Source organism: Jannaschia sp. 2305UL9-9 (genome assembly GCF_041403465.1).
In the GTDB taxonomy this organism is placed as follows: Bacteria; Pseudomonadota; Alphaproteobacteria; order Rhodobacterales; family Rhodobacteraceae; genus Jannaschia.
Genome location: NZ_JBGEHM010000002.1, coordinates 819,146 through 873,488, shown reverse-complemented (window position 1 = coordinate 873,488; position 54,343 = coordinate 819,146). Strand labels below are relative to the sequence as shown.

Genomic DNA, 54,343 nt, shown 5'->3' with positions numbered 1-54,343 from the left:
GAACTCCCACGGCATCCCGCGTTCGCGCGAGGCGTCGAAGCGGACAAGGACGGTCCGGTCCAGCACCACATCCGAACCTGCGCTGGCCTGCGCGGTCGTCCCGCCATAGCCCGTGACCCGGCAGAACAGGTCATACAGAGGCACGGCGGCCCAACCCAGCGACCCCATGCCGACGACCGTCGCCGTGGTCATGGCGATGACCCGCCCGTTGTCCGTCAGGTTGTTCCACCAGCGTTTCATTCTGCAACCTCCTCCGTCTGACCGGGCACGAGGCCCGGACGTGCGACATGATCGAAACCTTCGGAAAAGCCTCCGGTCTGAATCTTGGCAAGCGTTACGCCGAAAACGATGACGATGAACGCGAGCAGCACCCCCAGAACGCCGAAGTTGCGGCCCCTGCGTCGGATGTGAACCTCGGAATCGCGATGCATCACCAGCCTCCGAACGGGATCGCGGCCTCGACCACGAAAACCGAGAAATGTGCGAACAGGTACAGCAAGGACCACTTGAACAGGCCCTTTTCGACGGCGTGGTTGTCGGCCTCGCTGTCCGCATCGGTCCGGCGCCACATGTCCCACGCGCCCTTGAGGAACACACCGTTCAGCACAAGCGCCACCGCCAATGTCAGCGGACCGCCAAGGGACGTGAACGCCGCGAGGATCGACACGATGGCCAGCCCCAACGACCAGATCAGGGCCTGGCGCCGCGTCTCGTCCCGGCCGTGGGTCACGGTCAGCATCGGAATGCGTGCCTCGTGGTAGTCGAGCTTCACGAACAGGGCGAGCGCCCAGAAGTGTGGCGGCGTCCACATGAAGATCAGGCCGACAAGCAACCACGCCTCCAGAGGGGTGCCACCAGTCGCGGCAGCCCAGCCGATCATCGGCGGGAAGGCCCCGGCCAGCCCACCGATCACCGTGTTCCACGATGTCGTCCGCTTGAGCCACATGGAGTAGATCACGGCATAGAAGAAGATCGTGAACCCCAGCCAGAACGCGGCGACCCAATTGGCCGTCAGCCCCAGCATCGTGACCGACAGGACCGACAGGAACAGCCCCAGTGCCAGCGCGTCACCCGGCGCCACGCGACCCGACGGGATCGGCCGCTTGCGCGTGCGCTTCATCACCCGGTCGATATCGGCATCGAACCACATGTTCAGCGCACCCGACGCCCCGGCCCCCAGCGCGATCCACAGGATCGATGTGGCCCCGAGGAACGGATGAACACCACCGGGCGCCACCAACAGGCCGACCAGCGCGGTAAAGACCGACAGCGACATCAAGCGCGGCTTCAGAAGCTGCCAGTAGTCGCGCAGCCCCGCCTCGTCGGCGGGGGCGGTCCCGGTTGCGATATTGAGGCTGACGTCGGTCAATTATCGATCACCACGAAACGAGGTTGCCGGCCTTCATCTCTTCGAGCCAGGCGGCGTACACCTCCTCCGAGACGACCTTGACCGTGATCGGCATGTAGGCGTGGGCGATGCCGCACAGCTCCGAGCACTGACCGAAGTAGATGCCTTCCTCTTCGGGACGGAACCACAGCTGGGCAAGGCGACCGGGGATGCCATCCTGCTTCACGCCGAACGACGGGATCGTCCAGGAATGGATAACGTCGAGGCCCGTCACCTGCATCACGATGGTCTGCCCGACCGGCACGACGATCGAGGTATCGGTGGCAAGGCGGAAATGCTCATCGGTGTAACCGGCTTCGGTCAGCTGAGCGCTGACGTCCTCGGTCAGCATGTTCCCGGCGTCTGCACCGATCATGTAGCTCTGGAACGAGATGTCCTCATCCGGGTACTCGTATTCCCACGCCCACTGGAAGCCCGAGACCTTCACCACGACGTCGCCTTCGGGGATACGCTGCTGATCAAACAGGACGGGCAGGCTGAACGCGCCGATCCCGACGAGGATCAGGATAGGAACGACCGTCCAAGTCACTTCGAGGGGAGAGTTGTGCGTGAACTGCGCCGGGTTCGCGTTGGCGCGGCGGTTGTAGCGCAGGATGACCCAGGCCAGCAGACCCGTCACGAACAGGGCGATGACCGTGATGATCACCAGCAGAAAGCCGTCCAGCCAATGGATGTCGGCGGCCAGCGACGTCGTCGCGGGCTGAAACCCCATGCCGCCCGGCTGCGGCGTCCCGATCACGGGCAGGTCGCGCAGGGCCTGCGTCACGTCCTGTGCGGTGGCGGGCAGCGCACCGAAAGCCGCAAGGCCCCCGGCGAAAGCAGCGGAGAATCGAGACATCTTCATGGCGGTCATCCTGTCTGGCGGGGCTGGATGCACGGTCCCGTCTGAGGGACACGTAGAAACCCCGTTGGCGTCTTGGATCGCCTAAGACCACATCAAACCCCGAGTCCGCAAGGCCAACTGCGCGATCTGTGGCACCCTGTCACCCCTGTCGCACGCCATGGCATGCAGAGCACATTGCCGTGCACCACCGGGCCGGGTTGAGAAAATCGGATCGGGTGCCTTGCCGGCCATGCGGGTCGCACCGGAACCGGCCGAATGCGCGCGCTGCGGAAATACTCGGCCCGGCCACTGGGGTCTGCCGGGGTTTCGCCCTATCTGTGAGGCAAACCGACGCCTTCCAAAGGACACGCCATGACCGATGCCCCCTTCCGCCCGTTCGACACCGATCTCGACCGCGAGGCCGCCCTGGGCATCCTGCGCGATACCCTTGCAGGGGCCGATGATGGCGAATTGTTCCTCGAACGGCGCCGGTCCGAAATGGTCCTGTTCGACGACGGCCGGGTCAAGACCGCAAGCTACGACGCCTCCGAAGGCTTCGGCCTGCGCGCCGTCCGCGGTGAAACGGCGGGCTATGCCCATTCGACCGAGGTGTCGGAGGCGGCCTTGAAACGCGCGGCCGAGACGGCCCGGCTTGCGGTGGGTGACGGTGGCGGAACGATGGCGGACGCCCCCGCGCGCACCAACCAGCGTCTGTACACCGACGCCGACCCGATTGCCGGGCATGCGTTTTCGGTCAAGCTCGACACTCTGCGGGAGATCGATGCTTTCGTCCGCGATCTCGACCCCCGGGTCGTTCAGGCGACGGCGTCCATGGCGGCCTCCATCCAGGAGGTCGAGATCCTGCGCGCCGACGGTCTGTCCGTCTCGGACACGCGCCCCATGGTCCGGCTCAACATCTCCGTCATCGTCGAGGAGAACGGTCGTCGCGAATCGGGCAGTGCGGGCGGTGGCGGGCGGATCGGCCTGACCACCCTGATGGAGCCCGCCGCATGGCAGGCCACCGCGCGCGAGGCGCTGCGCATCGCGGTCGTCAACCTGTCCGCCGTGCCCGCCCCCGCCGGCGTGATGGACGTCGCCCTCGGCAACGGCTGGCCCGGCATCCTGCTGCACGAGGCGGTGGGCCACGGGTTGGAGGGGGACTTCAACCGCAAGGAACAATCGGCCTTCGCCGGCCTGATGGGGCAGCGCGTCGCCGCCCCCGGCGTCACCGTGCTGGACGATGGCACCATTCCCGACCGGCGCGGTTCGATCACCGTCGATGACGAAGGCACGCCATCGGCGAAGAACACCCTGATCGAGGACGGCATCCTCGTCGGCTACATGCAGGACCGGCAGAACGCGCGCCTGATGGGGGTCGCGCCGACGGGCAACGGACGGCGCGAAAGCTATGCCCATATTCCGATGCCCCGCATGACCAATACCTACATGCTGGGCGGGGACGTGGCGCCGGGCGACATCGTGTCGGACGTCAAGGACGGCATCTATGCCGTGGGCTTCGGCGGCGGTCAGGTCGACATCACCAACGGCAAGTTCGTGTTCAGCTGCACCGAAGCCTACCGCGTGCGCGGCGGTGTGGTGCAGGAGCCGGTCAAGGGCGCGACCCTGATCGGCGATGGCGCGACCGCCCTGACCAACATCCGTGCCATCGGCAACGACATGGCGCTGGACCCTGGCATGGGCAACTGCGGCAAGCAGGGCCAATGGGTGCCCGTCGGCGTGGGTCAACCGACCCTGCTGATCGGCGGGCTGACGGTGGGTGGATCTGCTGCGTGAGCCTGTTCCTATGAGGGGACCTACCAGCAGACTTCGACCATCAGCCGGTGCCACCCGCACGACGTACCATGGTTACCGGATGTTCAGCCTCGGCGATTGGCTGCTGATGTGGATTGCTTTCTCGCTCGGGCCGGCCTTTGTCGGCGGTCTCATGACATTCATATTTAGCGGGGCAGCGGGGCCTTTGGCGCATCTGCTCAAAGCTGGCGGCCTGTTGCTGTTCGGGGCTTTCGGAACTGCGCTCGTTGCACCTGTCGTCCTTGCCGTCTTCGCACTGTTGATGCGTACCGGATGGGCCGGTTGGGCGGTCGTCGGCGGGCTGGCCACCCTCGTAGTCGGGTCGATCATTGCCGCGTCCGGCAGGGACATACTGTTCTGGGTATTTACGATTTATCTTCACGCTGCGATCCTCTGGTGCACAGCCTTTCAAATCGAACCTGACGCCCTGTCCCGCCGCAGTTAACCATTCCTCAATCTCCGGCGACGACGCTAGCTTGATGGACTATGCGATTCGAGATGACCTGCTTCAGGTGCACGACGGTTGGGAGGAGGCGCCCCTGCCGCTGTTCGACGGGCCGCCGACGCAGGAGGAGATGTTCGCCCGTCTCCGCCTGTCGCGGTCACGCCGAGTCGGGCCCGCGACGTTCCGCCGTCTGATCGCGGAACACGGCGACGGTGTGCGCGCGCTGGCCGCCTTGCCCGGCATCGCCGCCGACGCGGGCGACGACAGGTATCGCCCCGCGGAAGAGGCAGAGATTCGTCGTGAAATCGCCGCCGCGCGGAAGGCCGGTGCAAAGCTCCTGACCCTCGGGGCGCCCGGCTATCCCCGCCGCCTGGCCGAGGTTACCGACGCGCCGCCGGTTCTGTGGGCGCAGGGGAACACCGCGATGCTGAACAAGCGGTGCGTGGCCGTCGTGGGCACGCGCAACGCCTCCTCGCTGGCGCTGCGCATGACCCGCGCCCTTGGCCGCGATCTTGCCGACGCGGGGATCATCGTGGTGTCCGGACTGGCGAAGGGGGTCGATACCGTCGCGCACGCCTCCGCGCTGGAGGGGGGGACGATCGCGGTGCACGCGGGCGGTCTGGACCGCATCTATCCCGCCGAGAATGCGGAGCTTGCCAAACAGATCGCGGAACGCGGATGCGCCCTGTCCGAACGTCCCTTCGGCCTGTCGCCGCAGGCGCGCGACTTCCCGAGGCGCAACAGGATCGTGTCCGGCCTGTCGCTTGCCGTCGTCGTGGTTGAGGCGGCCGCGCGGTCGGGTTCCATGATCACCGCCCGCGACGCCCTCGACCAGGGGCGGGAGGTCATGGCCGTGCCGGGGCACCCGATGGATGGGCGCGCGTCGGGGTGCAACAACCTGCTGCGCGATGGCGCGACATTGGTGCGCAATGTCGACGATATTCTCGATGTCCTGAGCGAAGACCCGCATCCGGAACACGTCGCACAGATGCCGCAGGATACGCCGCCGCCCGTCGCGACCGATGACCTCGAGGCGCGCATCCTGACATTGCTGTCCCCGACCCCGGTGGGTGAGGATCAATTGTTGCGGGACCTGTCCGCCGCAGGCGCGATAGAGGCGCAAACCCTCGCCGCGCATCTCTCCGAGATGGAGCTTGCGGGCGCTGTCGGACGACGCCCCGGTGGCGGTCTCGTCCGTCTCTGACCTCGCGGGCCATGGCGACCAGCGGCGTGAGGGTCAGGCGCATCAGCCTGCCCCAAACCGCCTTTTTACCTGCCATTGACATTGACAGACGGGCCGCCACATGGTCCCCGGCCCATGAGGGTCCGCCACGAAAGACCCTTCACGCCCAGCCCCAGAACCACCCCGAGGTCCCGCAGAATGCCAGTCGTCGTCGTCGAATCCCCGGCCAAGGCCAAGACCATCAATGGCTACCTCGGCAAGGATTACACCGTGCTGGCCAGCTATGGCCACGTGCGTGACCTCGTCGGCAAGGACGGATCCGTCGACCCCGAAGAGGGGTTCGCCATGACCTGGGAGGTGCCCGCCGACAGCAAGAAGCGCATCAAGGAAATCGCCGATGCGCTGGCCAAGGATCCCAACCTGATCCTCGCTACCGACCCCGACCGGGAGGGGGAGGCGATCAGCTGGCACCTGCAGGAAACCCTGCTCAACCGCCGTGGTATCAAGAAGGACATGCCGGTCAGCCGCGTCGCCTTCAACGCGATCACCAAGAAAGCTGTGCAGGAAGCCATCGCCAACCCGCGCGAAATCGACACGCCGCTGGTGCATGCCTATCTGGCGCGCCGCGCGCTGGACTACCTCGTGGGGTTCACCCTGTCGCCGGTCCTGTGGCGCAAGCTGCCGGGGTCGAAATCGGCGGGGCGCGTGCAATCGGTGAGCCTGCGCCTGATCGTCGACCGCGAGATGGAGATCGAAGCCTTCGATCCGCAGGAATACTGGACCGTCCGCGCCCTGCTGGAAACGCCGCGCGGCCAGACCTTCGAGGCGCGGCTGGTGACGCTGGCCGGCGACAAGGTGGAGCGGTTCACCTTCAAGGATGCGACCAGCGCGGAACTGGCCGTGCAGGCCATCGAAAGCCGCGACCTGACCGTCACCGGGGTCGAGGCGAAACCCGCCACGCGCAATCCATCGCCGCCCTTCATGACCTCGACGTTGCAGCAGGAGGCGTCGCGCAAGTTCGGCATGGGCGCCAAGGCCACGATGGGCACGGCGCAGCGTCTGTATGAGGCCGGGCACATCACCTACATGCGGACCGACGGCATCGACATGGCGCCCGAGGCGGTCAGCGGCGCGCGCGATGCGATCAAGGCGCGCTATGGCGAGACATACGTCCCAAGCAGCCCGCGCATCTACAAGAACAAGGCCAAGAACGCACAGGAAGCGCACGAGTGCATCCGCCCCACCGACATGACGCTGGCGGCCGAGGATCTGCGCCTCGATGGCGAACAGAAAAAGCTTTACGACCTGATCTGGAAGCGGACGCTGGCCAGCCAGATGGAGGCCGCGCGCCTCGAACGCACGGTCGTCACCATCGGCAGCGCGGACAATCAGGTGGAATTGCGCGCGAACGGTCAGGTCGTCGTCTTCGACGGCTTCATGAAGGTCTATACCGAAGGACGCGACGATGACGCGGCCAGCGGTGATGACGACAAGCGCCTGCCCGCGATCCACCAAGGCGACGCGGCCAGGAAGGTCGCGAACGGGTTGCGCGCCGATTTCGACAAGCTGGCCGAAACCGACAGCAAGGCGGACACGTTGCTGGACGACGGCTCAGGGCCCGCGAACGCGCGGCTCTCGTCCTCGGGCGCGGTGCTGGGCCAGCAGAGCTTCACGCAGCCGCCGCCCCGCTACACCGAGGCCACGCTGGTCAAGAAGATGGAGGAGTTGGGGATCGGCCGCCCGTCGACCTATGCCTCCATCCTCGGGACGATCGTCGACCGGGGCTACGTGCGCAAGGATGGCAACCGCCTGTTCCCCGAGGATCAGGGGCGGTTGGTGACCGTGTTCCTGTCCAACTACTTCCGCCGCTACGTGGGGTATGACTTCACCGCCGGGCTGGAGGATGAGCTGGATCACGTGTCCGCAGGCGAGGCGGACTACAAGGACGTGCTCGACCGCTTCTGGCGCGACTTCAAGGCCGCCGTGGACGAAACGGCAGAGCTGCGGATCACGGATGTCCTTGAAAAGATCAACGAGGTGCTGGAGCCGCATCTCTTCCCCGAGCGGGAGGACGGCAAGGATCGACGCCTGTGCCCCAAGTGCGAGGAAGGCCGCCTGTCGATGCGCACCGCGCGGTCCGGCGGCGCCTTCATCGGCTGCAACCGCTACCCCGAATGCCGCTACACCCGCCCCTTCGGCCCGCCGGGCATGGAAGGGGAGCAGCAGGGCGATGAGCGGATGCTGGGCGTGGAGCCGGAGAGCGGTCTGGAAGTCTGGCTGAAATCCGGCCGTTTCGGACCTTATGTCCAGCTCGGCGAGGTGACCGAGGAGAACAAGAAGCCCAAAAGATCCTCCCTGCCGAAATCCTGGGCCCCGGATATCGTCGACTTCGATCGCGCGATGCAGCTTTTGACGTTGCCGCGCGAGGTCGGGAAACACCCCGAGGATGGGGAGCCGATCACCACGAACCTCGGGCGCTATGGCCCCTACGTGATGCACAAACGGCCCGACGACGCGAAGCCGGTCTATGCCAACCTCGGCGACGAGGAAGAGGTGTTTACCATCGGCATGAACCGCGCGGTCGAGGTGCTGGCCGACAAGCGGGCCAATCCGCGCGGGCGCGGGCGCGCGGCGACACCACCGCTGAAGGAATTGGGCGAACATCCCGAAAGCGGCGGACCCGTCAACGTGATGGAAGGGCGCTATGGTCCTTACGTCAAATGGGAAAAGATCAACGCGACGATCCCGAAGGAGATCAAGCCCGAGGATCTGACCATGGCGCAGGCCGTCGACCTGATCGCGGAGCGGGCGGCCAAGGCGGGCAAGAAGGCCCCTGCCAAGAAACCGGCGGCGAAAAAGACGGCGGCAAAGAAGCCTGCTGCCAAGACCGCTACCAAAAAGCCAGCGGCGAAAAAGCCTGCTGCGAAGAAGCCCGCCACAAGGAAACCAGCCGCCAAGAAGCCTGCGGCAAAGACCGAAGACTGACCGGAGTGGACCGGGCCCCGCAACCCTGCGGGGCCTGAAACGTGGGGTCTACGGAACCTCGACCAGTTCGACCTGATTTCCGTCCGGGTCGCGCATGAAGGCATAGTGGTATCCCGGCGGCGCATCGCGCACCGGGTCCACGATGATCTCCACCCCCTCCGCGCGCAGCGTCTCGATCGCGGCCGCGATGTCGGGCACGGCGAAGGCGACATGTTTCCAGCCGCGTTGGGCGAAGGACTCAGGCACGCTGTGCGCCTCGTCGGGGCCGGGGGTTGCGCCGGCCTTGCAGAACAATTCCACATGCACCCCGGCCTTGCCGATCAGGCCCATCCGCAACTCGGGCGTGCCCCATTCCTTGAGCAATTCGAAGCCGAAATGCCGCTGCCACCACGCGACGGCGGCATCGAAATCGGATACGGAAAGGCCCGCGTGATGAAGGCTGTCGATCTGCATGAAATGTCTCCTCCCCAAGGGTCGAGAGGCAGAGTAGCGGTTTGATCGCGCAGGCCAAGCTTGATTGTCGGCGGTCGCGTTGCGACATGAGGGGCATGACGCAGATTGCCCCCCTCTCCCCGCGCCCGGAGGTCATGGATTTCCTGACCACGCGCCGGTCCCGCCCCGCCAAGACGCTGACCGGTCCCGCCCCCGACCGCGCCGCCCTGACGCCGATGTTGACCACCGCCCTGCGCGTGCCGGATCACGGCAAGCTGGAGCCTTGGCGCCTTGTCGTGCTGGAGGGTGCCGCCCTGACCCGTCTGGCCGATCTTGCGGCCCGGCTTGGCGCCGAACAGGGCCGCGACCCCGACAAGCTGATCAAGGCCGAGGCGATGTTCCGCGACGCCCCCGTGATGGTGGCCGTCGTGGCCGCGCCGGTCACCTCCGACAAGATCCCCGAGGTGGAACAGACGCTCAGCGCCGGGGCGTTGTGCATGACGCTGGTGCAGGTGGCCATGGCGGCGGGCTGGGGTGCGAACTGGCTGTCGGGCTGGATGGCCTATGACCGCGATTTCCTGACCGAGGGCCTGTCGCTGGCACCGACCGAATGGGTTGCCGGATACGTCGTCATCGGCACCGAGGGGCCGGTCCCCACCGACCGCCCGCGGCCCGACGCGGACGCCAAGATCGCGTGGCAGGACAGATGATCAACGATGCGCTTAAGGCGGTCGGCCAATTGGGCGACCCTCGGTTCCGGGGCGTCCTGTTGCGCGGCATCGGCCTGTCGGTCGCGATCCTGCTGGCCTTTACGGTGCTGATGATCTGGGGCGCGATGGCCCTGATCGGGCCGGAGGTGTCGCTGCCTTGGATCGGCCCCGTCGGATGGCTGGACAATGCCGTCGGCTGGACCCTCGTGCCGGTGTCTCTGGCGATGTCGGTCTTTCTGATGGTGCCTGTTGCCTCGGCCTTTACCGGCCTGTTCCTCGACCGGATCGCCGAAGCAGTGGAAGACCGCCACTATCCCGGCCTGCCCCCCGCACGACAGCAGTCATGGTCAGAGACCATTCGCGAAAGCGCCGGTTTCCTTGGCCTCGTCATCGGCGTGAACATACTGGCGCTGTTCGCGTATCTTCTGCTCGCACCCTTGGCCCTGTTCATCTTCTGGGGGGTGAACGGGTTCCTGCTGGGCCGGGAATACGCGCAGATGTCTGCTGCGCGACATTTGCCAGCCGACGAGGCACGCGCATTCCGGCGCAACAACCGGGGCAGCATCTGGGCCACCGGCATCCTGATGGCCATTCCGCTGTCGATCCCGGTCGTGAACCTGCTGGTGCCGGTGCTGGGCGCCGCCACCTTCACGCATTTGTTTCACCGCCTCAACGGGCGCTAGTTGACGACCTCGCGGCCTGTCCAGCGACGCAGGTCGTCGATGGTCAGGTTGCCCGAGGTGATGAACCAGATCAGCGGCACCCACAGGACGAGGGTGATGCCCGTCGCCCATGCGATGCGTCGCCAGACGCCGATCGGGTTGGCCGGGGTCGAGGCGTGGCTGCCTTGCGTGACGCGGCCCCGATCCCCTTGGGTATCCTGACCGATCTGCAGGCCGATCAGGAACACCATGGCCCAGATCATCATGAAGACGACGATTGCGGAAAAGACGGACATCAGACGCTCTCCGCCAAGGTTTCGGTGACCTGCTCCAACTCCACCAGTGTGCCGGTGAAATCCTTGGGATGCAGGAACAGGACCGGTTTTCCATGGGCCCCGATCTTGGGTTCGCCACTGCCCAGAACCCGCGCCCCCGCGGCCCGGAGCGTGTCGCGCGCAGCCAGGATGTCTTCCACCTCGTAGCAGATATGATGGATCCCGCCCGACGGGTTCTTTTCGAGGAACCCGGCGATGGGGCTGTCGTCCCCCAGGGGATAGAGCAGTTCGATCTTGGTGTTCGGCAAGTCGATGAACACCACCGTGACGCCGTGGTCCGGCTCATCCTGCGGGGGGTTCACCTTGGCACCAAGGGTGTCGCGATACTGCGCCGCCGCGGCTTCGAGGTCGGGGACGGCAATCGCCACGTGGTTCAATCGGCCAATCATCTTCGCTTCCCTTCGTGTCGCTTGCGCGCGGTTATCGCCCTCGCACCGACAGGGCACAAGGCGACAGGCCGCCGCGTTTACCAACCATTAGGGATGAAGGCGCATTCTGGACAAAATGGATAGGAGTGAATCGATGGACGACCTCGACCTGACGGCCCGCCCCGCGCCGACGCCCCAGCGCCCCTTTCTGGGCATGACCCTGCTGCTGATCGAAGACAGCAGATTTGCCTCCGAGGCGGTGCGGTTGATGGCGCTGCGGTCCGGGGCGCGGATCCGGCGGGCCGATTGCCTGGCCTCCGCCCGGCGCCATCTGGGCACGTATCGCCCGGACGTGGCGATCGTCGATCTGGGCCTGCCCGACGGGTCCGGCCTGTCGTTGATCGAGGATCTGGCCGCGGGGTCCCATCCGCCCGCCGTCATTCTGGCCACATCCGGTCAGGCCCGCGAGAGCGTGGAAGGCGACGCCCTGATCTGCGGGGCAAACGGCTTTCTGCCAAAGCCGATCGAAAGCCTTGCCGCCTTTCAGCAGGCCATCATGCGCCACCTGCCAAGAGACCGCTGGCCGCGCAGCCTGCGCGTGGTCGGGGCCGAAACGATCGAGCCGGATCCCCTCGCCCTGTCCGAGGATCTTGCCTACGCGGATCGCATTCTTGCCGACCCGCAGGTGACCCCCGCCTATATCGTGAATTTCCTGCAGGGGCTGGCCCGAACCGGCCATGACAGCAAGCTGTTGGCGGAAACCAGCGGCCTTGCGACACGGCCCGCCCCCGAAATCCGCCCCCGCCTTCAGGCGTTGATCGCGGAACGGCTGGACACGACGCGCCGGGTCATCTGACTGCGCCCGCACGGATGGACCTTTCCGATCAAGCTATCGTGGGGCCATGCGGATGGCCCCGTCCAGGCGGATGACCTCTCCGTTCAGCATGGGGTTGGCCGCGATATGCCCGACGAGGGCGGCGAACTCCTCCGGCGCGCCAAGGCGCGAGGGGTACGGCACCTGCGCCCCCAGACTGTCCTGCACGTCCTGCGGCAGACCTTGCAACATGGGCGTCAGGAACAGGCCGGGCGCCACCGCCACCACCCGGATCGCAAGGGACGCGAGATCGCGCGCCATGGGCAGGGTCAGTCCGGCAACACCCGCCTTGGAGGCGGCATAGGCGGTCTGTCCCACCTGCCCCTCGTATGCCGCGACGGAGGCCGTGTTGACGATCACGCCACGCTCCCCGTCCGGGCCCTGTCCGGTCTGTTTCGCCATGATCGCCGCGGCCGCGCTGGCGCAGTTGAAGGTGCCGATCAGGTTGATCGCGATGGTCCGGGCGAACAGGTCCGGGTCATGGGCCCCGTCGCGCCCGACGGTCTTGGCCCCCGGGGCGATCCCGGCGCAGTTCACCATCATGTCGAGGCGTCCACCCTCGGCGATCCCCGCCAGAACCCGCGCACACGCGGCCGCATCGGTCACGTCCAGTTCATGGAACTGCCCGCCCAGTTCATCGGCCAGCCTTGCGCCGCCCGCCTTGTCCAGATCCAGCACGCTGACATGCCCGCCCGCTGCGGCGACGTGGCGCGCGACCGCCGCGCCAAGCCCGCCGGCGCCCCCGGTGATCGCAACCGTGCTACCCTTCAGGTCCATTCCATGCCCCCCTCCCACATTTGGGAGACAGCCTAGCCGTGCCGCGGGTCAGCGCAAGTCGAGGCTGCTGATCGAGGCGCGGATGACGCTATCCGTATCGTCGCTGTCGGCCGACACGCCCACGCCCATCAGGACGCCGGGCGCCTCGCCGAAGGCGCGCGCATAATCGGCCGCAAGATCGACGGATTCCGAGAATTGGCCCGTGCCCGCCGGGCGCAGAACAACGGTGCGGAGACCCGGAAGATAGGGACTGTTCTGGATCGTGCCGCGCCCTTCGTCATCGCCCCAGACATAGACGAGGACCTTCGTCGCCGGATTGCGCAGCAGGCGGGTCGCGCGGTTGGGATTCGCCGTGGCGGCGGTGGCGGCATCCGTCCACGCGAAATAGAGCGCAAGGTTGCGATCATCCCCCCCCTTGCGGCGCAGGTCGGTGGCGGGAACCCCCTGCTCCACCGTCCACCGCCAAGAGGCCGCCGTCGCTCCGCGCAGGCTGTCGGGCACCGCCTTCCAGAGCAGCGACACCGTGCCGTCGGAGGTGACGCCAAGACTGCCCCCCCGTTGCGCATAGTCGTTGGACGTCAGGCGAAGGAATCCCTGTTCCTGCCAACTGCCGTCGAAGGACAGTTGAGCGGCGGATACGGGAAGGCTGAGGCAGGTGGCAACGAGGGCCGACAGGATCTGTTTCATGTCCCCGTTGTAGCCTGCGCGGGCCGGAACGCCCCTCAAATGCCCGTGATGCCTTGATAAGTTGTGCATAACCGGAAGTCCGGCCTTTACAGCGGTCGCCCCCCTGCTCCACCATATCTGGTAGGAGAATACAGGCACCAATCATACGGATGGTCGAACCACCCACTCCTAGAGGCAAGATCGGAAGGCAGCGACATGCTCCACCAAAGGCACCAATTTTCGGACAGCGGCGACCTGCATCCGATCGACGTGGTCGAGACCGTCGCCGAAAGCCACGAATGGGATTTCGACCGTATTGCGGACGATCAGATCTCGATGGTCGTCGAAGGTCAGTGGCGCAGCTACTCCGTCACGCTGGCCTGGTCCGAGGTGGATGAGACACTGCGGATGATCTGCTGCTTCGAGATGGAGCCGCCGGCGGACGCATTGCCCGGCCTCTACGAAGTTCTCAATCTTGCGAACGACGGCTGCTGGGCCGGATCGTTCGCGTATTGGCCAGACCGCAAGATGATGGCCTACCGTTATGGCCTCGTGCTGGCGGGCGGCGCCTGCGCGCAGGTCGAACAGGTCAATCACATGGTGGCCGAGGCGATCCTGTCGGGCGAGCGCTACTACCCGGCGTTTCAACTGGTCTGCTGGGGCGGCCGCGCGCCGTCGGATGCGATTCAGGTCGCCATCGCCGAGGCCTACGGCCACGCCTGAGGCCCGGGACCCGGTTGCCTGTCGCCTGCTGCGCGATTAGCCTTGCGCCGAAAGTGGGGGACCATGGATTTTTCGGATATCAATGAACGCGGCGTGGTCCTTCTGGGCTGCGGCAAGATGGGGTCGGCGATGCTGGCCGGGTGGCTGGAAAGCGGCCTGTCGCCAAAGGCCGCCACCGTGCTGGACCCGGCGCCGTCGGACTGGCTGCAATCCACGGGTGTGGGCCTGAATACGTCCCTGCCGCCCGCGCCTGCCGTCACCCTGATTGCCGTCAAACCGCAAATGATGGGCGCGGCCCTGCCGGCCCTGCGCGGCCTGTCCGATACGCTGTTCGTGACGGTTGCCGCCGGCACGCCGATCGCGGCCTACGAGGCCCAGCTCGGCGATATCCGCCTCGTGCGGGCGATGCCCAACACGCCCGCCGCGGTCGGTCGCGGAATCACCGCCATCATCGGCAATCCCGCCACGACACCCGCCGACCTGGACCTGGCCGAAGGGTTCCTGTCTGCCGTGGGCGAGGTGGTGCGCCTCGAACACGAAGGCCAGATGGATGCGGTCACCGGCCTGTCCGGTTCCGGTCCGGCCTATGTCTTTCACATGATCGAGGCGATGGCCGCTGCCGGTGTGGCGCAGGGCCTGTCCCCCGATCTGGCCCTGCAACTCGCGCGGGCGACCGTGGCCGGGTCCGGTGCGCTGGCCATGACGGGGGAAGACCCCGGCCAGCTTCGGGTCAACGTCACCAGCCCAAATGGCACCACGCAGGCCGGGCTTGAGGTTCTGATGCCGGAACTTCCCGACCTCATGGCGCGGGTCGTCGCGGCGGCGACCGACCGCTCCAGGGCCCTGCGGTCATGAGCAACATCGATCTGGACGATTTCCTGAAGGTCGACGTGCGCGTGGGCACCGTGACCCGCGCCGAACCCTTCCCCGAGGCGCGCAAGCCCGCGATCAAGATGTGGATCGATTTCGGAGAGGACATCGGGGAGCGCAGGACATCGGCACAGGTCACGGCGCACTACGACACGGATAGCCTGATCGGGCGGCAGGTCGTGGCCGTCGTCAATTTCCCGCCGCGCCAGATCGGCCCATTCATGTCGGAGGTTCTGGTCCTCGGCCTGCCCGACACCGACGGAGAGGTCGTCCTGCTGACGCCCGACCAGACAGTCCCGGAGGGGGGGCGGATGCATTGACCCAGAGCCTTTTGATTTCACGCGCTTTGCCCGACAGCGTGATGGACGCGGCACGCGCGCATTTCGATGTGACGGTGCGCGACACCACGGCCCCGATGGATCTTGCGGAATGCCGCGCCGCGCTGGCCGGCCATGATGTCCTTCTGCCGACGTTGGGCGATGCCCTTTCGGCCGAGGCATTTACCGGGTCGATCCGGGCGAAGGGCCTGGCGAATTTCGGCGTCGGCTACAACCATATCGACGTCGATGCCGCCCGGAAGGCGGGCCTGTCAGTGGCGAACACACCGGGCGCCGTGACCGATGCGACGGCCGACATCGCCCTGACGCTGATCCTGATGACGGCCCGGCGGGCCGGAGAGGGAGAGCGCCTCGTGCGCGCGGGCGACTGGCATGGATGGCATCCGGTTCAGATGCTGGGCATGCATGTGACGGGCAAGACGCTGGGCGTGATCGGCATGGGCCGCATCGGTCAGGCGATCGCGCATCGCTGTCATCACGGGTTCGGCATGAACGTCGTATTCCACAACCGGTCGACCAAGGAGGTGCCGGGCGCCACGCAGCTCGACTCGGTCGCCGAGGTCTGCGCCGCCGCCGACATCGTCGTGACCGCCGTGCCCGCCTCGCCCGAGACGTTCCACATCATCGACGAAGAGGCGCTGGCAGCCATGCGACCGCATGCGATCCTCGTCAATATCGCGCGCGGCGACGTGGTTGATGAACCCGCCCTGATCGCGGCCTTGCAGGGCGGCCGCATCGCGGGCGCGGGCCTCGATGTCTACGAGCAGGAACCGCATGTCCCCGACGCGCTGACCGCGTTGGAAAATGTCGTCCTGCTGCCGCATCTCGGAACAGCCGCCTTGGAGGTGCGCGAGGCGATGGGCCGCATGGCCCTCGACAACGCCATCGCGATCGCCGAAGGCCGCACGCCACCGAACGCGGTGTGAGCCTTGTCCACACCACGGTGACCACCCCTCTCGGCCTGCTGCATCTTGCGGGCCGGGACGGGGCGGTCACTGCCTTGAACTGGCCACGGGGCACGCCGCCCGGACCGCTCGACCATGCCGCCCTGCCCGAAGCCCGCGAACAGCTGATCGCCTATTTCGAAGGACGCCTGACCCGTTTCGACCTGCGCCTGGCACCCGAAGGCACATTCTTTCAACAGGAGGTCTGGTCCGCGCTGCAAGACATCCCCTACGGTCAGACCCGCAGCTATCGCGACATCGCGCAGACCATCGGCAAGCCGGGCGGCACGCAGGCCGTCGGTCAGGCCAATGGCCGCAACCCGATCCCCATCATCATCCCCTGCCACCGCGTCATCGCGGCGGATGGGGGCATCGGCGGGTTCAGCGGCGGGCTGGACATCAAACGACGCCTGCTGACCCTCGAAGGGGCGGCCCGCCCTGCTGAACAGATACCCCTGATATGACTTTCCCGCCCATGCGGGGCGACCGGGCTTTCACATCCCGAACGCCTCGGGCTAGACGTGGCGCCATGAGCATATTCCACCTCGCCTACAACATCCGTGACCTCGATGAGGCGCGTGCCTTCTATGGAACGCTGCTGGGCTGTGCCGAAGGGCGCAGCACCGACACCTGGGTCGATTTCAACTTCTTCGGCCATCAGATCAGCCTGCATCTGGGCGAGCCGTTCAGCCATCGGCCCACGGGCCGCGTCGGCGACCACATGGTCCCGATGCCGCATCTGGGCGTTCTGCTGCCGATGGACGAATGGACCGCACTGGCCGACAAGCTGCGCGCCGCGGGGCAGGACTTCGTTCTGGAACCGACACTGCGGTTCGAGGGTCAGGCCGGAGAGCAGGCGACGATGTTCTTCCTCGACCCGTTTGGAAACCCCATCGAGATCAAGGGTATGCGCGATCTGACACAGGCGTTCGCCACATGACCCGGATCCTCTTCGCCGCAAAGCCCGCGCGTTGGCCCGACTACCGGGAGGTTCTGCCCGCCGCGCTGACCGATGCCGGTGTCGCGTTCGAGATCGTCCAGCTGGACACCCCCCATGACCCGGCGACGATCGACTGGGTCGTCTATGCGCCAAACTCCGGCCTGCAGGATTTCGGACCGTATACCGGACTGAAGGGCGTGCTGAACCTCTGGGCCGGCGTCGAGGACGTCGAGGGGAATCGTTCGCTGACGGCCCCGTTGACGCGGATGGTCGACGACGGGCTGACGCGCGGCATGGTCGAATGGGTGACGGGCCATGTCTTGCGCCACCACCTCGGGATGGACGCCCATATTGCCGGCGCCCCGTGGGATGACACGGCCCCACCGCTGGCGCCGGAACGGCCCATCGCGATGCTGGGGCTCGGAGAACTCGGCACGGCCTGCGCCACCGCGCTGGTCACGCTGGGCTTTCCGGTCAACGGCTGGTCGCGCAGTGCCAAGGACATTCCCGGCGTCCGGTCCCGCACGGGTGAGGAGGGGCTGCGCGAAACCCTGTCGCGGTCGGACATCGTCGTCCTGCTGACGCCGCACACCCGGTCGACCGAAGGCCTGATGAACGCGGAACGCCTTGGCTGGATGCGCAAGGGCGCGGTCCTGCTGAACCCCGGTCGCGGGGCGCTGATCGACGACGAGGCGCTGCTCGCGGCACTGGACGGGCATCTTGGCCATGCCACGCTGGATACCTTCCGGCAGGAACCGCTGCCGCAGGACCATCAGTTCTGGCAGCATCCGAAGATCACGGTGACGCCGCATATCGCCTCGACCACGCGTCCGGCGACGGCTGCGCGCGTCATCGCCGAGAACATCCGCCGCGGGGAAGCGGGCGAGCCGCTTCTGCACCTCGTGGATCGCCGCGAGGCATTGGCCGGGGACCACGTGCCGTCCGGCGGATGACGGCACGCAGTCCCTGAATATCGAAATGCGCTGCGCGGGAGCGCAGGCCAAGCCCCCCAGACCGGAGCCGTCGATGACACATCGCTTGACCCCCTTGGCCGAAAGCCTGCCTGCCTCCGTGCCCTTCGTCGGCCCCGAGGCGCAGGAGCGGTCGCGCGGCGCGCCCTTCGCCGCCCGCCTCGGCGCGAACGAAAGCGTGTTCGGCCCCTCACCCCGCGCCATCGAGGCGATGGAAGCGGCGGCGCGCGACGCATGGATGTATGGCGACCCCGAAGGCCATGACCTGAAACAGGCCCTGGCCGCGCATCACGGCATCCCCATGACCTCTATCGTGCTGGGCGAAGGGATCGATGGCCTGCTGGGCTATCTGGTCCGGCTGCTGGTCGGGCCGGGCGATGCGGTCGTCACCTCCGCCGGGGCCTATCCCACGTTCAACTATCACGTGTCCGGGTTCGGGGGCACGATCCACACCGTGCCTTTCGCCGGCAACCACGAAGATCCAGAGGCCCTGATCGCCCGCGCGGCAGAGGTGGACGCCAAGCTGATCTATCTGGCGAACCCGGACAACCCGATGGGCAGCCACCATGACGCGTCGACCGTTCAGGGGATGCTTGACGCCCTGCCGGACGGATGCCTGCTCTGCCTCGATGAGGCCTATGCCGACCTTGCCCCGCCCGAGGCGATACCGCCCATCGACCCGGCGGATCCGCGGCTGATCCGGATGCGGACCTTCTCCAAGGCGCATGGTCTGGCGGGGCTGCGCGTCGGCTATGCCATCGGGCATCCCGATCTGATCAGGGCCTTCGACAAGGTGCGCAACCATTTCGGCGTTGGCCGGCTGTCACAGGCCGCGGCCCTGGCGGCCTTGGGCGATCAGGACTGGCTGGCCAATGTCCAGGCGCAGGTCGCGCAATCACGCGATGCGATCGCCCAGATCGCAATCGCCCACGGCCTGACCCCACTGCCCTCGGCCACGAATTTCGTCACGGTCGATTGCGGACGGGATGGGGCCCATGCGCGCCGCGTCCTTGCCGGTCTGATCGCGCGGGGGGTCTTCGTGCGCATGCCGGGTGTCGCCCCCCTCGATCGCTGCATCCGCATCAGTTGCGGCACGCGGGCCGACCTGACCGCGCTGAGCGAGGCTTTGCCAGCCGCCTTGAAGGACGCGGAAACTTGACTTTGCGTCCTCGGATTCCGCGCTAGTCTTTCCGTCACGGCAAGAGCAGGAGCTGACAGATGCGCCAGAACGGGATCGGAGAAGTCGAGAATTACACGGATGCATTCCTTTGCATCGCCTATCTGCTGCTGGTCATGACACTGGTCATGATCTGGGGCGTCTGGGGCTATGTCGTCTCGCTCTCGGTCTGCGCGGGGCTGCACTGGGCCATCAAGCGCCTCGGCCTGCGCCGCGCCCGCATGGAAGCGGCATGGGACGCCCGTGTGGCCGAAGCCCTCGATAGGGCCTACCGCCGCTGACCCTGGCCCGCGTGGGGCGTCACGCCAGCCCGGCGATGACCTTTGCCGCCGCTGACAATCCGCCTTCGCCATGCGGGATGTCCAGCGCGACCAACGCCGCCTCGATCCCGCCGAGCGTGCCCATCATCGTATGCCCGCTGAGATGCCCCATGTGGCCCACGCGGAAGAAGCCGTCCCATTCGGGTGTGCCCATGGGGGCCATCCCGATGCCGATGCCCAGTGTCAGGCCGACCTCGCCGCTGCACCAGTTGCGCAGCGGCGTCCCCCGCTCGGGCAGACGGACGGAGGTGACGGCATTGCTGCGGTGCGCCCGCTCCGGCACGTTGAGTTGCAGGCCGTCCGGGTGTTCCCACGCCTCGAACGCGGACCACAGGGCGCGGGCCAGAACGGCATGGCGGGCCCAGACGTGCTCCACCCCTTCCTCGTGCACGATCATGGTCAATGCCTCGCGCAGACCATAGAGATGATGCGTCGGCCCGGTGCCGTTGAAATAGCGGAAGTAGACCTCCGGGTTGGTGCGCGGCCGCCAGTCCCAGTAGCCGGTCACGCAATCGGCGCGGTCGCGCGCCCGGTCCGCCTTGTCGTTGTAGAAGACGAAGCTGACGCCCGCCGGGGTCATCATGCCTTTCTGACATCCGGCGATGGCGACATCGGCGCCCCAGGCGTCCATCTCGAACCGGTCGCAGCCCATCGAGGCCATGCAATCCGCCATCAGCAGGGCACCATGCCCCGCTGCATCCATCTCGGCCCGGATCGCGGCAATGTCCGATTTGACCGAGGAGGACGTATCGACATGCACCACGAGGACGGACTTGATCTCGCCCGCGGTATCCTCGCGCAGGCGCTGACCGATGGCGGCGGCGTCCATGGGGGCGCGGTTGCCGAAATCCATGACCTCCACCCGCAGGCCGAGACCGCGCGCGATATCCGCCCAGCCATCGGCAAAGGTGCCCGTGCGCGGCACCAGCACCAGATCGCCCCGCGAATGGGTGTTGGCCAGCGACGCCTCCCATACGGCATGGCCATTGCCGATATAGATCGTGGCGTTGTGCTCGGTCCGGGCAACGGCCTTGAGATCGGGGATCAGGGAATGCGTCAGGTCGATCAACGCCCCCTGGTAGATGTTCGGTGAAGGGCGGTGCATCGCGCGCAGCACCCGGTCGGGCATGATCGACGGGCCGGGAATCGACAGGATCTGGGGCCCGTGGGCAAGGCTGGTGTGGGTCTGATGGCTGTCGTCGCGCATGGGATCATTCCTGTCTCGGGTTGCCATAGCAGCTAGACCTCGGGGCGGGGCCGGTCAATCTGGGCTTGGCATCGCATCACGCATCCTTATGTCGGGGGGTATGACACGCTGCATCCTTCGCATCGCGGGTACGGACCGGGACACGTTCCTGAACGGCCTGCTGACCCGCAACATCCCGGAAACGGGCCTCGGCTATGCCGCGCTCCTGTCGCCGCAGGGCAAGTATCTTGCCGATTTCCTGACATGGCGCGGCGATGACGCCTCCTATCTCGACGTCGATGCCAACCTCGCCCCCGCGCTGGCACAGCGGCTGACGATGTATCGCCTGCGCGCGGATGTCGCCATCTCGGACAGCGGCATGACCGTCGCCACCGGCACCGGTGATGTCCCCGACGGCGCGATGGCCGATCCGCGCCCCGGCATGGGTTGGCGCCACTATGGCGCGACGGGTGGGGACGATATCGATTGGGACGCCCTGCGCGTCGAGAACCTGATCCCCGCGACAGGCGTCGAGTTGATCCCGAACGAAAGCTATATCCTCGAAATGGGGTTCGAGCGGCTGAACGGCGTCGATTTCCGCAAGGGATGCTACGTCGGGCAGGAGATCGTCGCCCGGATGAAGCACAAGACCGAGTTGCGCAAAGGCCTCGCCCGCGTGCGCGGCGCCGTGGCGCCGGGCGCCGAGATCACGGCGAACGGCAAGCCCGCAGGCACCATCCACACCGTGTCGGGCGACCGCGCGCTGGCCTACCTGCGGTTCGACCGCGCCAGCGACATGACGACCGACCTCGGCCCCGTTTCGCGCGACGACTGACGCATTCCCCGAATTTCCGAAGATCCCGAAAGGACCGCCCCCATGACCCTTACCTTCGACGCCAATGCCGCCCCCGCCGCGGGCGAGCCGCTGGGCAACCTGCCGGACTGGAACCTCGACGACCTCTATACCGGGCAGGACGCGCCGGAGCTGCTGCGTGATCTCGACTGGCTGGAGAGCGAATGCGCCGCCTATGCCGCCGACTACGAAGGCAAGCTGGCGGGCCTGACGGCGGACGAGATGCTGACCGCGATCACCCGCAACGAAAAGATCGACGAGGTCGCGGGCCGGATCATGTCCTACGCGGGCCTGCGCTACTATCAGCAGACGACGAACGGCGACCGCGCCAAGTTCATGTCCGACATGCAGGACAGGATCACGACGATCACCACGCCGCTGGTGTTCTTCGGGCTGGAGTTCAACCGCATCGACGACGCCACCTACGAGGCGGCGATGACGGCGAACGCCGATCTTGCCCGCTACCGTCCCGCCCTCGACCGGCTGCGCGCGATGAAGCCCTACCAGTTGTCCGACGAGTTGGAGAAATACCTGCACGACACGTCCGTGGTGGGTGCGTCGGCATGGAACAAGCTGTTCGACGAGACGATTGCGGGCCTGACCTTCGACGTTGACGGCGAAGAACTGGGGATCGAGGCGACCCTGAACCTGCTGACCGACCCGGATCGCACGCGCCGCGAGGCAGGTGCACGCGCCTTGGCCGATGTCTTTGCAAAGAACGTTCGCACCTTTGCCCGCGTCCACAACACGCTGGCCAAGGACAAGGAGATCGACGACCGCTGGCGCGGCCTGCCCAGCCCGCAGGCCAGCCGTCACCTTGCCAACCACGTCGAACCCGAGGTGGTCGAGGCGCTGCGCAATGCCGTCGTCGCCGCCTACCCGCGCCTGTCGCACCGCTACTACAAGCTCAAGGCGAAATGGCTGGGGCTCGACACGCTTCAGGTCTGGGACCGCAACGCCCCCCTTCCGATGGAGGAGACGCGGATCGTCGGTTGGGACGAGGCGCGCAGGACGGTGATGGATGCCTATGCCGGGTTCTCGCCCGAGATGGCCAAGATTGCCGAGCCGTTCTTCGACAAGGGCTGGATCGACGCGGGCGTCAAACCGGGCAAGGCGCCGGGTGCCTTTGCGCATCCGACCGTGACGACGGTGCACCCCTATGTGATGCTGAATTACCTCGGCAAACCGCGCGACGTGATGACCCTGGCGCATGAGTTGGGACACGGTGTGCACCAGGTTCTGGCGGCGGATCAGGGCGAGATGCTGTCGTCGACCCCCCTGACACTGGCCGAGACGGCCTCGGTCTTCGGTGAGATGCTGACCTTCCGCGCCATGCTGGAAGGGGCGGAAACCGACGCCCAGCGCAAGGTCATGCTGGCCGGCAAGGTCGAGGACATGATCAACACGGTCGTCCGCCAGATCGCCTTCTATGACTTCGAGTGCAAGCTGCACGCCGCGCGCCGCGAGGGGGAGCTGACGCCGGAGGATATCGATGCGCTGTGGATGTCGGTGCAGGCCGAAAGCCTTGGCCCGGTGTTCGAGTTCATGGAAGGCTACGAACACTTCTGGGCCTATATCCCGCACTTCGTGCATTCGCCCTTCTACGTTTATGCCTATGCCTTCGGGGACGGGTTGGTGAACGCGCTCTATGCCGCCTACGAGGATCAGCCCGAGGGTTTCGAGGACAAGTACTTCGAGATGCTGCGCGCAGGCGGGTCCAAGCACCACAAGGAGCTGTTGGCCCCCTTCGGCCTCGACGCGTCGGACCCGGCGTTCTGGGACAAGGGCCTGTCGATGATCGAAGGCTTCATCGACGAGCTTGAAGCGATGGAGGACTAGGGCGCCGCAGGCTCGGGCGGGTGCCGCATTTCAGCGTCATTCGCCCGGGCAACGCATCGATACGACGAACCTCCACCATGACCACCGTGCCACCTTGGGTGGCCTGACACGGACTTGACGGCACGCCACCCCTCGGGTTTGGAGGTCGTATGACTGATCGTGTCCGCCTTGTTTCCTCCGATGTCCTTGCCGAAGACTACGGCGTTCTGACGCGGCATCGGTTTTCATTGCGACGGTCCGACGGCTCATGGCAGGAACAGCTGCGCGAGGTGTACGACCGCGGGAACGGCACGGCCTGCCTGTTGTTCGATGCCGATGCCGGGACCCTGCTGTTGATCCGACAGTTCCGCCTGCCACTGCATCTGGCCACGGGCGATGGCATGTCGATCGAAGTGCCCGCAGGTGATCTGGACGGCGCGCGCGCGCAGGAACGGGTCCACGCCGAGTTGCTGGAGGAGACGGGATACGCGGCGACCGACCTGGAACACGTGATGGATCTGTTCGCCGCACCCGGATCCGCGATGGCCATGAACACCTGCTACATCGGCAAATACACCAGGTCCGACCCGGTCGCGCGCGGCGGTGGCCTGAAGTCTGAGGGCGAGGATATCGAGGTGCTGCATGTGCCCCTGTCCGAGGCCTTGGCGATGATCCGGGACGGGCGTATCCGCGACGGGAAGACCACGATTTTGATTCAGCATCTGGCGCTGAAATCAGCCGGCCTCGTCTAACCCAGCATTTCGGACAGAACCGCGGCCGGTCCCGACTTTTCGGCCGGTTCGGGGCGCGCGATGGCCGGGGTGGCGCGGATATGCAGATCGTTTTCGGCACAATCCAGCATGAAGGCGGCAAGATCGCCCGTGCGCGTGCGGATCAGATCCTCGGGGATCACATCGTCGAAAATCTGCGCTTCGCCGGTCGCGGGTTCATCCAGCAGCCAGCCGGGGCGCACCGCCGTCCAACGGAGCCACGGCGTCGCCTGCAATATCTTCTCCATCTCGCCCATCTGATCGAAGATGGACGACAGGCCCAGACGCGCGGCGGCCTCGAACCAGATCGGTCCACGGGACATCGTTTCCACGAAACTGGCCGAAATCGTCACGAGGCGGTCACAGCCTGCGGTGCGCATCTCGGCCAGGATGTTGCGTGTGCCCTCGGTGTGCAGGGGCGGCGGGTCGATAACCGTGCCCGGCCCCGCGTCGATCCCGACCGCGTTCAGGACGGCGTCGATCCCGTCGAGATCGCCCCTGACCCCATCGCGCGACAGCACATCGGAAGTGACCCATTCGAGGTCATCGGCCTGCAACGGGTCGTCCGGCAGCACCTTCACGGAGGCGCGCACGCTGTGCCCCCTGTCGAGGGCCATGCGCACGAGGCGCGCGCCGGTCGCCCCATCGGCGCCGTAGATAAGGATGTGCATGTCAATCGTCCAATGGTTGTGCCAACGGTCGTGGTGTCCTAACCCGATACGGGGCCTATTGTTCCCCGTTCACATAGCGGAGGCGGCATGAAACTCTGGATCGGCCTGGGCAATCCGGGCACGAAATATGCGGGCAACCGCCACAATATCGGGTTCATGGCGCTGGACCGGATCGCCGAGGATCAGGGCGCGCCGTGGCGGTCCAAGTTCCAGGGGCAACTGGCCGAGGTCCGGTTCGGGTCCGAAAAGATCTGGCTGTTGAAACCCGGCACCTTCATGAACCTGTCCGGGCAATCCGTCGGCGAAGCGATGCGGTTTCACAAGCTGACGCCGGATGATGTGACCGTCTTTCACGACGAACTCGATCTTGCCCCCGGACGGCTGAAACTCAAGCAGGGGGGCGGTCACGCTGGGCACAACGGCCTGCGGTCCATCCATCAGCATATCGGGGCCGACTACGCGCGCGTGCGCCTTGGAATTGGCCATCCCGGCCACAAGGATCGCGTGGCGGGCTATGTCTTGTCGGATTTCGCGAAGGCCGAGGGCGAGATGCTGGACGATCTGCTGCGCGGCATTCTGGACGGTGCTGCGAAGCTGGCAGCGGGGGATGGGGGCGGTTTCATGAACGCCGTCGCACAACGGACTGCCCCGGCGCGGTCCTCCAAGAGTGGCGCCTCCGACAAGACGGGCAAAGCGCCGTCGCCGGGGACGGCCAACACCCCGCCCCCTGCCCCGTCGGCCAAACCCGACACGCCACCCGAGGACGCGAAAGACGACGAAACGCTTTCCCCTCTGCAAAGGCTCGCCGCGCGGTTCCGATAGGTCCCTCGTGGCGATCGCCACCCCGTTCCGGTCTGACCGGCACGAACGAAGCCGCAGCCCCAGATCGTGCGTCCGGGCAGCTGCCTGCCGCACCGTCGCCCCGATGCCGCAATAATGGGCGCTGGACCGATGCTGCCCCGTGTGCTTCGGTAGCAGGCAAAAGAGGATGGTATGCGGACCTGGGCAAAACGTCTGATCCTTGGCCTGCTGGCTATCACCGTGATCTGTGCTGCGGCGGCCCTGTGGAAGCGGGAAGAGATTTCGCGGCTTCTTGCCGTCAGGTCCCTGTTCGCCCCCGACAGGATCGTCCGGAATTTCAGCAACATGGACGCGGCCTTCCTGCATGTCCCGTTGACGACCGAGCCCGGCCCGCCGCTGCCCCGCGCAGAACCGATCGACCTGCCGACAGGGGCGGACCAGTGGATCGCGGATCGCGCGATCACCGGGTTGGTCGTGCTGCGCGACGGGGCGATGACGCATGAAAGCTATCATCTGGGCACAGGGGCCGAGGATCAGCGGATCAGCTGGTCCGTCGCCAAGAGCTTCCTGTCGCTTCTGATCGGTCAACTGGTCGCCGATGGCACGCTGGAACTGGCGGACCCGGTCGTCCTGCATGCGCCGGAGCTCTTGAACTCCGCCTATGACGGCACGTCCCTTCTCGACGTCATTCAGATGGAATCCGGCGTCGCCTTCGACGAGAATTATTTCGACAAGGACAGCGACATAAACCGCATGGGGCGGATCATCGCCCTTGGGGGTGCGCTGGACGATTTCACGGCCAGCTTCACCCTCCGCGACCGCGATCCCGGTGGCGCGTGGAAATACGTCTCCATCGATACGCATGTTCTGGGAATGGTCGTACGGGGGGCCACCGGGCGCAGCATTCCCGACCTGATGACGGAACGTCTGCTTCTGCCCATGGGGATCGGGCCCGCCAGCTATCTGACCGATGGCGTGGGGACGGCCTTCGTCCTTGGCGGCCTGACCATGCGCACGGTCGATTACGCCCGTATGGGCCTGCTGGTGCAGCAGGGCGGGATCCTGTCGGCCCGTCAGATCGTGCCGGATACCTGGATCGAGGAAAGCACCCGCGCCTCGGCCCATACGGCACCGGGCGCGGTTGGCTATGGCTACCAGTGGTGGATCCCGGCCGATGCTGCACCGGGCGAGGTCATTGCGCGCGGCGTCTATGGGCAATACGTCTATATCGACCGCGCGTCCGAGGTCGTCATCGCGATCAACGGTGCGGACCTGCAATTCAACGCGCCCGGTGTCTGGGATGACATGCTCGGCATGTTTCGCCGCATCGCCGCCAAGGATACCTGAGGGGACCGCAGGCTGGCCCATCCCGATGTCGGCGCTATCCCGACCAGTGAAAGAAGGAGTGCACGATGCAGACCACGCCCGGCCAGACCGAAAGCCTGAACGTGAATGGCGACCCCCTCGACCCGTGTTCGATGGATCCGGTCACCGGTTTCTTCAGGGACGGGTGCTGCAACACGGGGCCCATGGATGCGGGGCAGCATACCGTTTGCGCCATCATGACGGCCGAGTTCCTGGCGCATTCCAAGTACCTCGGGAACGATCTGAGCACCCCCCGACCGGAGTACAACTTCGCAGGGCTCAAGCCCGGTGACAGCTGGTGCCTGTGTGCCGCGCGATTCCAGCAGGCCCATGAGGAGGGCGTCGCGCCGCAGGTCCGGCTTGCCGCGACCCATCAGCGGGCGCTCGACGTCGTGCCGCGCGACGTGCTCGACCTCCATGCGGTCTGACCGCAGGATGTTGACGAACGGCTATCATGCGGTGCCCGAAGGAAAGTTGGCCGCCGTTGTGACCCACCTGACGATGGAGCGGCCCCGTACCATGCCGCCGGTTGCAGCGGACCTGCCCCTGCGCCATGTGACGTCGCCGGATGTCGAATGGTATCGCGATCTGTTTACCCGCGTCGGCGCGCTGGACTGGCTGTGGGTGTCGCGCCTCGAGATGCCGCGCGATCGGTTGGCGGCCATCCTGTCCGATCCGCTGATCGAAGTGCGCGCATTGGATATCGACGGCCATGCCGAAGGATTGCTGGAGCTGGATTTCCGCACGCCGGGGACCTGCGAACTCGCGTTCCTCGGACTGACGTCAGCGGCGCAGGGAAAAGGCTTCGGACGCGGCATGATCGCGGCGGCGATCAACCTTGCCTTTTCCCGCGATGTCCGGACGCTGACACTGCATACCTGTACGTTCGACAGCCCATGGGCGCTGCGGTTCTACATGTCGCAGGGGTTCGTGCCCGTCGGGCAGCAGGTTCAGGTGCTGGACGATCCGCGCCTGACCGGGGATCTGCCGCGCGACGCCGCGCCGCAGATCCCCATGATCGGGCGCTGAACGCCCGATCTGGTCGATCAGATGACCTCGCCCATTTCCCAGCCGAGGGCGCGGGCGACGGTGAAGATATCCTTGTCGCCACGCCCGCACATGTTCATGCAGATGATGTGATCTTTGGGCAGGTCCGGCGCGATCTTCATCACGTGGGCCAGCGCGTGGGAGGGTTCGAGCGCGGGAATGATCCCCTCCATCTCGCAGCACAGCTGGAACGCCTCCAGCGCCTCCTTGTCGGTGATCGAGACGTATTCCGCGCGGCCGATGTCATGCAGCCACGAATGCTCCGGCCCGATACCGGGATAGTCGAGGCCCGCGCTGATCGAGAACCCTTCGAGGATCTGACCGTCATCGTCCTGAAGCAGATAGGTCCGGTTGCCATGCAGCACGCCGGGGCGTCCGCCGGTGAGGGAAGCACAATGCTCCATCCTGTCGTTCACGCCCTTGCCGCCCGCCTCGACGCCGATGATCTTCACGTCCTTGTCGTCAAGGAAGGGAAAGAACAGGCCCATGGCGTTCGACCCGCCCCCGATGGCGGCGATGATGGTATCGGGCAGGCGACCCTCCTGCTCCTGCAACTGCTCCTTGGCTTCCTTGCCGATGATGGCCTGAAAATCGCGGACCATGGCCGGATAGGGGTGCGGCCCGGCCACGGTGCCGATGCAGTAGAACGTGTCGTCGACATTGGTGACCCAGTCGCGCAGCGCGTCGTTCATCGCGTCCTTCAGGGTGCCGCGACCGGATGTCACCGGCACGACCTCGGCCCCGAGCAGCTTCATGCGGAACACGTTGGGGCTTTGACGTTCGACGTCATGGGCGCCCATGTAGACGACGCACTTCAGGCCGAACTTGGCGCAAACGGTCGCCGTGGCCACGCCATGCTGACCGGCGCCGGTTTCGGCGATGATCCGGGTCTTGCCCATGCGACGGGCAAGGATGATCTGACCCAGCACGTTGTTGATCTTGTGCGCGCCGGTATGGTTCAGCTCGTCACGCTTGAGATAGATTTTCGCGCCGCCCAGGCGTTCGGTCAGGCGTTCGGCGAAATACATCGGGCTGGGACGGCCGACATAATGGGTCCACAGGTCGTGCATCTCGGCCCAGAAGGCGTCGTCGGTCTTGGCGAACTCATACTGACGCTCAAGCTCCAGAATCAGGGGCATCAGCGTCTCGGACACGAACCGTCCACCGAAATCACCGAACCGCCCGTTTTCGTCGGGGCCGGTCATGAAACTGTTGAGCAGGTCGTCTGGCATGGCATGTCCTCCGTTGCTGGCTTGGGCTAGCGGGAAATGCGCCCGGGTGAAAGTCGCGAAAGCATTGCCGGGCGGGGATTGCGCCGAACCGCCGCAACGGGCGGGTCGCGTCACGCCGCCGCCGCCGCCTTGCAGAACGCGGCGATGAGGCCGGCATCCTTGACGCCCGGCGCAGTTTCGACGCCCGACGACAGATCGACCTGTCGTGCACCGGTCAAACGCACCGCCTCGGCCACGTTTTCCGCAGTCAGCCCACCGGCCAGCATCCACGGCGTCTTCCACGTGCGCCCGGCGATCAGGCGCCAGTCGAAACCGACACCATTGCCACCCGGCAGGTCCGCGCCCTTCGGCGGTTTCGCATCGACCAGAATCTGGTCCGCGACGCCTTCGAACATGTGAATGCGCGCCAGATCGCCTTCGTCCCGCAGGCCGACAGCCTTCATCACGGGCAGGCCCGTCCGGGCACGCACCTCGGCCACGCGCTCCGGCGTCTCCGCCCCCTGCAGCTGGATCATGTCCAGCGGCACGACCGATGTCACCGCATCCAGTGTCGCATCGTCGGGATCGACCAGCAGGGCGACCTTGGCGAGGCCCGGCGGTGCCGCAACCGCCAGATCGCGCGCCTGTTCGGGCGACACGTTTCGCGGTGACGGCGGAAAGAAGACAAGGCCCATATAGGCGGCACCGGCATCGGCAACCGCCTCGACATCCGCAAGCCGGCTAAGACCGCAAATCTTGACACGGACCGAACCGCCCGGTCGCGTTACCCGCAGCATTTCACCGCCGCCGATCAGCGCGGCTGATCAAGAAGGGCAAGAACATCGTCCTGTTCCGCGGAAACGCGGGACTTGGCCAGTTCCTTCTCCAGCCGCTCTTTCTGGGCCCGCTCGTTCCGGGCCTCGGCGCGGTGCTTGTGCTCCCGCATCCACTCCCAGACGAAACCGACCATCAGCCCCAGCGCAATGGCAATGAAGATCACCACGAACAGAGGCAGGGTAATGCCCTGACCGAACCCAAGGGCCAGCCCGAGGTCTTCGGGCAACAGGCGCAGGGTCACGTTGGACCGATTGGCCATCGCCAGCACGAGGAGGATCAGGCCAAGCAGGCCGAGGAACAGATATCGGATAAAACTCATGGTATCGGAGTTAGCCTTGCCCAAGGGGCCTGTCCAGTCGGCATGGTCACCGCCAAGGACAGGGCCCGCCTCATTGTTTGTCGTTCAGACGATCACGCAGCAGCTTGCCCGCCTTGAAGAACGGGACATGCTTTTCCTCGACCTGAACTGATTCCCCTGTGCGTGGATTGCGCCCCACGCGGGCGTCGCGGTGCTTGACCGAGAATGCACCGAAGCCACGCAATTCGACCCGGTCCCCCGAGGCCAGGGCACCGACGATCTCGTCGAAGATCGTGTTCACGATCTTTTCGACATCTCTCTGATAAAGATGCGGGTTCTCCTCCGCGACCTTCTGTATCAGTTCGGAACGGATCATTGTTCCCCCTTTCCTGCTCTCAGCGCGACTAATCGACAGACATCACAATTTGCAGGTGTCTGATCTATAGCCGCATTCGCGCCATGCGCAAAGGCTGAGTCGATTCGAACACACGTGGTTTCCGTCGCGGGAGGGCGGGGCGCCCGCAGCGGCGCCGATCGGCGCACCACAGGGCAGGACATGCCGGTTTCATGCGCGGCGGCGCAACACGGACCCCGGTCACCGAAGGCCCCATCCGACGGTTGGCGCCAAATGCGAACACGTAGCGAGTACGGCCGAGAACCCGGCGTGGTGTCTGGCACGAACGAGGCGCATGGGATCGCGGCGCAATTTAATTCAGACGGCTGAGCATCTTACGAATTCTTGGGCAATTACTCATCCACGGCAACAGGCGCGCTGCAAGACCTGCTGCAAATGTCCGGCAATGCTGCCGTCTGCCGCATGTTAACCCCGAACCCGGACCGGAGATACCCGCAAGCCCTTGGTTCTGCTTGGCGACCCGGGCCCGGCAAACTGACGGGGCCCTTTCTATACGCAGGTCACCAAACACGAATTCGGCCCGGCGATCAATAATTCGGCAGGCCGAAAACCGCGCGCGTCCCCTGCCCACGCTGGCGGAACGGCTTCGGCCGCGGTCGCTGCGCCCATCCCCGATTCGCGACGGACGGGTGGGTGGTGTGAAGCCCCCCTTGAACGAAAATGGGCCCCGAAGGGCCCATCTCAGATTACATCTGGCTAACGCAGATCTCAGTCGTCGCCCTTGAGGGCTGCGCCGAGAATGTCGCCCAAGCTCGCACCCGAGTCGGAGGAGCCATACTGCTGCACGGCCTCTTTCTCTTCGGCAATCTCGCGTGCCTTGATCGACAGGCCCAGACGGCGGGACTTGCTGTCCACATTGGTGACGCGGACGTCCAGCTTGTCACCCATGCCGAAACGCTCCGGGCGCTGATCGGCACGGTCGCGGGCCAGGTCGGAGCGGCGGATGAAGGACTTCATGCCTTCGTATTCCACCTCGATGCCGCCCTCTTCGATCTTGGTCACCTCGACGGTGATGATCGAACCGCGCTTCACGCCGCCGATGGCTTCCGCGTAGGGGTCGCCGTCAGCCGCCTTGATCGACAGGGAGATACGCTCCTTGTCGGTGTCGACCTCGGACACGACCGCCTTGACGATGTCGCCCTTGCGGTAGTCGCCGATGACGTCCTCGCCACGGCCTTCCCAGGTCAGATCCGACAGGTGAACCATGCCGTCGATGTCGCCGGGCAGACCAACGAACAGACCGAACTCGGTGATGTTCTTGACCTCGCCCTCGACCTGCGTGCCCTCGGGGTGCGTTTCAGCGAACACTTCCCACGGGTTGCGCATGGTCTGCTTGAGACCCAGCGAAACGCGACGCTTTGCGGTGTCGATCTCGAGAACCATGACCTCGACCTCTTGCGAGGTGGACACGATCTTGCCCGGATGGACGTTCTTCTTGGTCCAGGACATCTCGGAGACGTGGACCAGACCTTCGACGCCCGGCTCCAGCTCCACGAATGCACCGTAATCGGTGATGTTCGTTACGCGGCCCGTGTGCGTGGAATCCAGCGGGTACTTGGCGATGACCGTGTCCCAGGGATCGTCCTGCAGCTGCTTCATGCCGAGGCTGATGCGGTGCGTGTCCTTGTTGATCTTGATGACCTGGACCTTGACGGTCTCGCCGATCGACAGGATCTCGCGCGGGTCGTTGACGCGGCGCCAGGCCATGTCGGTGACGTGCAGCAGGCCGTCAACACCACCCAGGTCGACGAAGGCGCCGTACTCGGTGATGTTCTTGACGACGCCGTCGACGGTCTGGCCTTCGGCCAGGTTGCCGATGACTTCGGCGCGCTGCTCGGCGCGGCTCTCTTCGAGGATGGCGCGACGCGACACCACGATGTTGCCACGACGGCGATCCATCTTGAGGATCTGGAACGGCTGCTTGAGGCCCATCAGGGGACCGGCGTCGCGCACGGGGCGCACGTCGACCTGAGAACCGGGCAGGAAGGCAACGGCACCGCCGAGGTCGACCGTGAAGCCGCCCTTGACGCGACCGAAGATGGCGCCTTCGACGCGCTCTTCCTTGCCGTAGGCCTCTTCCAGACGGTCCCAAGCAGCTTCGCGGCGGGCCATCTCGTGCGAGATGACGGCTTCGCCACGGCTGTTTTCGACGTTGCGCAGGTAGACTTCGACTTCGTCGCCGACTTCGATCTCGGCGGCTTCACCGGGATTCGCGAATTCCTTGAGATCGACACGGCCTTCCATCTTGTAGCCGACGTCGATGATGGCCTGGCCTGCCTCGATGGCGATGACCTTGCCCTTTACGACACTGCCTTCGGAGGGCGTGTCGATTTCGAGGGATTCGTTGAGAAGAGCCTCGAACTCTTCCATGGATGTGTTTTGAGCCATGTGGCCTATGGTTTCCTATTCTTACGCATTTGACTGGCCGTGCGGTTGTCTCCGCCGGTCTGGGATGATGCCCGCGCTTCGCACGAACGAATTGGTCGGAAAGCACGATTGACGCGGGTCCGGCCCGCCTGTCTGTCGCACTGTCTGTGACGCGCGGGGATATGCCCCAAACGGACGCAGGATGCAACCGCGCGTTGTCGCGCCGCGCGCCGGCGTCAATCCTCGGCCGTCTCGGACAAAAGGTTGGGCTCGAACGCCTCGATCTGGGCGACGGCCGCGCCCGCGATCCCGCGCACGTCGCCATACATGCCCATCATGGCCGAAATTGCCTTGTCCAACTGTTTTTCACGCATCGCCCATTGGGCCGTCATCTGCTTGCGCTCCTTGCGCAAGGCCTCCTGCATGGCTTCGAACGGCTCCACCACCGCTTCGATCCGGCCCCGGAACTGCGGCCCGGTCAGGTAGTCATAGAGCATCTCCGACTTGGTCGCCTGCCCCTCGCGCGCACCCCGCGCTTCGGCCACACGGGTCAGCCCGTCACGCAAGGCATGGGCCAAGGGCACGGCATAGCGTGGCGCGGCGATCCAGACGCCATCGACATGGGCAAACGTGTCGATCCCGTCGGGGCGCACCTCGGACACGATGACGGCGATGTCGGCACCTGCCGCGCGCATGTCGTCCCGCAACTTGGGCAGCCAGTCCCGCGACCATGCCGCGGTCCGTTTCGATTCCCAGATGATCGCACCGGCCTCGCCCACCCGTTGCAGACAATCGGCGCCGCGCGTGCCCTTTCCCACCGGTTCGATCGCGTCGACCGGGAAGGCGCGTGTCAGTTGATCCTCGAGGACGACTTCGGCGGCTTCGCCCTGTCGCTGCTGGCTACCCTGCTCGACCTTCTTGGTCAGAACGTCGATCTGGCGGCGCAGGACGTCCATCTGCTGATCCTTTTCGGCCAGCTTCAGAACCTGTGCCTCCTGCGCGGTGCGGACCCGTTCGGCGGCCAGTGCCTCGGCCTCGGCGGCCAATTTCCGGCGCACCGCATCGGTTTGCGCGGCGACCTGTTTCTGGATCGTCAGGTCCATCTCCCGCTCCCGCTCGGCCAGGGCCTCCTGCCGCGACAATGCGGCCGCCTGCGCCTTCTGCGCTTCGGCGAGCTTGGCCTCGCGTGCGGCATCGCGCGCCTTCAGGGCGGCAACCTCCGCCGCCTGCGCGGTGGCCGCCTCGGCCAGTTCGGCCATGCGCGCGGCCTGCGCCTCGGCGGCACGTTGCGCGGCCTGCGCCTCGATCGCCTCTTTCTGTTCGGCCAATGCGGCCTGCGTGCGCGCCGCCGCCTCCTTGCGGGTCTCGGCAAGCAACGGGCCGGCAAGCGACTCGGTCAGGGCGATTTCGGCGGTGCATTCGGGGCAGGTAATACGGGGATCATTCATGACCGAAGGATGGCCCAGCCCGCAGGCGACCACAATGGATCAGATGTCCTGTCCGCGACGTTGCAACCGCTCCAGCAGCTGTCGCTGCTGGCCAGCACTGTCCCCGCGACCGAACTGTCCGGCACCCGAGGAATAGAGCGTCCCGTAGGTCAGCGCCGCGTTCACCGTCTGCCCGATACCGAGGATGAGCTGATCATCGCGCAAGGACGACAGCGGATGAATGAACACCGCCCAGACCCGCCCCTCCGCCACCGCGTACCGCGCGTCGAGGGCGGTATCGAAATTGGCCTGCAGCATGCGCAGCAAAGCGGCCTCGGACAGGCCCGTCGCGGAGCGGATCGGCACCATGGCCCGCATCCGGTCCGCATCGGGGTCAGACACGACGACGACGGGCACGTCCTCGATGGTCATGCGGAATGCCGGGCCGGTCTGTTCCACATCAGGGTCGAGGGCGGTGAATATCTGCGCCATGCGCGCCACCGTCATGGGGGCGGCGACCTGCGGCACATTTTCCGATGTCTGCGCCTTCGTCGCCTCGGCAATCGCGATCGCGAATACCAGCGTCAGCGCGGAAACAACCAGCAGCCTGAGAGACAGCGCGTTTCGCGATCGCCGGGTGCGATGCGGACGTGAGGGCGGAGCATTCGGGTTGAGGGGCATTTCGGGTCACCTTCGACTGGCGTCAGGTATCAGGCTAGCGGAACGACGGCCCGAAAACGAAACCACGAATAGGTGAACGGGCCGTTAACGCCCGGGCGATCGCGTCACGGGGGGCCCGCGCGCTCCACTTCCGCGATGGCCGCCGCGACCGCCTCGTCTATGCCCATCTGCGAGGTATCGAGGATCGTGGCCCCCGGCGCGGCCACGAGGGGCGCATCGGCCCGCCCCATGTCACGGGCATCGCGCGCAAGCACGTCTTCCAACACGCCTTCGCGGGTCAGCGACATGCCGCTTTGCGACAGTTCCTGATAACGCCGCTCTGCCCTGACTTCTGCCGAGGCCGTGACATAGAGTTTCACCTCTGCGTCCGGGCAGATCACGCTGCAGATATCACGACCGTCCAGCACGGCACCCTGCGGCAGACGCGCAAAACTCTGCTGGAACTCGACAAGGGCCTGCCGGACTTCCGGCCGGGTCGCGACCCGGCTGGCGGCAGCGGCAATCGCCGGCGTGCGCAGGTCGTCACGGGCCATGTCGTTCGGCGTCAGCGTGCGGGCCGCAGCGACCGCATCCTCCCCCGCTTCGACACGCGCACCGACCGCACGATAGAGAAGTCCGGTGTCGAGATGCTGAAACCCGAAATGTGCCGCAATGGCCCGGCTGATCGTGCCCTTGCCCGCTGCGGCGGGCCCGTCAATGGCAACCACGAAACTCATTCGACCACCTCTTTCGTCAATTTGCATCCGGACATGTGATAGAACGCGGCGTCCGCACTGCACCATAGCAATCACGCCGGGCCCGGCAAAACCCCCGGCGATCTAACCGCTCCGATGGGCGCATTCAGCCGAAGTCGGCCCCCAGATCGCCCATCAGCGCCTTGAATATCGGGAAGGACGTCGCGATCGGAGTGGCATCATCGACGGTGATCCCCTTGTTGGCCGCCATGCCCGCCACGAGAAAGCTCATCGCGATGCGGTGGTCCAGATGCACCGCCACCGTCGCGCCACCGGGCATGTCGCCCGGGCCGCGTCCATCCACTTCCCACCAATCGGCACCATCGCGCACCGTGATACCGCAGGCACGCAGACCGACGGCCATGGCATCGATACGGTCGCATTCCTTGACCCGCAGCTCGGACACGCCGCGCATCACGGTCGTCCCGGTGGCATGGGCCGCCACGACGGACAGGATGGGGTATTCGTCGATCATGCTGGCGGCGCGGTCGGGGGGCACCTCGATCCCCTGCATGTCGGGCGAGAACCGCGCCCGCAGGTCGGCGACGGGTTCGCCCCCTTCTTCGCGCAGATTCTCGTAGGTCAGATCCGCGCCCATGTCCTTGAGGGTCTGGAACAGGCCCGCACGCGTCGGGTTCAGGCCGATATTGGGCACCAGGACATCCGAGCCGGGGACGATCAGCGCCGCACAGACCGGGAAGGCCGCCGATGACGGATCACGGGGCACCTGAATGGTCTGGGGTCGCAACTCGGGTTGTCCCACGAGGGTGATGACATGCCCCTCGTTCGTCTGTTGCACATCGACCTCGGCGCCGAAGCCGCGCAACATCCGCTCACTGTGGTCGCGCGTGGCTTCGCGTTCGATCACCACCGTCTCACCCGGGGCGTTGAGACCGGCCAGCAGGACAGCGGACTTGATCTGTGCGCTGGCCACCGGCGTCGCATAGCGGGCCGGCACCGGAGAGGCGGCGCCGACGATCGTCATGGGCAGACGCCCGCCCGAGCGCCCGTAGGCCCGCGCCCCGAACAGGGCCAGCGGGTCCGTTACCCGCGCCATCGGGCGTTTTCGCAACGACGCATCGCCGGTGTATGTCACCGAAAACCCATGCGTGGCGGCGGCCCCCATCAACAGGCGCACCCCGGTGCCGGAATTGCCGCAATCGATCACGTCTTTGGGTTCCAACAGGCCGCCGACACCGACGCCCTGCACGATCCAGGTGTCGCCCTGCTTCTCGACCTGCGCGCCGAAGGCCTGCATCGCCTTGCCGGTGTCGAGGACGTCCTGCCCCTCCAACAGGCCGGTGACGCGCGTCTCGCCGACGGCCATCGCCCCAAGGATCAGGGACCGGTGGCTGATCGACTTGTCGCCCGGAACATGCGCCTCGCCTGTCAACGGTCCGGCTGGGCGGGCGGTCAGGGGGCTTGCGGGTCCGTGGCTCATGGCGATCTCCTTCAGTCGGGGTCGGGATAGCGGCCGACCCTGTGCGCGTCCATTCCCCTTCTTTGCCATTCGGCGCGTCATCGCCCCTGTGAAACGGCGCTGGCGCCGCTATCTGGACGATGATGAAACGCAGACGCTTCCTTTCCGCCGCCGGGTTGACCGGCCTTCTGGGTGCCGCCGCCTGCGCGGTGCAGCGTACGGGGCCGACCAATCCCTACTACGACGGGCCCGTCTCGGACCATTTCGACGGGACACGCTTCTACAATCCCGGCGGGCAGGATCCGAAGGGGTTCGGCGACCTGCTGAAATGGCAGTTGGGGGGCGACAAGGCGGATTGGCCCGACGGCGTTGGCATCACGCAGGACCGGCCCGCCGAGCGCGTCGGCGACCTGCGGGTGACGATGGTCGGTCATGCCACGGTCCTGATCCAGATCGCCGGCCTGAACATCCTGACCGATCCGGTCTGGTCCGCGCGGGCCAGCCCGTTCACGTTTGCCGGACCGGCCCGTGTGACGGCCCCCGGTGTCGCCTTTGCCGATCTGCCGCCGATCGATGCCGTGCTGCTGAGCCACAATCACTACGACCATCTGGATGTCGCGACCCTGCGCCGCCTGCACGACCGGTTCGCGATGCCGGTCCTGACGCCGCTGGGGAATGATACGATCCTGCGCGACGAGATTCCGGGGATCGACGCGCGCGCGGCCGACTGGGGCGAGGTGTTGCAGGTGCCCGGACTGAGTTTGCGGCTGCTGCCCTGCCACCATTGGTCGGCGCGGGGCACGCGGGATCGGTCCATGGCGCTCTGGGCGTCCTTCGTACTGGAAACCTCGGCCGGCAGGATCCTGCATATCGGCGATACCGGATATGACGACGGCCGCCCCTATGCGGCGGCGGCCCCGCATGGGCCCTATCGTCTGGCCATCCTGCCGATCGGGGCCTATGCGCCGCGCTGGTTCATGGCCGATCAACATCAGAACCCGGAAGAGGCGGTCGCCGGCCTGATCGCCTGTGGCGCACGCCATGGTCTGGCCCACCATTGGGGCACCTTCCAATTGACCAACGAAGCGCGCGAAGAGCCGCCGGCCCGATTGCGCAAGGCGTTGACGGACAGGGGGCTGCAACAGGACATGTTCCGCGCGATTGCGCCCGGCGCACGGTGGGACGTGCCGACCTGACGCGGATCAGGCCCGGTGGAACGTCAGGTAATGCGGCGTCCGGTCTTCGCGGATGGCCTTTGCCTCGTAGCGGGTGCGTGTCCAGTCGGCCCACGGCGTCGAGAAATCGTCGCTCTGCAAGGCAAATCCCGCGCCCGGCACCTCTTCCAGAGTCTGCCGAACGTAGTCGGGAATGTCGGTCGCGACACGGAATTCCGCCCCCGGCTTGAGGACGCGGGCCAAGGGTTCCAGATGTTCCGGGGTCACGAAACGACGGCGGTTGTGCCGTGCCTTGGGCCAGGGGTCCGGATACAGCAGGAAGGCCTTGGAAATCGACGCGTCCGGCAGAACGTCGAACAGGTCACGCACGTCACCGGGATGGATGCGCACATTGGTCAGATCGGCCCGGCGCAACTTGCCCAGCAGCATCGCGATCCCGTTGATGTACGGCTCGGCGCCGATGATCCCGACACCGGGGTTCAGCGTCGCCTGGTGAACCATATGCTCCCCTCCGCCGAAACCGATCTCCAGCCAGACATCCTTGCCGCCGAACAGCCCGCCGAGGTCGAGGGGGTCGCGGTTCGGGTTTTCCTCCCACTCCACGGGGCCGGGTGACAGGTCTGCCAGATCCTGCTCCAGATAGGCCTCATGCGAGGCTTTGAGGTGCTTGCCCTTGCGACGGCCATAGAAGTTGCGGTGGGGACGATCTGTCATGCTGCGCTCTGGCTCCGGTGGGAACGGTTGGGTGCGATATGGTGGCGGGTCGGTTTCATGTTTCCCGACCCGCTGCAATGGCGGGACGCGCGCTATCGCTGGATGCGGTTGACATGCCCCATCTTGCGCCCTGCGCGCACCTCGCCCTTGCCATACAGGTGGACCTGCGTATCGGCCGAGGCCAACAGGTCGGGAACGCGGTCCATGTCATCGCCGATCAGGTTTTCCATCACGACATCCGACACCCGTTGCCCATCCCCGAGCGGCAGCCCCGCGACCGCGCGGATATGCTGCTCGAACTGATCGACCATGCAACCGGCCTGCGTCCAGTGCCCCGAGTTGTGGACCCGTGGGGCGATCTCGTTGACGACAAGACCCGCCGGGGTGACGAACAATTCGACGCCCATCACGCCGACATAGTCCAGCGAACTTGCGATACGCCCGGCCAGAAGGGCCGCGTCCATCCGTTGCGCGGCCGACAGCGCTGCGGGAACCGTGGTGGTGCGCAGAATGCCGTCGCGGTGCACGTTTTCGCCGGGGTCGTAGCAGACCGTCTCGCCCGAGGGGCCCCGCGCGACGATGACCGAAACCTCTCGACTGAAATCGACGACACCTTCGAGGATGGCATCGGCCCCCTGCATGGCATCGAATGCGGCCCCCGCTTCGGCGGGATCATTGAGCCGGACCTGCCCCTTGCCGTCATACCCCAAGCGCCGCGTCTTGAGGATCGCGGGGGTGCCGAGGTCCATCAGGGCGGCCACGAGGGCCCCGACATCGGGCACGTCGCGATAGGGCGCGACGCTCAGGCCGATGGATTCGAGGAACGCCTTCTCGACCAGCCTGTCCTGACTGACGCGCAGCGCCTCGCGCCCCGGGCGGATCGGGCGCGTGGATTCCAGAAGGTCCAGCGCGGTGGCCGGGATGTTCTCGAACTCGTAGGTCACGACATCCACGGATCCCGCAAAGGCCGCGAGGGCCTTGCCGTCGGAATAGGCCGCCTGCGTCCACGTCGTCGCGACCTGTGCCGCGGGCGCCGCCGCGGGTTCGAAGACATGGGTGTCATACCCCAGCCGCGCGGCCGCCATCGCCAGCATGCGCCCCAACTGCCCACCGCCAAGTATGCCGATGGTCGCCCCCTGCGGCAGGGGATCAGTGGCTGTGGAGGGGGATGCGGTCATGGGCGGACTTTCCTGCGCGGCGCGAACGTGGGTTTCGGCGAGATTGAGAGAAGGGGCCTTTGGCCGATGCCGGATGGGGCCTTGTTCCCCGCCCCGGCCAGATCGGAATTCATACCGGGGTTTCCGGGATGGAGGCCGAAAGATCCGCCCGCCACTGATCGAGGCGCCGGGCCAGATCGGGGTCCGATACCGCAAGGATCGCGGCGGCCATGAGGCCCGCGTTCGCCGCGCCCGCGGCGCCGATCGCCATGGTCGCCACCGGAAACCCGCGCGGCATCTGGACGATGGAATACAGGCTGTCGACGCCGGAAAGGGCCTTGGTCTGCACCGGCACGCCGATGACCGGGATGCGGGTCTTGGAGGCCATCATGCCGGGCAGATGCGCCGCGCCGCCCGCGCCCGCGATGATGACCCGAAGGCCCCGGTCGGCCGCGGTCTTGCCATAGGACCAGAGACGGTCCGGCGTGCGGTGGGCCGAGACGATCGCCGTCTCGTAGGGAACGGACAGGGCGTCGAGCATGTCCGCCGCCTCTTTCATCGTGGGCCAATCCGACGTGGACCCCATGATGATGCCGACGGGAGGTGTTTGTGTCATTTCGGCACTCTCAGGCGATGATATCCGGTGTCAGCTCATCCTCGATCCGGGCGATCCGGTCCTTGAGGCCGAGCTTTTGTCGTTTCAGCCGTTTCACGGCCAGCATGTCGGGATTGCGGCTGTCCTCGTAGGCGCGGATCGCCGCATCGAGATCCCGGTGATCCTGGCGCAACACCTCGAGGCGGACACGCAGCACATCCTCGTGCGTCATTTCGAGCGGCGGTCGGGTCATGTGGCGGACCTTTTGGGAACGTTCTTGCGCAATCAAACGTGGTGCAGGTTGTCCTACACCGCCGGGCCACGTTTTCAAAGGGGGCGCGAAGGACTTGCAGTCACCGCCCCGCATCCCCAGATTGATGGGGCGGAACGGTGCCTTGTCAGGGCCGGACTGCATTCGGATCGCTTGGACTTGAGGACCCGACCCATGAGCAAACTTGGCTTCGGCACGCATCCCTACCTTCTCGGCTTCGATGAGCTGGAACGGCTGGTGGAACGGACGGCCCGCACGGGCAACGAGGGGTATCCCCCCTACAACATAGAACAGACCGGCGAGGCCGGGTTCCGCATCACGCTTGCGGTGGCCGGATTCGCCGAAGACGACCTGTCGATCACCCTCGAGGATCGCCAACTGGTCATCCGCGGAAAATCGCGGGACGAGGCGGAACGCGTCTACCTGCATCGCGGCATCGCTTCGCGGCAGTTTCAGCGCGCCTTCGTTCTGGCCGATGGCGTCGACGTCGCCGGTGCATCCATGGAAAACGGGCTTTTGCACGTCGATCTGAACCGATCCGCACCGGAAAACGTTATCCAGACGATACGCATAACATCTCAAGGCGACCAACAGAGCAGTAAGGAGTGACGCCATGACGAACCGCGAAACACTAGATGCCGTCGAAGGGAGCCTGGTCTACGTCCGCAAGATTGCGCTCGACGCCCTGCCGAAGGCCGTGCGTCAGGAAGCCGAGGACGGTGGATTGAACGAGATCTATGCCGTGCACCGCGCCGATGGCGAACAGGTCGCACTGGTCGGTGACCGGTCCATGGCGTTCGACCTTGCGCGACAGAACGATCTGAGGCCGGTCAGCGTTCACTGACCGCCGACAGCACGACAACGAAAGAGGGCCCATGCATGTCGCATCGGGCCCTTTTTTTTCGCGTGCATGAGAAGGACGTTACCGGGGATCGTCCGCAGCCTGCGCCCGCGCCTGAGCAAGCGCCTTGACGATGGCCGTGTCACCCGCAGGTTTGACCAGAACCGGCGTATCCTCACCATAGCGGGCGCGCAGGGCGTTCGTATCGTAACGACCGGTATGAAAGACGAAGGGCTTTCCGATCTGGCGCAGACGGTCCGCAACGGGGAAAACCGTCTGTCCGCGCAGATCGACATCGAGAATTGCCACGTGCAGCGAAGGATCAACAGCGGCGACCGCCTCTTCAACGGTCCCGCAAGGCCCCATGACGGTCGCGCCACGTTCTTCGAGGATCATGGAAAGATCGAGCGCAATGATCGCTTCGTCTTCCACGATGAGGATATTGAGGTCGTCCAACATAAGATACTTTCCGGTCCAGTATACCGAACCATGGTGTGCAGGCGCGGATCAGGCTTCAAACTTCATACAACCACAGCGCGAGCGAGCCACCCTTTCGCTAGTTTCACGATCTAAACCCACGCCACGCCTTTTGGTTCCTTCACGAGAGAATGAAACCAATGTGTACAATCATGCACTTATAGACCATGTATGAAAATCTTCGAGTCTTTTGACGTTTCGTCACTTGCCAAGCCGCAAGGCCGACCTAGCGAAATCAGCCACGAATCGCCGACGATGGCAATCATAGCCGAAGCGGCCCCCCGCCAAAACCGTCTGCCCGCGGAACCGCGGACCGGGCCGGTCGGCAGGGGGCCCTGTCGTTACCCGGCGATCAGGCCCATCGATTCGAGCAGCAACAGGACGCGTTGCGCGCAATCGTCGACTTCGAACCCTTCGGTATCGACCACCAATTCGGCGTTGGTCGGGGTCTCGTAGGGATCCGAAATGCCCGTGAACTCGGGGATCTTGCCCTCACGCGCCAGCTTGTACAGGCCCTTGCGGTCCCGACGTTCGCATTCCTCCAGAGAGGTGGCGACGTGAACCTCGACGAACGCACCGAATGCCTCGATCATCTCACGTGCAGCACGGCGCGTCGCGGTGTAGGGCGCGATGGGTGCACAGATCGCGATACCGCCGTTCTTGGTGATCTCGGACGCGACATAGCCGATGCGCCGGATGTTGATGTCGCGATGCTCCTTGGAGAACGTCAGCTCCGATGACAGGTGCTTGCGCACGACATCCCCGTCCAGAAGCGTGACCGGACGGCCGCCCATTTCCATCAGCTTGACCATGATGGCATTGGCGATGGTCGATTTCCCGGATCCGGACAGGCCGGTGAAGAACACGGTGAAACCCTGCTTGGAACGCGGAGGCGAGGTGCGACGCAACTCCTCGACGACTTCGGGGAAGGAGAACCACTCGGGAATTTCCAGCCCCTCGCGCAGACGACGCCGCAGCTCCGTGCCGGAGATGTTCAGAACCGTGACGTTGTCGCGGTCCTCGATCTCGTCGTTCGGCTCATACTGGGCGCGTTCCTGCACGTAGACCATGTGCTTGAAGTCGACCATTTCGCAGCCGATCTCTGACTGGTGCGCACGATACAGGTCCTGCGCATCGTACGGGCCATAGAAGTCCTCGCCCGCCGAATTCTTGCCGGGGCCCGCGTGATCGCGACCCACGATGAAATGCGTGCAGCCATGGTTGGCGCGGATCAGACCATGCCAGACGGCTTCCCGCGGCCCGGCCATGCGCATGGCCAGATTGAGCAGCGACATGGTCGTGGTCGACGGCTGATACTTGTCCAGCACCGCCTCGTAACAGCGGACACGGGTGAAGTGATCGACATCGCCCGGCTTGGTCATGCCGACGATCGGATGGATCAGCAGGTTGGCCTGCGCCTCACGTGCGGCGCGGAACGTCAGTTCCTGGTGGGCACGGTGCAAGGGGTTGCGCGTCTGGAAGGCGACGACCCGGCGCCAGCCCATCTTGCGGAAATAGGCGCGCAATTCGTTCGGCGTGTCGCGACGGGCCCGGAAATCATAGTGGATCGGCTGCTGAATGCCGGTGATGGCACCGCCCAGGTAAATGTCCCCGGCCGTGTTGTGCAGGTAGTTGACCGCCGGATGCGCAACGTCATCGGCGCCGAACACCATTTCGGCTTCGCGCGACTTGTTGGGCGTGTACTTGGACGACACGGACAGGATCGCGAGGATGACACCCTCCGGATCGCGCAGGGCGATGTCCTGCCCCTCCTCGACGGTGGCCGCGAATTTCTCGTGCACGTCGAGGGTGATCGGCATCGGCCACAGGGTGCCGTCGGCCAGACGCATGTTCTCGACGACATTCTCGTAGTCGGCCTGATCGAGGAACCCCTTCAGAGGATTGAAGCCCCCATTCATCAACAATTCGAGGTCACAGACCTGGCGCGGCGTAAGGTCCCAGCTCGGAAGATCGCCGGCGTCCAGCTTCAGCTTCTGGGCGCTGTCATGACTGACGAAAAGTTCGGGAATGGGGGAAAGGTTTGTCTGCATCAATCTGGTCCTGATCTTGAGGGGGGACAGGCCGGAGGCCGTGCCGGTCAGCTCTGCATGCAGAGCGTCGTACTCGCGCAACTTGCGTGCGAGGAACGTATCGGTGAGCCGGTTCTTTTCGGCTGCACCACGCGGGGTGAGAACATAGGCAAAGCGCTGGCGCCGATCCGGCCCCTTGCGATCACCGATCTTCAGAAGACCGGCCTCTGCCGCTGCCCGCAGCCGGGTGTTCACCCGGCCAAGCGAAACCCCCAAGGCCGCTGCAATGGTCCGCTGCGTGGCCTCCGGCGCCAGATCGACCTGACGCAGCAGACGAAACAATTCGTCCTCCTCTGCATCTGGCGTGGGTTCGGGGGCGGGTAACATTGCGCACGACTCGGGTTGTTCACGGCTGAACACATATGAAACGATATGCGTTCACGCCAGAACATACTTTGCCGAACGGCGTATTTCTGCCGGTGTCGCCCGTCTGCCCGACAGCCCCGGTTCAGAAATAGGGGGCGAAACAGGCCGCCTGATCCGGATCGGGCGCGCCGCGTCCGTTGATGATGACAAGGGCGGCCTGCGCGCGGGCATCACCCGGGTTGCGCGCAAGCATCGCCTGAACCGTCCTTGCGTCATCAGTCCGGATCGCATCGACGAATGGACCGTCGCGCACCGGATCGGCATCCGGACAGACGCCACCGGCCGCCGACACACCGCGCGGAGCCCGGTCGTTTGCCGGCCCCGACGACCCACCACAGGCCGCAAGGGACAAAACGAGGGTCACGGGAAGGATGGTGCGAAACGTTATGCGCATTGCGGCGACTTTCGGTTTGGGGCCTTTGCCCACCACCCTGCCCGGTCCGCGCCGCAGCCTCAAGCAACGGCGCGCGCGGGCGTCCGGAAAACGCCTTCAGCCGGCGGCGTCGACAGGGGCACCGTATCCCAGTGGTTCGGTCTGATCCTGCTCGATCTCGCTGTCCTGACCGTGTTCGGCAAGGAACCGCTCCACCTCCAGCGCGGCCATGCAGCCCATGCCGGCGCTGGTGACGGCCTGACGATAGATATGGTCGGTCAGGTCACCAGCCGCGAAAACGCCCGGAATGGAGGTCGCCGTGCTGTCGGGTTTCGTGACGACGTAGCCGCCGTTGTGCAGGTCGAGCCAATCCGTCACGAGCGAGGACGCAGGCGCGTGACCGATCGCCACGAAGAACCCGTGTACGGAAATCTCGCGCGGCTCACCGGTTTCGCGGTGCTTGAGGCGCAGCCCCTCGACACCACGGGGCTGGTCGCTGCCCAGCACCTCGTCGACCTCGTGGTCCCAGATGATCTCGACCTTGGGGTGCTTGAACAATCGGTCCTGCAGGATCTTTTCCGCCCGCAGCGTATCGCGCCGGTGGATCAGGGTGACCTTGCTCGCGAAATTCGTCAGAAACAGCGCTTCTTCGACGGCGGTATTGCCACCACCCACGACCGCGACCTCCTTGCCGCGATAGAAGAAGCCGTCACAGGTGGCGCAGGCCGATACGCCGAACCCCTTGAAATGTTCCTCGGACGGCAGGCCCAGCCACTTGGCCTGTGCGCCCGTCGCCAGAATCAGCGCATCGCAGGTATAGACGGTGCCGCCATCCGACGTCGCCGTAAACGGCCGCTTCGACAGATCCAGCGAGGCGATGTGATCCGAGACGATGTCGGTGCCCACGGCGCGGGCGTGCTCCTCCATCCGGACCATGAGGTCGGGCCCCTGAACCTCGGTATCGCCCGGCCAGTTCTCGACCTCGGTCGTGATGGTCAATTGCCCACCCGGCTGAATGCCCTGGATCAACACGGGTTCCAGCATGGCACGGCTGGCGTAGACGGCGGCGGTATATCCCGCGGGGCCGGAACCGATGATGAGCACCTTTGAATGACGGGTCTGGGACATGAGCGCGGCCTCCTGGCTTTGGGCTGGCGATATAGGGCGCGAATCGTGACAAGTAAAAGCCCCGGTCTCGGTGTCGTGAAGGGGGCCGCGAACGGACGGACCCGGCGGCCGCCCCATCCGCCCCCCGCCGGTCGGCAAAGAGGGTCATTTGACGAAATAATCTTGCGCCCGGACCCGCGTCGTGGGAAACGATCTTGGATATATTTGCCCAGACCGGACCCAGAATGCCCAGCTCTCGCCTTGACCCAATCGACCGCCAGATCCTTGCGGAACTTCAGGCAGACGGGCGGATGACGAACGTGGAACTGGCACGCCGGGTCGGCATCAGCGCGCCCCCATGCCTGCGCCGCGTGCGCGCCCTCGAAGATGCCGGCTTCATCCAGGGCTATCATGCCGATGTCGATGCCCGGTCCCTCGGGTTCGAGGTTCAGGTCTTCGCGATGGTGTCGCTCAACCGTCAGGCCGAGGTCGACCTGTCGGCGTTCGAGGACCGCTGCCGCGACTGGCCGCTCGTGCGGGAATGTCACATGCTGAACGGTGAGATCGATTTCATCCTGAAATGCGTCGCCCCGGATCTGTCGACGTTCCAGTCTTTCCTGACCAGCGAGTTGACGGCGGCGGAAAATGTCGCCTCGGTCAAGACATCGCTGGTGATCCGCGGCGCCAAGGACACCCCCGGCGTGCCCTTCGATGTGCTGGAGGCACGCCTCGCGCAGGAGGCCTAGGCCAAACCCGCCGCTGCCGGGACACGAAGGCCCCAGGACGCGTATATGCCCCCCGAAAGGATGGACGATGTCCCTGCCAAGTTTTCACATGATCGACGCCGCGCCACAGCCTGTCGCCACCTTTTCCCACTGTACGGAGGTCGACGGCTGGGTTTTCCTGACCGGCCAGATGCCGACATGGCCCGACGATCCGGCCCGCCCCCTGCCCGAGGGGATCGCGGCGCAGACACGCCGCGTGATGGACAACCTGATCCTTGTCCTGAACGGCATGGACCTCGGCCTTGAGAACGTCGCGCAGGCGCGTGTCTACCTGACCGATTTCGACCGCGACTACGCGGAGATGAACGCCACCTACAGCGGCTATTTCGCGAAAGGGAAACTGCCTGCGCGCACCTGTATCGGCGTCACGGGGCTGGCCGTCGGGGCATTGGTCGAAATCGACATGGTCGCCCGCCGGCCCTGACACGCCGCGTGCCCCCGCGTGGCGCGCGGCATCGAACCGCGGCGGCGCGCAATGTGCCGTTGCGCCCGGACGCCCCGACGAACAAGGCCCCGCACATGACGTGTCGGGGCCTTTCGATTGATCGGATCGGACCGAAGGTCAGACCTTGAGCGCGGGAATGATCTGTTTCTTGCGGCTCATCACGCCGGGCAGGACGACCGTATCGCCCGTAACGGTGGCGCCGAAGCTCTTCTCCGCGACGGTCTTCGTCAGGTCGTTGGGGATCAGCATCGTGGCTTCCTCGTTGAGGATGTCCACGACGAACAGCAGGACCTGTGCCACGCCATCCTCGGCCGCGACGGTGGGCATCGCCTCCATGAGGGCCGCCTTGCGATCCAGGATCTGACCCGGCGAGGTCGTCTCCAGCACGGAGACCCGGAAGGACGTGCCGTCGACCTCGTATTCCTTGGAATCCATCCGCAGAAGCTCCGCCTCCGAAAAGGCGGAGACGTCGGACTTGGCGGCGAACATGTCGGCGGCAAGGTCCGGGATCGACACGCCCAGATCATCGGCCAGCCGCTCGGCCACGGCACGGTCGTGGTCGGTGGTCGTGGGCGAACGGAATTCCAGCGTGTCCGACAGGATGCAGGTCAGCATCGCGCCCTTGATACCCTCGGGCGCGGTCGTCAGCGATTGCCCCATCATGTCCGCCATGATCGTCGCCGTACAGGCCAACGGACGGATGGTGATGTCGATCGGGGCCTTGGTTTCAAGGCCACCGGTCAGCTTGTGATGGTCGATGATCTGGCGCAGGTCGGCGTTGGCGATATTCGCCGGCAGCTCGGCGGGGTTGTTGGTGTCGACCACGACGCAGGGCTGATCGGCGTCGACGTCCAGGATGATCTCCGGCTTTTCGAGGTTCCAGCGGGTCAGCATGAATGCCGCCTCGGTGTTCGGCTCGCCCAGAAGGACGGCCTTGGCAGGCGTGCCCGCCACTTCGGACAGGTACCAGGCCCAGGCGATCGGGCTGCCGGTGGAGTCGGTGTCGGGGGATTTGTGGCCGAATACGAGCGTGGTCATTGATAAGGTCCGTGCTGACGATCAGATGCCGGGGCCTTAACCCGCGAGGCATCGCTTGTCACGGGATTGTCCCCATCGCGTTGCAGGGCAAGGGGCCCGCGGCCTAGGATGCGCGCATGAAGGAAACCGACCTCTACCCCCCGATCAAGGCGTTCCTCGAAGGTCAGGGGTATACCGTAAAGGCAGAGGTCGGCGCCGCCGACGTGGTCGGCCTGCGCTCCGACGAGCCTCCGGTCATCGTGGAGCTGAAGACCGGTTTCAGCCTTGCCCTCGTGCATCAGGGAATCGCCCGGCAGGCCATGACGCCCCATGTCTATCTTGCCGTTCCGGATGTCGCGGGGCGACGGGGGTGGTCCGCCCTCAAGGCCAATCTGAAACTGGCGCGCAGGCTGGGGCTTGGTGTCGTGACGGTGCGCCTTTCGGATGGTCTGATCACGGTGCATTGCGACCCCGGTCCGTTTCAACCGCGCCTGCAGGCGAAACCCCGTCAACGGCTGTTGCGGGAATTCGCCCGGCGCCGGGGGGACCCCAACAAGGGCGGCGCCACGCGCGACGGCCTCGTGACGGCCTATCGACAGGATGCGCTGGCCCTTGCCCGGCATCTCGCCGCCGCGGGCCCCTGCAAAGGCAGTGTCGCGCGGGACGCCTGCAAGGTGCCGCGCGCCACACAGATCATGCGCGACAATCACTATGGCTGGTTCGTCAAGGTCTCGGTCGGGGTCTATGAGCTGTCGCAAGCGGGGCGGGACGCGACCGCGCAGCATCCGGTGGAACAGTAGCAGGGGCCGCGCGCAAACGCCGTCAGCCCGACCGGACACGGAATCGTTTGCCGGCGACGCCACGCGCCATCTCGACACTTGCCACGACAGGCGTCACCAAGACGCCCATGCGCCTTGCCCTCCTCACCGTCGCCGCCATGTGCTTTCTGTCCGCCAATTCACTGCTGACGCGGGCGGGGGTGCTGGATGGCACGGATCCGCTTGCCTTTGCCGCGATCCGCGTGGGATCGGGGGCCATCGTCCTGAGCCTTCTGGCCGCGCGGCGGGGCATCACCCTCGGGGGCGGACGCAGGTGGGGCGCGGCCCTCGCGCTGGCCGTATACCTTCTGGGGTTCAGCCTTGCCTATCGCACGCTGGATGCAGGGCTCGGTGCGCTGATCCTGTTTGCCGTGGTCCAGATCGGGCTTTTCGGCATGGGCCTTGTGCGCGGCGAGGGCACCGGCCCGCAACAGCTGGGCGGCATGGCGCTGGCGTTGATCGGCCTTGGCTGGCTGCTGTGGCCTTCGGACAGCGTCCGGATCGATCCGATGGATGCGGCGTTGATGGCGACGGCTGGCCTCGCTTGGGCATTCTATTCCCTCGCCGGGCGGTTCGAACCACGCCCCCTTGCGGGGTCGGCGGGCAACTTCCTGTTGGCGGCGGGCGGTTTCGCACTGGCCGCGCCGCTTTGGCTGGGCACGCCGATCACGCCATTCGGGGTCCTGATGGCGGTTCTGTCCGGCGGCATCGCATCGGGCCTCGGCTACGCGATGCTGTTCCGTGTGCTGCCCGCGATGAGCAGTGCCACGGCAGGTGTCGCGCAATTGTCCGTGCCGGTCCTTGCCATGATCGCCGGGGCCGTCCTGCTGGCCGAACCGCCGACGCCACGGGCGATGGCGGCAGGTGCGCTCGTGCTGGCGGGGATCGCACTGGCGACGTTGCGGCGTCCGTCGCGCGCATGACGTCGTCGAGGCGCCCCAACCCTGTCCCGGTGGCAACGCGACGCCATCGCCCCATCTTGCCGCACATGACGACCGTCTTCGCCATCCTGTCGGCAATCCTCATCCCTGCGGCCGCCGTGGCGGACAACGCGGCCGACTGCGTTGTCCTGCTGCATGGATTGGCGCGCGGCGATACGTCCTTTCTCGTGATGGACGAAGCACTGACCGCCGAGGGCTTCGCGACGGTCAACGTGGACTATGCCTCCACCTCGGGCACGATCGAGACCCTGGCCGCAGGCACCCTGCCCCCCGCCATCGCGGCCTGTCCCGGCGATGCCCGGCAGATCCATTTCGTCACGCATTCCATGGGCGGCATTCTGCTACGTCAATGGATGGCCGACAACGACTTGCCCCGGCTGGGCCGCACCGTGATGCTGGCCCCGCCCAACCAGGGGTCCGAACTGGTCGACGAGATGCAGGGCCTGCCGCCGTTCGATTGGCTCAACGGGCCTGCGGGGGCACAATTGTCGACGACGGGCCTGCCGACACGGTTGGGGCCGGTCTGGCCGGGGGTCGGCATCATTGCCGGCAATCGCAGCCTCAACCCCGTGTATTCCATGATCCTGCCCGGCGAGGATGACGGCAAGGTGTCCGTTGCCTCTACCCGGGTCGAGGGGATGACTGCACATCTGACGATGCCCGTGACCCATACGTTCCTGATGAACAATCCGCTGGTGATCGGACAGGTTCTGTCGTTCCTGCGGACGGGCGCATTCGTGCCGGGCCTCGGCCTGTTGGACGTCTATGAGACGCTGACCGACTAAAGCGCCCCGGCGCCCGTCAGGCGTCGGCGTCAGGCAAAAGGCCATGCGCCCGCAAAGCCGCGATCATCGGCCCGATGTGGTCCACATGCTTGCGCCATGCCCCGTGGGAGGATCGGTAGAGCGGCTGCCGCACCTGCGCGAAGCTCAGGGTATCTACGCGCTCGGCCTGTTGGTGAAAGGCCAGAACCCCGTCCTCCCACGGCAGGTCGCATGCGGTCAGGAGGCGGCGCGCCTCGCCTTCCGGATCGTCGAGCAGCGCCTCGTAGTGGATGTCGTGAAACGCCCCCGGCAGTGTTTCGCGCCAGAACGCCACCGCATCGCGGAACAGGGCCATATGATCGGCGATGCCCGTCTGGCTTGCGGCATAGCGGTGGGTACCGTCCGGGAAATGGTTGCGCCAGATCGACAGTCCGGTGTCGCGCGGGTCGCGATGCACCACGACGATCCGCGCCTTGGGCAGGATCCGCGTGACCGCGCCGATCTGGACGAAGGTGTGGATCGACTTGTCGGTCAGGCGGCGCGGGGGGACATGTTGGTCTGTGCCACCGGCCGCGGCTTCGGCCGCCTGAACATAGGCCTTGCCCGCCTCGGTCAGCGTCGCGGCATCCACCGAGGCCCCGGCGGCAAAGCCGCGCGTCATGTCGCGCAGGATGGGGTTCAGCACGGCCAGTTCGCCACCCGCACGCACGCCGCTGTGCGCCGCCAGGATCGTTTCGACCAGCGTCGTTCCGGATCGGGGCATGCCGGTGACGAAGATGGGCGCAGCCGCGCAGGCAGATACCGCCCCGCTTTCGGCAAGGCGCGTCCAGTCGGCGCCGGTGATCCGCGCCAGATCGTCGATGTCCGCCTGCGGATCGAAGGGATAGGCCGCGGCCAGCGCGTCGTTCGCCTTGGCAAGGTGGTCGAACGCGGCTTCGGGGTCCGTCCTTTCCAGCGTCCGGGCGAGCGCATAGTGCAGCAGGCGCCGGTCATTGGGGCCGGTCCCTGCATCCGCGACCGCGTGCGCCATGCCGGTCACGACAGGCGCCGCCGGGTCCAGCCTCGTGCCGTAGGCCAGCGCGCGCGCGGCCAGTCCGTGACCCGGTTGCAAGGCGAGGGCCGCGCGCAGATCGGCCTCGGCCGCTTCGCTTTGCCCAAGCGATTGCAACAGCTGCCCCCGCCCGACCAGCAGGTCGGTATCTTCGGGTGCAAGCGCCAGACCTTCGGCATAGGCCGTCAGCGCATCCTCCGTTCGGCGCGCGGCAGAGGCCGCACGCGCCAGAAGATGCGCACGTCCCCGGGCCGAGGGTTTGCGCCGGCCGGCGAGGGACATGGCCTCGACCGCCCGCCCCTGCGCCAGGGCGACTTCGGCAGCGAGGGCCAGCGCCGTGTCGGATCGGGGCGCCGCCGCGAGTGCGGCATCACAGGCGCGGGCCGCGTGGTCCAGCAGGCCGCCTGACAGGGCAAGCCTTGCAAAGGTGATCTGCGCATCGGCCCATGCGGGTGCCTGAAGTGCGGCACGCCGCGCCTCGGACAGGGCGGGCGCCACCTGGCCGGCACGCGCCAATGCCTGCGTCAGGCCAAGGCGCAGGTCGACGGCATAGGGCTCCAACCGCAGACCGGTGCGAAACGCCTCGGCCGCCGGGGCAAGGCGACCAGCCGCGAGACGTCCCTGCCCGACCATGGCCAATGGAACCGCCGCGGACCGCGCCCGAAGCAGCGGGGCGGCCGCGGCCTCCAACCCGCGCAGATCGCCCGCTTTCAGACAGGCGGACATCCTTGCCAGATCACGCGGTTTGGCCGCCCCCGTCCCGATGGCACGGGCTCCCTGCCCGGTCGAGGCGGCGGTGATCATCGTCACGAGGGGGCCCGGCAGATCGGCACGACGCGCCCGTTTCACAAGGTCCCGCGCCGTGCCGGTGGCATGGGCGAACAGGGCCAGTTCCATCCAGATCGACGGCTCCTTCGGGGCGGCGGCCAGCGCCGCGTCATAGCTTTCGCGCGCAAGATCGACCTGTCCAAGTGCGGCCTGCGCGCGCGCCATGTGAAACCGGGCCTCGGGCCAATCGGGCCGTCTGGACAGAAGTGGTGCCAACAGGGCGTGGGCCGCCTCCGCCCGGTCGGAATCAAGGGCACGGCGGGCATCGGCAAGGGCGGTCTGATCAGCGGTCATGGTGACGGCGTATCACGCGGAAGGACCGGGATGTAGGGGCCGCGCGCGCCCCGTCCGCGCGATCCAATACACGCGCCCGAAACCGATTGTTTCACCCATATCCATTGATCGAATCATTCGTCTGCTGCGACAACGGAGGCCGCGGTGGGGGCCGTAACTGCCAGGACGACCTCGTCATGACTGCATATCAGCGGCTGCCCTCCGCGTCCTTCCGATCCGCCCTCGACCCCGATCTAGACCGGGATGGTGCCCGCACCACGGCACCCGACACGCGCGCCATGGCGCCCTATGACCTTGCCTGGATCGACAGCCGCGGCGTCGCGACATGGGATCGACGTCGCCTGCCCGACACGCCCCAGATCGAAGGTGCGGTTTCCTGCCTTGCGCGGGGGGCCATGCTTCGCGGACCACGTGGACCGGTCGCGATCGAGGATCTGGTTCCCGGCGACCGGATCGCCACCCGGTCGGGGGGCACGGTGCAGATCGACTGGATCGGGTCGCGCACCTATCGCGGCGGAACCGATACGCCGCGGTTCTTCCGCATTGCCGCGCGCGCCTTCGGCGCGCAGG

General features: G+C 66.0%; 62 protein-coding genes (1 of these 62 only partly in view). 32 read left to right on the top strand and 30 right to left on the bottom strand.

From position 1 onward, the window contains the following. The 4 genes in view from V6N07_RS12275 to coxB are tightly spaced (at most 7 nt apart) and all read right to left on the bottom strand, a layout consistent with a single transcriptional unit that may run on beyond the window. On the bottom strand, positions 1-240 hold the start of the coding sequence (locus tag V6N07_RS12275) for a cytochrome c oxidase assembly protein (protein ID WP_371156593.1). Its footprint begins 351 nt before the window's first position; the window shows 240 of its 591 coding nt (coding positions 1-240); the start codon lies at positions 238-240; the stop codon falls past the left edge of the window. Beyond that, positions 237-431, bottom strand: a complete 195-nt coding sequence (locus tag V6N07_RS12270) for a hypothetical protein (protein ID WP_371156592.1) — start codon at positions 429-431, stop codon at positions 237-239. Before V6N07_RS12270 ends, V6N07_RS12275 begins: the two co-directional genes overlap by 4 nt. Then, positions 431-1,369, bottom strand: a complete 939-nt coding sequence (gene cyoE, locus V6N07_RS12265) for a heme o synthase (protein ID WP_371156591.1) — start codon at positions 1,367-1,369, stop codon at positions 431-433. Before cyoE ends, V6N07_RS12270 begins: the two co-directional genes overlap by 1 nt. A gap of 7 nt (positions 1,370-1,376) precedes the next feature. Beyond that, positions 1,377-2,252, bottom strand: a complete 876-nt coding sequence (gene coxB / locus V6N07_RS12260) for a cytochrome c oxidase subunit II (RefSeq protein ID WP_371156590.1) — start codon at positions 2,250-2,252, stop codon at positions 1,377-1,379. Between the two features lie 351 nt (positions 2,253-2,603). Here coxB and tldD point away from each other — a divergent pair, with 351 nt between their 5' ends. The 4 genes from tldD (at position 2,604) to topA (ending at position 8,656) form a co-directional block, all read left to right on the top strand. Next, on the top strand, positions 2,604-4,025 hold the full coding sequence (gene tldD / locus V6N07_RS12255) for a metalloprotease TldD (RefSeq protein ID WP_371156589.1): 1,422 nt from the start codon (positions 2,604-2,606) through the stop codon (positions 4,023-4,025). A gap of 79 nt (positions 4,026-4,104) precedes the next feature. Further along, positions 4,105-4,488: a hypothetical protein gene (locus tag V6N07_RS12250; RefSeq protein WP_371156588.1), complete on the top strand. Its 384-nt coding sequence runs from the start codon at positions 4,105-4,107 to the stop codon at positions 4,486-4,488. Between the two features lie 130 nt (positions 4,489-4,618). After that, positions 4,619-5,692 (top strand): DNA-processing protein DprA, encoded by a 1,074-nt coding sequence (gene dprA / locus V6N07_RS12245; protein ID WP_371156819.1) that lies wholly within the window; start codon positions 4,619-4,621, stop codon positions 5,690-5,692. A 177-nt stretch (positions 5,693-5,869) separates the two neighbouring features. After that, positions 5,870-8,656, top strand: coding sequence for a type I DNA topoisomerase (topA, locus tag V6N07_RS12240; RefSeq protein ID WP_371156587.1), 2,787 nt, complete (start codon positions 5,870-5,872; stop codon positions 8,654-8,656). Positions 8,657-8,704: 48 nt separating this feature from the next. On the opposite strand, the gene V6N07_RS12235 is transcribed toward topA, so the two are convergent. Further along, the gene (locus V6N07_RS12235) at positions 8,705-9,109 is read right to left on the bottom strand and encodes a VOC family protein (RefSeq protein ID WP_371156586.1); all 405 of its coding nucleotides are present in this window, start codon (positions 9,107-9,109) and stop codon (positions 8,705-8,707) included. Positions 9,110-9,204: 95 nt separating this feature from the next. On the opposite strand from V6N07_RS12235, the gene V6N07_RS12230 reads away from it, so the two are divergent. Both V6N07_RS12230 and V6N07_RS12225 read left to right on the top strand, forming a co-directional pair. Further along, on the top strand, positions 9,205-9,798 hold the full coding sequence (locus V6N07_RS12230) for a nitroreductase family protein (protein WP_371156585.1): 594 nt from the start codon (positions 9,205-9,207) through the stop codon (positions 9,796-9,798). Beyond that, positions 9,783-10,481: an EI24 domain-containing protein gene (locus V6N07_RS12225; RefSeq protein WP_371156584.1), complete on the top strand. Its 699-nt coding sequence runs from the start codon at positions 9,783-9,785 to the stop codon at positions 10,479-10,481. The genes V6N07_RS12230 and V6N07_RS12225 overlap by 16 nt, the downstream gene beginning before the upstream one ends. On the opposite strand, the gene V6N07_RS12220 is transcribed toward V6N07_RS12225, so the two are convergent. Together V6N07_RS12220 and mce are read right to left on the bottom strand one after the other, a co-directional pair. After that, entirely contained in the window at positions 10,478-10,756 is a 279-nt protein-coding gene (locus V6N07_RS12220; RefSeq protein ID WP_371156583.1) for a DUF1467 family protein, read from the bottom strand. The genes V6N07_RS12225 and V6N07_RS12220 overlap by 4 nt on opposite strands. Further along, positions 10,756-11,184: a methylmalonyl-CoA epimerase gene (gene mce / locus V6N07_RS12215; protein ID WP_371156582.1), complete on the bottom strand. Its 429-nt coding sequence runs from the start codon at positions 11,182-11,184 to the stop codon at positions 10,756-10,758. The genes V6N07_RS12220 and mce overlap by 1 nt, the downstream gene beginning before the upstream one ends. A 115-nt stretch (positions 11,185-11,299) precedes the next feature. On the opposite strand from mce, the gene V6N07_RS12210 reads away from it, so the two are divergent. After that, positions 11,300-12,019, top strand: coding sequence for a response regulator (locus V6N07_RS12210; protein WP_371156581.1), 720 nt, complete (start codon positions 11,300-11,302; stop codon positions 12,017-12,019). 33 nt (positions 12,020-12,052) lie between these two features. Here V6N07_RS12210 and V6N07_RS12205 read toward each other — a convergent pair whose 3' ends face one another. Continuing rightward, positions 12,053-12,814: an SDR family NAD(P)-dependent oxidoreductase gene (locus V6N07_RS12205; RefSeq protein WP_371156580.1), complete on the bottom strand. Its 762-nt coding sequence runs from the start codon at positions 12,812-12,814 to the stop codon at positions 12,053-12,055. 48 nt (positions 12,815-12,862) lie between these two features. Next, a complete protein-coding gene (locus V6N07_RS12200) occupies positions 12,863-13,501 on the bottom strand; it encodes a DUF3047 domain-containing protein (RefSeq protein ID WP_371156579.1) in 639 nt (212 codons plus the stop codon). A 195-nt stretch (positions 13,502-13,696) separates the two neighbouring features. Here V6N07_RS12200 and V6N07_RS12195 point away from each other — a divergent pair, with 195 nt between their 5' ends. The 9 genes from V6N07_RS12195 (at position 13,697) to V6N07_RS12155 (ending at position 19,724) form a co-directional block, all read left to right on the top strand. Then, positions 13,697-14,203 carry a YbjN domain-containing protein gene (locus V6N07_RS12195; protein ID WP_371156578.1) on the top strand — a complete coding sequence of 169 codons (507 nt, stop codon included), beginning with the start codon at positions 13,697-13,699 and terminating at the stop codon, positions 14,201-14,203. A 63-nt stretch (positions 14,204-14,266) separates the two neighbouring features. Next, positions 14,267-15,058: a pyrroline-5-carboxylate reductase gene (gene proC, locus V6N07_RS12190; protein ID WP_371156577.1), complete on the top strand. Its 792-nt coding sequence runs from the start codon at positions 14,267-14,269 to the stop codon at positions 15,056-15,058. Next, positions 15,055-15,393: a tRNA-binding protein gene (locus tag V6N07_RS12185; protein ID WP_371156576.1), complete on the top strand. Its 339-nt coding sequence runs from the start codon at positions 15,055-15,057 to the stop codon at positions 15,391-15,393. The genes proC and V6N07_RS12185 overlap by 4 nt, the downstream gene beginning before the upstream one ends. 41 nt (positions 15,394-15,434) lie before the next feature. Then, positions 15,435-16,337 (top strand): 2-hydroxyacid dehydrogenase, encoded by a 903-nt coding sequence (locus V6N07_RS12180; RefSeq protein WP_371156818.1) that lies wholly within the window; start codon positions 15,435-15,437, stop codon positions 16,335-16,337. Further along, a complete protein-coding gene (locus tag V6N07_RS12175) occupies positions 16,334-16,819 on the top strand; it encodes a methylated-DNA--[protein]-cysteine S-methyltransferase (protein WP_371156575.1) in 486 nt (161 codons plus the stop codon). Before V6N07_RS12180 ends, V6N07_RS12175 begins: the two co-directional genes overlap by 4 nt. A gap of 65 nt (positions 16,820-16,884) precedes the next feature. After that, entirely contained in the window at positions 16,885-17,295 is a 411-nt protein-coding gene (locus tag V6N07_RS12170; protein WP_371156574.1) for a VOC family protein, read from the top strand. Next, on the top strand, positions 17,292-18,248 hold the full coding sequence (locus tag V6N07_RS12165) for a 2-hydroxyacid dehydrogenase (RefSeq protein ID WP_371156573.1): 957 nt from the start codon (positions 17,292-17,294) through the stop codon (positions 18,246-18,248). The genes V6N07_RS12170 and V6N07_RS12165 overlap by 4 nt, the downstream gene beginning before the upstream one ends. A gap of 73 nt (positions 18,249-18,321) precedes the next feature. Beyond that, the gene (locus tag V6N07_RS12160; protein ID WP_371156572.1) at positions 18,322-19,425 is read left to right on the top strand and encodes a pyridoxal phosphate-dependent aminotransferase; all 1,104 of its coding nucleotides are present in this window, start codon (positions 18,322-18,324) and stop codon (positions 19,423-19,425) included. A 59-nt stretch (positions 19,426-19,484) separates the two neighbouring features. Then, the gene (locus V6N07_RS12155) at positions 19,485-19,724 is read left to right on the top strand and encodes a hypothetical protein (protein ID WP_371156571.1); all 240 of its coding nucleotides are present in this window, start codon (positions 19,485-19,487) and stop codon (positions 19,722-19,724) included. Between the two features lie 19 nt (positions 19,725-19,743). Here the strand turns inward: V6N07_RS12155 and V6N07_RS12150 are convergent, their stop codons facing one another. Then, positions 19,744-20,970 (bottom strand): alanine--glyoxylate aminotransferase family protein, encoded by a 1,227-nt coding sequence (locus tag V6N07_RS12150; RefSeq protein ID WP_371156570.1) that lies wholly within the window; start codon positions 20,968-20,970, stop codon positions 19,744-19,746. Positions 20,971-21,070: 100 nt separating this feature from the next. On the opposite strand from V6N07_RS12150, the gene V6N07_RS12145 reads away from it, so the two are divergent. The 3 genes from V6N07_RS12145 to V6N07_RS12135 all read left to right on the top strand — a co-directional run bounded on the left by V6N07_RS12145 (position 21,071) and on the right by V6N07_RS12135 (position 24,372). Continuing rightward, a complete protein-coding gene (locus V6N07_RS12145) occupies positions 21,071-21,784 on the top strand; it encodes a folate-binding protein YgfZ (RefSeq protein ID WP_371156569.1) in 714 nt (237 codons plus the stop codon). Positions 21,785-21,826: 42 nt separating this feature from the next. Further along, entirely contained in the window at positions 21,827-23,641 is a 1,815-nt protein-coding gene (locus V6N07_RS12140; RefSeq protein ID WP_371156568.1) for a M3 family oligoendopeptidase, read from the top strand. A 149-nt stretch (positions 23,642-23,790) separates the two neighbouring features. After that, complete coding sequence (locus V6N07_RS12135; protein ID WP_371156567.1) at positions 23,791-24,372, top strand: GDP-mannose pyrophosphatase; 582 nt, start codon at positions 23,791-23,793, stop codon at positions 24,370-24,372. On the opposite strand, the gene V6N07_RS12130 is transcribed toward V6N07_RS12135, so the two are convergent. Continuing rightward, positions 24,369-25,061 (bottom strand): NAD(P)-dependent oxidoreductase, encoded by a 693-nt coding sequence (locus tag V6N07_RS12130; protein ID WP_371156566.1) that lies wholly within the window; start codon positions 25,059-25,061, stop codon positions 24,369-24,371. The two genes, V6N07_RS12135 and V6N07_RS12130, sit on opposite strands and share 4 nt — an antisense overlap. A gap of 87 nt (positions 25,062-25,148) precedes the next feature. On the opposite strand from V6N07_RS12130, the gene pth reads away from it, so the two are divergent. The 4 genes from pth to V6N07_RS12110 all read left to right on the top strand — a co-directional run bounded on the left by pth (position 25,149) and on the right by V6N07_RS12110 (position 28,256). After that, the gene (gene pth, locus V6N07_RS12125) at positions 25,149-25,883 is read left to right on the top strand and encodes an aminoacyl-tRNA hydrolase (protein WP_371156565.1); all 735 of its coding nucleotides are present in this window, start codon (positions 25,149-25,151) and stop codon (positions 25,881-25,883) included. A 171-nt stretch (positions 25,884-26,054) separates the two neighbouring features. After that, a complete protein-coding gene (locus V6N07_RS12120; protein ID WP_371156564.1) occupies positions 26,055-27,209 on the top strand; it encodes a serine hydrolase domain-containing protein in 1,155 nt (384 codons plus the stop codon). 65 nt (positions 27,210-27,274) lie between these two features. After that, on the top strand, positions 27,275-27,655 hold the full coding sequence (locus tag V6N07_RS12115) for a DUF2237 family protein (protein WP_371156563.1): 381 nt from the start codon (positions 27,275-27,277) through the stop codon (positions 27,653-27,655). A 7-nt stretch (positions 27,656-27,662) separates the two neighbouring features. Further along, positions 27,663-28,256 carry a GNAT family N-acetyltransferase gene (locus tag V6N07_RS12110; RefSeq protein WP_371156562.1) on the top strand — a complete coding sequence of 198 codons (594 nt, stop codon included), beginning with the start codon at positions 27,663-27,665 and terminating at the stop codon, positions 28,254-28,256. Between the two features lie 17 nt (positions 28,257-28,273). Here V6N07_RS12110 and trpB read toward each other — a convergent pair whose 3' ends face one another. The 9 genes from trpB to aroA form a co-directional block, all read right to left on the bottom strand. Then, on the bottom strand, positions 28,274-29,506 hold the full coding sequence (trpB, locus tag V6N07_RS12105) for a tryptophan synthase subunit beta (protein WP_371156561.1): 1,233 nt from the start codon (positions 29,504-29,506) through the stop codon (positions 28,274-28,276). 110 nt (positions 29,507-29,616) lie between these two features. Then, the gene (locus V6N07_RS12100) at positions 29,617-30,282 is read right to left on the bottom strand and encodes a phosphoribosylanthranilate isomerase (protein ID WP_371156560.1); all 666 of its coding nucleotides are present in this window, start codon (positions 30,280-30,282) and stop codon (positions 29,617-29,619) included. A 14-nt stretch (positions 30,283-30,296) separates the two neighbouring features. Next, complete coding sequence (locus tag V6N07_RS12095) at positions 30,297-30,641, bottom strand: LapA family protein (protein ID WP_371156559.1); 345 nt, start codon at positions 30,639-30,641, stop codon at positions 30,297-30,299. A 70-nt stretch (positions 30,642-30,711) separates the two neighbouring features. Next, entirely contained in the window at positions 30,712-31,029 is a 318-nt protein-coding gene (gene ihfB, locus V6N07_RS12090; protein ID WP_371156817.1) for an integration host factor subunit beta, read from the bottom strand. 714 nt (positions 31,030-31,743) lie between these two features. Next, a complete protein-coding gene (gene rpsA / locus V6N07_RS12085; RefSeq protein WP_371156558.1) occupies positions 31,744-33,423 on the bottom strand; it encodes a 30S ribosomal protein S1 in 1,680 nt (559 codons plus the stop codon). A gap of 215 nt (positions 33,424-33,638) precedes the next feature. Beyond that, entirely contained in the window at positions 33,639-34,850 is a 1,212-nt protein-coding gene (locus tag V6N07_RS12080) for a DUF2130 domain-containing protein (RefSeq protein ID WP_371156557.1), read from the bottom strand. Positions 34,851-34,889: 39 nt separating this feature from the next. After that, positions 34,890-35,510, bottom strand: a complete 621-nt coding sequence (locus tag V6N07_RS12075) for a hypothetical protein (RefSeq protein WP_371156556.1) — start codon at positions 35,508-35,510, stop codon at positions 34,890-34,892. A gap of 104 nt (positions 35,511-35,614) precedes the next feature. After that, on the bottom strand, positions 35,615-36,226 hold the full coding sequence (locus V6N07_RS12070) for a d(CMP) kinase (RefSeq protein ID WP_371156555.1): 612 nt from the start codon (positions 36,224-36,226) through the stop codon (positions 35,615-35,617). 124 nt (positions 36,227-36,350) lie between these two features. Beyond that, complete coding sequence (gene aroA / locus V6N07_RS12065) at positions 36,351-37,685, bottom strand: 3-phosphoshikimate 1-carboxyvinyltransferase (RefSeq protein WP_371156554.1); 1,335 nt, start codon at positions 37,683-37,685, stop codon at positions 36,351-36,353. A 122-nt stretch (positions 37,686-37,807) separates the two neighbouring features. Here aroA and V6N07_RS12060 point away from each other — a divergent pair, with 122 nt between their 5' ends. Then, positions 37,808-38,860, top strand: coding sequence for an MBL fold metallo-hydrolase (locus V6N07_RS12060; protein ID WP_371156553.1), 1,053 nt, complete (start codon positions 37,808-37,810; stop codon positions 38,858-38,860). A 6-nt stretch (positions 38,861-38,866) separates the two neighbouring features. Here the strand turns inward: V6N07_RS12060 and V6N07_RS12055 are convergent, their stop codons facing one another. From V6N07_RS12055 to V6N07_RS12040, 4 genes are all read right to left on the bottom strand, one after another. After that, positions 38,867-39,553: a tRNA (guanosine(46)-N(7))-methyltransferase TrmB gene (locus tag V6N07_RS12055; protein WP_371156552.1), complete on the bottom strand. Its 687-nt coding sequence runs from the start codon at positions 39,551-39,553 to the stop codon at positions 38,867-38,869. Positions 39,554-39,645: 92 nt separating this feature from the next. Continuing rightward, on the bottom strand, positions 39,646-40,731 hold the full coding sequence (locus V6N07_RS12050; protein WP_371156551.1) for a 5-(carboxyamino)imidazole ribonucleotide synthase: 1,086 nt from the start codon (positions 40,729-40,731) through the stop codon (positions 39,646-39,648). Between the two features lie 109 nt (positions 40,732-40,840). Further along, positions 40,841-41,326 (bottom strand): 5-(carboxyamino)imidazole ribonucleotide mutase, encoded by a 486-nt coding sequence (gene purE / locus V6N07_RS12045; protein WP_371156550.1) that lies wholly within the window; start codon positions 41,324-41,326, stop codon positions 40,841-40,843. Positions 41,327-41,336: 10 nt separating this feature from the next. Then, positions 41,337-41,558, bottom strand: coding sequence for a YdcH family protein (locus V6N07_RS12040; protein ID WP_371156549.1), 222 nt, complete (start codon positions 41,556-41,558; stop codon positions 41,337-41,339). Between the two features lie 192 nt (positions 41,559-41,750). On the opposite strand from V6N07_RS12040, the gene V6N07_RS12035 reads away from it, so the two are divergent. Continuing rightward, the gene (locus V6N07_RS12035) at positions 41,751-42,185 is read left to right on the top strand and encodes an Hsp20 family protein (protein WP_371156548.1); all 435 of its coding nucleotides are present in this window, start codon (positions 41,751-41,753) and stop codon (positions 42,183-42,185) included. A 4-nt stretch (positions 42,186-42,189) separates the two neighbouring features. Beyond that, complete coding sequence (locus V6N07_RS12030; RefSeq protein ID WP_371156547.1) at positions 42,190-42,420, top strand: DUF1150 family protein; 231 nt, start codon at positions 42,190-42,192, stop codon at positions 42,418-42,420. 78 nt (positions 42,421-42,498) lie between these two features. Here the strand turns inward: V6N07_RS12030 and V6N07_RS12025 are convergent, their stop codons facing one another. The 4 genes from V6N07_RS12025 to trxB all read right to left on the bottom strand — a co-directional run bounded on the left by V6N07_RS12025 (position 42,499) and on the right by trxB (position 46,851). Then, a complete protein-coding gene (locus V6N07_RS12025) occupies positions 42,499-42,876 on the bottom strand; it encodes a response regulator (protein ID WP_371156546.1) in 378 nt (125 codons plus the stop codon). 359 nt (positions 42,877-43,235) lie between these two features. Further along, on the bottom strand, positions 43,236-45,311 hold the full coding sequence (locus V6N07_RS12020) for a bifunctional sulfate adenylyltransferase/adenylylsulfate kinase (RefSeq protein WP_371156545.1): 2,076 nt from the start codon (positions 45,309-45,311) through the stop codon (positions 43,236-43,238). Positions 45,312-45,432: 121 nt separating this feature from the next. Continuing rightward, the gene (locus V6N07_RS12015; protein WP_371156544.1) at positions 45,433-45,744 is read right to left on the bottom strand and encodes a hypothetical protein; all 312 of its coding nucleotides are present in this window, start codon (positions 45,742-45,744) and stop codon (positions 45,433-45,435) included. Between the two features lie 96 nt (positions 45,745-45,840). Further along, positions 45,841-46,851, bottom strand: a complete 1,011-nt coding sequence (gene trxB / locus V6N07_RS12010; RefSeq protein ID WP_371156543.1) for a thioredoxin-disulfide reductase — start codon at positions 46,849-46,851, stop codon at positions 45,841-45,843. A 224-nt stretch (positions 46,852-47,075) separates the two neighbouring features. Here trxB and V6N07_RS12005 point away from each other — a divergent pair, with 224 nt between their 5' ends. Together V6N07_RS12005 and V6N07_RS12000 are read left to right on the top strand one after the other, a co-directional pair. Next, a complete protein-coding gene (locus tag V6N07_RS12005) occupies positions 47,076-47,576 on the top strand; it encodes an Lrp/AsnC family transcriptional regulator (protein ID WP_371156542.1) in 501 nt (166 codons plus the stop codon). A 67-nt stretch (positions 47,577-47,643) separates the two neighbouring features. After that, positions 47,644-48,039, top strand: coding sequence for a RidA family protein (locus V6N07_RS12000; RefSeq protein WP_371156541.1), 396 nt, complete (start codon positions 47,644-47,646; stop codon positions 48,037-48,039). Positions 48,040-48,177: 138 nt separating this feature from the next. Here the strand turns inward: V6N07_RS12000 and V6N07_RS11995 are convergent, their stop codons facing one another. Continuing rightward, a complete protein-coding gene (locus V6N07_RS11995) occupies positions 48,178-49,098 on the bottom strand; it encodes a manganese-dependent inorganic pyrophosphatase (protein WP_371156540.1) in 921 nt (306 codons plus the stop codon). Positions 49,099-49,214: 116 nt separating this feature from the next. On the opposite strand from V6N07_RS11995, the gene V6N07_RS11990 reads away from it, so the two are divergent. From V6N07_RS11990 to V6N07_RS11980, 3 genes are all read left to right on the top strand, one after another. After that, a complete protein-coding gene (locus V6N07_RS11990; protein ID WP_371156539.1) occupies positions 49,215-49,877 on the top strand; it encodes a DUF2161 domain-containing phosphodiesterase in 663 nt (220 codons plus the stop codon). Between the two features lie 107 nt (positions 49,878-49,984). Further along, complete coding sequence (locus V6N07_RS11985) at positions 49,985-50,818, top strand: DMT family transporter (protein WP_371156538.1); 834 nt, start codon at positions 49,985-49,987, stop codon at positions 50,816-50,818. Positions 50,819-50,883: 65 nt separating this feature from the next. Beyond that, positions 50,884-51,621, top strand: a complete 738-nt coding sequence (locus V6N07_RS11980) for an esterase/lipase family protein (RefSeq protein ID WP_371156537.1) — start codon at positions 50,884-50,886, stop codon at positions 51,619-51,621. A 16-nt stretch (positions 51,622-51,637) separates the two neighbouring features. Here V6N07_RS11980 and V6N07_RS11975 read toward each other — a convergent pair whose 3' ends face one another. After that, positions 51,638-53,773: a sulfotransferase gene (locus V6N07_RS11975; RefSeq protein ID WP_371156536.1), complete on the bottom strand. Its 2,136-nt coding sequence runs from the start codon at positions 53,771-53,773 to the stop codon at positions 51,638-51,640. A 176-nt stretch (positions 53,774-53,949) separates the two neighbouring features. Between V6N07_RS11975 and V6N07_RS11970 the strand changes: the two genes are divergently transcribed. Further along, positions 53,950-54,343 (top strand): Hint domain-containing protein (locus V6N07_RS11970; protein WP_371156535.1); only part of this gene is annotated, 394 nt, incomplete at its 3' end.

What these genes read in the sequence shown, in the direction of transcription:
- V6N07_RS12060 (WP_371156553.1), top strand. Translation starts at nt 37,808, where the DNA reads ATGAAACGCAGACGCTTCCTTTCCGCCGCCGGGTTGACCGGCCTTCTG.
- V6N07_RS12195 (WP_371156578.1), top strand. Translation starts at nt 13,697, where the DNA reads ATGCTCCACCAAAGGCACCAATTTTCGGACAGCGGCGACCTGCATCCG.
- V6N07_RS12075 (WP_371156556.1), bottom strand. Translation starts at nt 35,510, where the DNA reads ATGCCCCTCAACCCGAATGCTCCGCCCTCACGTCCGCATCGCACCCGG.
- V6N07_RS12000 (WP_371156541.1), top strand. Translation starts at nt 47,644, where the DNA reads ATGTCCCTGCCAAGTTTTCACATGATCGACGCCGCGCCACAGCCTGTC.
- V6N07_RS11985 (WP_371156538.1), top strand. Translation starts at nt 49,985, where the DNA reads ATGCGCCTTGCCCTCCTCACCGTCGCCGCCATGTGCTTTCTGTCCGCC.
- V6N07_RS12200 (WP_371156579.1), bottom strand. Translation starts at nt 13,501, where the DNA reads ATGAAACAGATCCTGTCGGCCCTCGTTGCCACCTGCCTCAGCCTTCCC.
- V6N07_RS12070 (WP_371156555.1), bottom strand. Translation starts at nt 36,226, where the DNA reads ATGAGTTTCGTGGTTGCCATTGACGGGCCCGCCGCAGCGGGCAAGGGC.
- V6N07_RS11995 (WP_371156540.1), bottom strand. Translation starts at nt 49,098, where the DNA reads ATGACCACGCTCGTATTCGGCCACAAATCCCCCGACACCGACTCCACC.
- V6N07_RS12180 (WP_371156818.1), top strand. Translation starts at nt 15,435, where the DNA reads ATGGACGCGGCACGCGCGCATTTCGATGTGACGGTGCGCGACACCACG.
- V6N07_RS12100 (WP_371156560.1), bottom strand. Translation starts at nt 30,282, where the DNA reads ATGCTGCGGGTAACGCGACCGGGCGGTTCGGTCCGTGTCAAGATTTGC.
- V6N07_RS12140 (WP_371156568.1), top strand. Translation starts at nt 21,827, where the DNA reads ATGACCCTTACCTTCGACGCCAATGCCGCCCCCGCCGCGGGCGAGCCG.
- coxB (WP_371156590.1), bottom strand. Translation starts at nt 2,252, where the DNA reads ATGAAGATGTCTCGATTCTCCGCTGCTTTCGCCGGGGGCCTTGCGGCT.
- V6N07_RS12005 (WP_371156542.1), top strand. Translation starts at nt 47,076, where the DNA reads ATGCCCAGCTCTCGCCTTGACCCAATCGACCGCCAGATCCTTGCGGAA.
- V6N07_RS12030 (WP_371156547.1), top strand. Translation starts at nt 42,190, where the DNA reads ATGACGAACCGCGAAACACTAGATGCCGTCGAAGGGAGCCTGGTCTAC.
- V6N07_RS12155 (WP_371156571.1), top strand. Translation starts at nt 19,485, where the DNA reads ATGCGCCAGAACGGGATCGGAGAAGTCGAGAATTACACGGATGCATTC.
- V6N07_RS12120 (WP_371156564.1), top strand. Translation starts at nt 26,055, where the DNA reads ATGCGGACCTGGGCAAAACGTCTGATCCTTGGCCTGCTGGCTATCACC.
- V6N07_RS12270 (WP_371156592.1), bottom strand. Translation starts at nt 431, where the DNA reads ATGCATCGCGATTCCGAGGTTCACATCCGACGCAGGGGCCGCAACTTC.
- mce (WP_371156582.1), bottom strand. Translation starts at nt 11,184, where the DNA reads ATGATTGGCCGATTGAACCACGTGGCGATTGCCGTCCCCGACCTCGAA.
- proC (WP_371156577.1), top strand. Translation starts at nt 14,267, where the DNA reads ATGGATTTTTCGGATATCAATGAACGCGGCGTGGTCCTTCTGGGCTGC.
- V6N07_RS12055 (WP_371156552.1), bottom strand. Translation starts at nt 39,553, where the DNA reads ATGACAGATCGTCCCCACCGCAACTTCTATGGCCGTCGCAAGGGCAAG.
- purE (WP_371156550.1), bottom strand. Translation starts at nt 41,326, where the DNA reads ATGACACAAACACCTCCCGTCGGCATCATCATGGGGTCCACGTCGGAT.
- V6N07_RS11990 (WP_371156539.1), top strand. Translation starts at nt 49,215, where the DNA reads ATGAAGGAAACCGACCTCTACCCCCCGATCAAGGCGTTCCTCGAAGGT.
- topA (WP_371156587.1), top strand. Translation starts at nt 5,870, where the DNA reads ATGCCAGTCGTCGTCGTCGAATCCCCGGCCAAGGCCAAGACCATCAAT.
- V6N07_RS12250 (WP_371156588.1), top strand. Translation starts at nt 4,105, where the DNA reads ATGTTCAGCCTCGGCGATTGGCTGCTGATGTGGATTGCTTTCTCGCTC.
- V6N07_RS11975 (WP_371156536.1), bottom strand. Translation starts at nt 53,773, where the DNA reads ATGACCGCTGATCAGACCGCCCTTGCCGATGCCCGCCGTGCCCTTGAT.
- V6N07_RS12205 (WP_371156580.1), bottom strand. Translation starts at nt 12,814, where the DNA reads ATGGACCTGAAGGGTAGCACGGTTGCGATCACCGGGGGCGCCGGCGGG.
- V6N07_RS12230 (WP_371156585.1), top strand. Translation starts at nt 9,205, where the DNA reads ATGACGCAGATTGCCCCCCTCTCCCCGCGCCCGGAGGTCATGGATTTC.
- V6N07_RS12115 (WP_371156563.1), top strand. Translation starts at nt 27,275, where the DNA reads ATGCAGACCACGCCCGGCCAGACCGAAAGCCTGAACGTGAATGGCGAC.
- V6N07_RS12160 (WP_371156572.1), top strand. Translation starts at nt 18,322, where the DNA reads ATGACACATCGCTTGACCCCCTTGGCCGAAAGCCTGCCTGCCTCCGTG.
- pth (WP_371156565.1), top strand. Translation starts at nt 25,149, where the DNA reads ATGAAACTCTGGATCGGCCTGGGCAATCCGGGCACGAAATATGCGGGC.
- aroA (WP_371156554.1), bottom strand. Translation starts at nt 37,685, where the DNA reads ATGAGCCACGGACCCGCAAGCCCCCTGACCGCCCGCCCAGCCGGACCG.
- V6N07_RS12170 (WP_371156574.1), top strand. Translation starts at nt 16,885, where the DNA reads ATGAGCATATTCCACCTCGCCTACAACATCCGTGACCTCGATGAGGCG.
- V6N07_RS12095 (WP_371156559.1), bottom strand. Translation starts at nt 30,641, where the DNA reads ATGAGTTTTATCCGATATCTGTTCCTCGGCCTGCTTGGCCTGATCCTC.
- trpB (WP_371156561.1), bottom strand. Translation starts at nt 29,506, where the DNA reads ATGCCAGACGACCTGCTCAACAGTTTCATGACCGGCCCCGACGAAAAC.
- V6N07_RS12020 (WP_371156545.1), bottom strand. Translation starts at nt 45,311, where the DNA reads ATGTTACCCGCCCCCGAACCCACGCCAGATGCAGAGGAGGACGAATTG.
- dprA (WP_371156819.1), top strand. Translation starts at nt 4,619, where the DNA reads ATGTTCGCCCGTCTCCGCCTGTCGCGGTCACGCCGAGTCGGGCCCGCG.
- V6N07_RS12210 (WP_371156581.1), top strand. Translation starts at nt 11,300, where the DNA reads ATGGATAGGAGTGAATCGATGGACGACCTCGACCTGACGGCCCGCCCC.
- V6N07_RS12220 (WP_371156583.1), bottom strand. Translation starts at nt 10,756, where the DNA reads ATGTCCGTCTTTTCCGCAATCGTCGTCTTCATGATGATCTGGGCCATG.
- V6N07_RS12080 (WP_371156557.1), bottom strand. Translation starts at nt 34,850, where the DNA reads ATGAATGATCCCCGTATTACCTGCCCCGAATGCACCGCCGAAATCGCC.
- V6N07_RS12235 (WP_371156586.1), bottom strand. Translation starts at nt 9,109, where the DNA reads ATGCAGATCGACAGCCTTCATCACGCGGGCCTTTCCGTATCCGATTTC.
- V6N07_RS12110 (WP_371156562.1), top strand. Translation starts at nt 27,663, where the DNA reads ATGTTGACGAACGGCTATCATGCGGTGCCCGAAGGAAAGTTGGCCGCC.
- V6N07_RS12015 (WP_371156544.1), bottom strand. Translation starts at nt 45,744, where the DNA reads ATGCGCATAACGTTTCGCACCATCCTTCCCGTGACCCTCGTTTTGTCC.
- V6N07_RS12035 (WP_371156548.1), top strand. Translation starts at nt 41,751, where the DNA reads ATGAGCAAACTTGGCTTCGGCACGCATCCCTACCTTCTCGGCTTCGAT.
- tldD (WP_371156589.1), top strand. Translation starts at nt 2,604, where the DNA reads ATGACCGATGCCCCCTTCCGCCCGTTCGACACCGATCTCGACCGCGAG.
- V6N07_RS12150 (WP_371156570.1), bottom strand. Translation starts at nt 20,970, where the DNA reads ATGCGCGACGACAGCCATCAGACCCACACCAGCCTTGCCCACGGGCCC.
- V6N07_RS12165 (WP_371156573.1), top strand. Translation starts at nt 17,292, where the DNA reads ATGACCCGGATCCTCTTCGCCGCAAAGCCCGCGCGTTGGCCCGACTAC.
- V6N07_RS12050 (WP_371156551.1), bottom strand. Translation starts at nt 40,731, where the DNA reads ATGACCGCATCCCCCTCCACAGCCACTGATCCCCTGCCGCAGGGGGCG.
- trxB (WP_371156543.1), bottom strand. Translation starts at nt 46,851, where the DNA reads ATGTCCCAGACCCGTCATTCAAAGGTGCTCATCATCGGTTCCGGCCCC.
- rpsA (WP_371156558.1), bottom strand. Translation starts at nt 33,423, where the DNA reads ATGGCTCAAAACACATCCATGGAAGAGTTCGAGGCTCTTCTCAACGAA.
- V6N07_RS12185 (WP_371156576.1), top strand. Translation starts at nt 15,055, where the DNA reads ATGAGCAACATCGATCTGGACGATTTCCTGAAGGTCGACGTGCGCGTG.
- V6N07_RS11980 (WP_371156537.1), top strand. Translation starts at nt 50,884, where the DNA reads ATGACGACCGTCTTCGCCATCCTGTCGGCAATCCTCATCCCTGCGGCC.
- V6N07_RS12130 (WP_371156566.1), bottom strand. Translation starts at nt 25,061, where the DNA reads ATGCACATCCTTATCTACGGCGCCGATGGGGCGACCGGCGCGCGCCTC.
- V6N07_RS12025 (WP_371156546.1), bottom strand. Translation starts at nt 42,876, where the DNA reads ATGTTGGACGACCTCAATATCCTCATCGTGGAAGACGAAGCGATCATT.
- V6N07_RS12145 (WP_371156569.1), top strand. Translation starts at nt 21,071, where the DNA reads ATGACACGCTGCATCCTTCGCATCGCGGGTACGGACCGGGACACGTTC.
- V6N07_RS12040 (WP_371156549.1), bottom strand. Translation starts at nt 41,558, where the DNA reads ATGACCCGACCGCCGCTCGAAATGACGCACGAGGATGTGCTGCGTGTC.
- V6N07_RS12135 (WP_371156567.1), top strand. Translation starts at nt 23,791, where the DNA reads ATGACTGATCGTGTCCGCCTTGTTTCCTCCGATGTCCTTGCCGAAGAC.